General features: G+C 65.0%; 55 protein-coding genes and 1 pseudogene (2 of these 56 running past the window's edge). 21 read left to right on the top strand and 35 right to left on the bottom strand.

The window, feature by feature from the left end; translation table 11 throughout:
- From CH249_RS17605 to CH249_RS17620, 4 genes are all read right to left on the bottom strand, one after another.
- A protein-coding gene (locus CH249_RS17605) for a CocE/NonD family hydrolase (protein WP_179273076.1) crosses the window boundary here: on the bottom strand, window positions 1-234 show its 5' portion. 1,488 nt of this gene lie to the left of the window's left edge; only the first 234 of its 1,722 coding nucleotides appear in the window; its start codon is at window positions 232-234; its stop codon lies off the left edge, out of view.
- A 26-nt stretch (window positions 235-260) separates the two neighbouring features.
- Window positions 261-1,469 carry a lipase family protein gene (locus CH249_RS17610; RefSeq protein WP_094681990.1) on the bottom strand — a complete coding sequence of 403 codons (1,209 nt, stop codon included), beginning with the start codon at window positions 1,467-1,469 and terminating at the stop codon, window positions 261-263.
- 92 nt (window positions 1,470-1,561) lie between these two features.
- Entirely contained in the window at window positions 1,562-3,013 is a 1,452-nt protein-coding gene (locus CH249_RS17615; RefSeq protein ID WP_094681922.1) for an MFS transporter, read from the bottom strand.
- Window positions 3,010-4,464: a condensation domain-containing protein gene (locus CH249_RS17620; RefSeq protein WP_094681923.1), complete on the bottom strand. Its 1,455-nt coding sequence runs from the start codon at window positions 4,462-4,464 to the stop codon at window positions 3,010-3,012. The genes CH249_RS17615 and CH249_RS17620 overlap by 4 nt, the downstream gene beginning before the upstream one ends.
- A gap of 259 nt (window positions 4,465-4,723) precedes the next feature.
- Between CH249_RS17620 and CH249_RS17625 the strand changes: the two genes are divergently transcribed.
- Both CH249_RS17625 and CH249_RS17630 read left to right on the top strand, forming a co-directional pair.
- Window positions 4,724-5,746 (top strand): alpha/beta hydrolase family protein, encoded by a 1,023-nt coding sequence (locus CH249_RS17625; protein WP_032393866.1) that lies wholly within the window; start codon window positions 4,724-4,726, stop codon window positions 5,744-5,746.
- 35 nt (window positions 5,747-5,781) lie between these two features.
- A complete protein-coding gene (locus CH249_RS17630) occupies window positions 5,782-6,747 on the top strand; it encodes a glucosyl-3-phosphoglycerate synthase (protein WP_094681924.1) in 966 nt (321 codons plus the stop codon).
- Window positions 6,748-6,816: 69 nt separating this feature from the next.
- Here the strand turns inward: CH249_RS17630 and CH249_RS17635 are convergent, their stop codons facing one another.
- From CH249_RS17635 to CH249_RS17680, 10 genes are all read right to left on the bottom strand, one after another.
- Entirely contained in the window at window positions 6,817-8,406 is a 1,590-nt protein-coding gene (locus CH249_RS17635) for an AMP-binding protein (RefSeq protein ID WP_032393865.1), read from the bottom strand.
- Window positions 8,407-8,505: 99 nt separating this feature from the next.
- Window positions 8,506-9,783 (bottom strand): ABC transporter permease, encoded by a 1,278-nt coding sequence (locus CH249_RS17640; protein ID WP_179273077.1) that lies wholly within the window; start codon window positions 9,781-9,783, stop codon window positions 8,506-8,508.
- A complete protein-coding gene (locus CH249_RS17645; protein ID WP_045200973.1) occupies window positions 9,780-11,018 on the bottom strand; it encodes an ABC transporter permease in 1,239 nt (412 codons plus the stop codon). The genes CH249_RS17640 and CH249_RS17645 overlap by 4 nt, the downstream gene beginning before the upstream one ends.
- A complete protein-coding gene (locus tag CH249_RS17650) occupies window positions 11,011-12,513 on the bottom strand; it encodes an ABC transporter ATP-binding protein (protein ID WP_045198881.1) in 1,503 nt (500 codons plus the stop codon). Before CH249_RS17650 ends, CH249_RS17645 begins: the two co-directional genes overlap by 8 nt.
- Before the next feature lie 22 nt (window positions 12,514-12,535).
- Window positions 12,536-13,627, bottom strand: coding sequence for a BMP family protein (locus tag CH249_RS17655; RefSeq protein WP_230596611.1), 1,092 nt, complete (start codon window positions 13,625-13,627; stop codon window positions 12,536-12,538).
- 75 nt (window positions 13,628-13,702) lie between these two features.
- Window positions 13,703-15,163: a nucleobase:cation symporter-2 family protein gene (locus CH249_RS17660; protein ID WP_032393862.1), complete on the bottom strand. Its 1,461-nt coding sequence runs from the start codon at window positions 15,161-15,163 to the stop codon at window positions 13,703-13,705.
- Between the two features lie 58 nt (window positions 15,164-15,221).
- Window positions 15,222-15,719, bottom strand: a complete 498-nt coding sequence (locus CH249_RS17665; RefSeq protein WP_032393861.1) for a YbjN domain-containing protein — start codon at window positions 15,717-15,719, stop codon at window positions 15,222-15,224.
- Window positions 15,716-17,044: a D-inositol-3-phosphate glycosyltransferase gene (mshA, locus tag CH249_RS17670; protein ID WP_032393860.1), complete on the bottom strand. Its 1,329-nt coding sequence runs from the start codon at window positions 17,042-17,044 to the stop codon at window positions 15,716-15,718. Before mshA ends, CH249_RS17665 begins: the two co-directional genes overlap by 4 nt.
- 38 nt (window positions 17,045-17,082) lie before the next feature.
- Window positions 17,083-17,964, bottom strand: coding sequence for an alpha/beta fold hydrolase (locus CH249_RS17675; protein ID WP_045198878.1), 882 nt, complete (start codon window positions 17,962-17,964; stop codon window positions 17,083-17,085).
- Window positions 17,965-17,975: 11 nt separating this feature from the next.
- A complete protein-coding gene (locus CH249_RS17680) occupies window positions 17,976-19,250 on the bottom strand; it encodes an ROK family protein (RefSeq protein ID WP_094681925.1) in 1,275 nt (424 codons plus the stop codon).
- A 337-nt stretch (window positions 19,251-19,587) separates the two neighbouring features.
- On the opposite strand from CH249_RS17680, the gene CH249_RS17685 reads away from it, so the two are divergent.
- The gene (locus CH249_RS17685) at window positions 19,588-20,343 is read left to right on the top strand and encodes an SDR family NAD(P)-dependent oxidoreductase (protein ID WP_094632686.1); all 756 of its coding nucleotides are present in this window, start codon (window positions 19,588-19,590) and stop codon (window positions 20,341-20,343) included.
- A gap of 67 nt (window positions 20,344-20,410) precedes the next feature.
- Here CH249_RS17685 and CH249_RS17690 read toward each other — a convergent pair whose 3' ends face one another.
- The 3 genes from CH249_RS17690 to CH249_RS17700 form a co-directional block, all read right to left on the bottom strand.
- The gene (locus CH249_RS17690) at window positions 20,411-21,607 is read right to left on the bottom strand and encodes an Ig-like domain-containing protein (protein ID WP_179272842.1); all 1,197 of its coding nucleotides are present in this window, start codon (window positions 21,605-21,607) and stop codon (window positions 20,411-20,413) included.
- 119 nt (window positions 21,608-21,726) lie between these two features.
- Window positions 21,727-23,277 carry an MBL fold metallo-hydrolase gene (locus CH249_RS17695; protein ID WP_032393856.1) on the bottom strand — a complete coding sequence of 517 codons (1,551 nt, stop codon included), beginning with the start codon at window positions 23,275-23,277 and terminating at the stop codon, window positions 21,727-21,729.
- A gap of 62 nt (window positions 23,278-23,339) precedes the next feature.
- Window positions 23,340-24,356: a UDP-N-acetylmuramate dehydrogenase gene (locus CH249_RS17700; protein ID WP_094646847.1), complete on the bottom strand. Its 1,017-nt coding sequence runs from the start codon at window positions 24,354-24,356 to the stop codon at window positions 23,340-23,342.
- Window positions 24,357-24,413: 57 nt separating this feature from the next.
- Here CH249_RS17700 and CH249_RS17705 point away from each other — a divergent pair, with 57 nt between their 5' ends.
- From CH249_RS17705 to CH249_RS17715, 3 genes are all read left to right on the top strand, one after another.
- Window positions 24,414-24,923, top strand: coding sequence for a DUF2505 domain-containing protein (locus CH249_RS17705; protein ID WP_094629748.1), 510 nt, complete (start codon window positions 24,414-24,416; stop codon window positions 24,921-24,923).
- An 11-nt stretch (window positions 24,924-24,934) separates the two neighbouring features.
- Window positions 24,935-25,438 (top strand): DUF2505 domain-containing protein, encoded by a 504-nt coding sequence (locus CH249_RS17710; protein WP_032393853.1) that lies wholly within the window; start codon window positions 24,935-24,937, stop codon window positions 25,436-25,438.
- A gap of 143 nt (window positions 25,439-25,581) precedes the next feature.
- A complete protein-coding gene (locus tag CH249_RS17715; RefSeq protein WP_256981152.1) occupies window positions 25,582-26,289 on the top strand; it encodes a class I SAM-dependent methyltransferase in 708 nt (235 codons plus the stop codon).
- Here the strand turns inward: CH249_RS17715 and CH249_RS17720 are convergent.
- Window positions 26,286-26,873: a type IV toxin-antitoxin system AbiEi family antitoxin gene (locus CH249_RS17720; protein WP_032393851.1), complete on the bottom strand. Its 588-nt coding sequence runs from the start codon at window positions 26,871-26,873 to the stop codon at window positions 26,286-26,288. The genes CH249_RS17715 and CH249_RS17720 overlap by 4 nt on opposite strands.
- Window positions 26,874-26,982: 109 nt before the next feature.
- Here CH249_RS17720 and CH249_RS17725 point away from each other — a divergent pair, with 109 nt between their 5' ends.
- Window positions 26,983-27,729, top strand: a complete 747-nt coding sequence (locus tag CH249_RS17725) for a DUF2993 domain-containing protein (RefSeq protein ID WP_179272843.1) — start codon at window positions 26,983-26,985, stop codon at window positions 27,727-27,729.
- 61 nt (window positions 27,730-27,790) lie between these two features.
- Here CH249_RS17725 and deoC read toward each other — a convergent pair whose 3' ends face one another.
- Entirely contained in the window at window positions 27,791-28,444 is a 654-nt protein-coding gene (gene deoC / locus CH249_RS17730) for a deoxyribose-phosphate aldolase (RefSeq protein ID WP_373453491.1), read from the bottom strand.
- Window positions 28,445-28,503: 59 nt separating this feature from the next.
- Between deoC and CH249_RS17735 the strand changes: the two genes are divergently transcribed.
- Both CH249_RS17735 and purU read left to right on the top strand, forming a co-directional pair.
- The gene (locus tag CH249_RS17735; RefSeq protein WP_094646844.1) at window positions 28,504-29,346 is read left to right on the top strand and encodes a class I SAM-dependent methyltransferase; all 843 of its coding nucleotides are present in this window, start codon (window positions 28,504-28,506) and stop codon (window positions 29,344-29,346) included.
- A 13-nt stretch (window positions 29,347-29,359) separates the two neighbouring features.
- Complete coding sequence (gene purU / locus CH249_RS17740) at window positions 29,360-30,244, top strand: formyltetrahydrofolate deformylase (RefSeq protein ID WP_032393848.1); 885 nt, start codon at window positions 29,360-29,362, stop codon at window positions 30,242-30,244.
- Window position 30,245: 1 nt separating this feature from the next.
- Here the strand turns inward: purU and CH249_RS17745 are convergent, their stop codons facing one another.
- The 5 genes from CH249_RS17745 to CH249_RS17765 form a co-directional block, all read right to left on the bottom strand.
- The gene (locus CH249_RS17745; RefSeq protein ID WP_032393847.1) at window positions 30,246-31,271 is read right to left on the bottom strand and encodes an alpha/beta fold hydrolase; all 1,026 of its coding nucleotides are present in this window, start codon (window positions 31,269-31,271) and stop codon (window positions 30,246-30,248) included.
- A 79-nt stretch (window positions 31,272-31,350) separates the two neighbouring features.
- Window positions 31,351-31,638 carry a DUF2516 family protein gene (locus CH249_RS17750; protein ID WP_371828356.1) on the bottom strand — a complete coding sequence of 96 codons (288 nt, stop codon included), beginning with the start codon at window positions 31,636-31,638 and terminating at the stop codon, window positions 31,351-31,353.
- A 72-nt stretch (window positions 31,639-31,710) separates the two neighbouring features.
- On the bottom strand, window positions 31,711-32,499 hold the full coding sequence (locus tag CH249_RS17755; protein WP_045198860.1) for a heparin-binding hemagglutinin: 789 nt from the start codon (window positions 32,497-32,499) through the stop codon (window positions 31,711-31,713).
- Window positions 32,492-32,959 carry a helix-turn-helix domain-containing protein gene (locus tag CH249_RS17760; protein ID WP_045198858.1) on the bottom strand — a complete coding sequence of 156 codons (468 nt, stop codon included), beginning with the start codon at window positions 32,957-32,959 and terminating at the stop codon, window positions 32,492-32,494. The genes CH249_RS17755 and CH249_RS17760 overlap by 8 nt, the downstream gene beginning before the upstream one ends.
- A 72-nt stretch (window positions 32,960-33,031) precedes the next feature.
- The gene (locus CH249_RS17765; protein ID WP_032393845.1) at window positions 33,032-34,306 is read right to left on the bottom strand and encodes a DUF445 domain-containing protein; all 1,275 of its coding nucleotides are present in this window, start codon (window positions 34,304-34,306) and stop codon (window positions 33,032-33,034) included.
- A gap of 74 nt (window positions 34,307-34,380) precedes the next feature.
- Here CH249_RS17765 and CH249_RS17770 point away from each other — a divergent pair, with 74 nt between their 5' ends.
- Window positions 34,381-35,118, top strand: coding sequence for a TetR/AcrR family transcriptional regulator (locus CH249_RS17770; RefSeq protein WP_045200971.1), 738 nt, complete (start codon window positions 34,381-34,383; stop codon window positions 35,116-35,118).
- On the opposite strand, the gene CH249_RS28010 is transcribed toward CH249_RS17770, so the two are convergent.
- Window positions 35,115-35,291 (bottom strand): hypothetical protein, encoded by a 177-nt coding sequence (locus tag CH249_RS28010; RefSeq protein ID WP_155290782.1) that lies wholly within the window; start codon window positions 35,289-35,291, stop codon window positions 35,115-35,117. The two genes, CH249_RS17770 and CH249_RS28010, sit on opposite strands and share 4 nt — an antisense overlap.
- A 62-nt stretch (window positions 35,292-35,353) precedes the next feature.
- Here CH249_RS28010 and CH249_RS17775 point away from each other — a divergent pair, with 62 nt between their 5' ends.
- Window positions 35,354-35,899 carry a type 1 glutamine amidotransferase domain-containing protein gene (locus CH249_RS17775; protein ID WP_094646843.1) on the top strand — a complete coding sequence of 182 codons (546 nt, stop codon included), beginning with the start codon at window positions 35,354-35,356 and terminating at the stop codon, window positions 35,897-35,899.
- Window positions 35,900-35,915: 16 nt separating this feature from the next.
- Entirely contained in the window at window positions 35,916-36,899 is a 984-nt protein-coding gene (locus tag CH249_RS17780; protein WP_094646842.1) for an iron-siderophore ABC transporter substrate-binding protein, read from the top strand.
- A 46-nt stretch (window positions 36,900-36,945) separates the two neighbouring features.
- Here the strand turns inward: CH249_RS17780 and CH249_RS17785 are convergent, their stop codons facing one another.
- The gene (locus tag CH249_RS17785; RefSeq protein ID WP_032394153.1) at window positions 36,946-37,407 is read right to left on the bottom strand and encodes a PPOX class F420-dependent oxidoreductase; all 462 of its coding nucleotides are present in this window, start codon (window positions 37,405-37,407) and stop codon (window positions 36,946-36,948) included.
- 33 nt (window positions 37,408-37,440) lie between these two features.
- Between CH249_RS17785 and CH249_RS17790 the strand changes: the two genes are divergently transcribed.
- Window positions 37,441-38,298 carry a polyphosphate kinase 2 family protein gene (locus tag CH249_RS17790; RefSeq protein ID WP_094629754.1) on the top strand — a complete coding sequence of 286 codons (858 nt, stop codon included), beginning with the start codon at window positions 37,441-37,443 and terminating at the stop codon, window positions 38,296-38,298.
- Window positions 38,299-38,377: 79 nt separating this feature from the next.
- Here CH249_RS17790 and CH249_RS17795 read toward each other — a convergent pair whose 3' ends face one another.
- The 4 genes from CH249_RS17795 to aceA form a co-directional block, all read right to left on the bottom strand.
- Window positions 38,378-39,418 carry an NAD(P)-dependent alcohol dehydrogenase gene (locus CH249_RS17795; RefSeq protein ID WP_032393841.1) on the bottom strand — a complete coding sequence of 347 codons (1,041 nt, stop codon included), beginning with the start codon at window positions 39,416-39,418 and terminating at the stop codon, window positions 38,378-38,380.
- 96 nt (window positions 39,419-39,514) lie between these two features.
- Window positions 39,515-39,790 (bottom strand): hypothetical protein, encoded by a 276-nt coding sequence (locus CH249_RS17800; RefSeq protein ID WP_032393840.1) that lies wholly within the window; start codon window positions 39,788-39,790, stop codon window positions 39,515-39,517.
- 90 nt (window positions 39,791-39,880) lie between these two features.
- On the bottom strand, window positions 39,881-40,756 hold the full coding sequence (locus tag CH249_RS17805) for a 3-hydroxybutyryl-CoA dehydrogenase (protein ID WP_032393839.1): 876 nt from the start codon (window positions 40,754-40,756) through the stop codon (window positions 39,881-39,883).
- 164 nt (window positions 40,757-40,920) lie between these two features.
- On the bottom strand, window positions 40,921-42,210 hold the full coding sequence (gene aceA / locus CH249_RS17810) for an isocitrate lyase (RefSeq protein ID WP_027498404.1): 1,290 nt from the start codon (window positions 42,208-42,210) through the stop codon (window positions 40,921-40,923).
- A gap of 532 nt (window positions 42,211-42,742) precedes the next feature.
- Here aceA and CH249_RS17815 point away from each other — a divergent pair.
- Window positions 42,743-43,651, top strand: coding sequence for a DUF559 domain-containing protein (locus CH249_RS17815; RefSeq protein ID WP_094699012.1), 909 nt, complete (start codon window positions 42,743-42,745; stop codon window positions 43,649-43,651).
- Window positions 43,652-43,832: 181 nt separating this feature from the next.
- Here the strand turns inward: CH249_RS17815 and CH249_RS17820 are convergent, their stop codons facing one another.
- Window positions 43,833-44,237 (bottom strand): hypothetical protein, encoded by a 405-nt coding sequence (locus CH249_RS17820; RefSeq protein ID WP_032393838.1) that lies wholly within the window; start codon window positions 44,235-44,237, stop codon window positions 43,833-43,835.
- Between the two features lie 147 nt (window positions 44,238-44,384).
- Between CH249_RS17820 and ramB the strand changes: the two genes are divergently transcribed.
- Both ramB and CH249_RS17830 read left to right on the top strand, forming a co-directional pair.
- On the top strand, window positions 44,385-45,797 hold the full coding sequence (gene ramB / locus CH249_RS17825; RefSeq protein WP_032393837.1) for an acetate metabolism transcriptional regulator RamB: 1,413 nt from the start codon (window positions 44,385-44,387) through the stop codon (window positions 45,795-45,797).
- Between the two features lie 18 nt (window positions 45,798-45,815).
- Window positions 45,816-46,589 (top strand): LLM class flavin-dependent oxidoreductase, encoded by a 774-nt coding sequence (locus CH249_RS17830; protein ID WP_094659447.1) that lies wholly within the window; start codon window positions 45,816-45,818, stop codon window positions 46,587-46,589.
- On the opposite strand, the pseudogene CH249_RS17835 reads toward CH249_RS17830, so the two are convergent.
- The 3 genes and pseudogenes from CH249_RS17835 to CH249_RS17845 all read right to left on the bottom strand — a co-directional run bounded on the left by CH249_RS17835 (window position 46,576) and on the right by CH249_RS17845 (window position 49,565).
- Window positions 46,576-47,672 (bottom strand): annotated as a pseudogene (locus CH249_RS17835) (LLM class flavin-dependent oxidoreductase). The gene CH249_RS17830 and the pseudogene CH249_RS17835 sit on opposite strands and share 14 nt — an antisense overlap.
- A gap of 4 nt (window positions 47,673-47,676) precedes the next feature.
- Entirely contained in the window at window positions 47,677-48,492 is an 816-nt protein-coding gene (locus CH249_RS17840) for an NADPH-dependent oxidoreductase (RefSeq protein WP_094681927.1), read from the bottom strand.
- Window positions 48,493-48,554: 62 nt separating this feature from the next.
- Window positions 48,555-49,565 carry an MBL fold metallo-hydrolase gene (locus CH249_RS17845; RefSeq protein ID WP_256988363.1) on the bottom strand — a complete coding sequence of 337 codons (1,011 nt, stop codon included), beginning with the start codon at window positions 49,563-49,565 and terminating at the stop codon, window positions 48,555-48,557.
- A 159-nt stretch (window positions 49,566-49,724) separates the two neighbouring features.
- On the opposite strand from CH249_RS17845, the gene CH249_RS17850 reads away from it, so the two are divergent.
- Genes CH249_RS17850 through CH249_RS17865 form a run of 4 tightly spaced genes read left to right on the top strand, consistent with a single transcriptional unit; the run spans window position 49,725 to window position 55,491 of the window.
- Window positions 49,725-51,164: a gamma-aminobutyraldehyde dehydrogenase gene (locus CH249_RS17850; RefSeq protein WP_094681928.1), complete on the top strand. Its 1,440-nt coding sequence runs from the start codon at window positions 49,725-49,727 to the stop codon at window positions 51,162-51,164.
- Window positions 51,161-53,098 (top strand): primary-amine oxidase, encoded by a 1,938-nt coding sequence (locus CH249_RS17855; protein ID WP_094681929.1) that lies wholly within the window; start codon window positions 51,161-51,163, stop codon window positions 53,096-53,098. The genes CH249_RS17850 and CH249_RS17855 overlap by 4 nt, the downstream gene beginning before the upstream one ends.
- 28 nt (window positions 53,099-53,126) lie before the next feature.
- Complete coding sequence (locus CH249_RS17860; protein ID WP_094681930.1) at window positions 53,127-53,981, top strand: universal stress protein; 855 nt, start codon at window positions 53,127-53,129, stop codon at window positions 53,979-53,981.
- Window positions 53,974-55,491, top strand: a complete 1,518-nt coding sequence (locus tag CH249_RS17865) for an APC family permease (RefSeq protein ID WP_094681931.1) — start codon at window positions 53,974-53,976, stop codon at window positions 55,489-55,491. The genes CH249_RS17860 and CH249_RS17865 overlap by 8 nt, the downstream gene beginning before the upstream one ends.
- Before the next feature lie 52 nt (window positions 55,492-55,543).
- Here the strand turns inward: CH249_RS17865 and CH249_RS17870 are convergent, their stop codons facing one another.
- Complete coding sequence (locus CH249_RS17870) at window positions 55,544-56,161, bottom strand: TetR/AcrR family transcriptional regulator (protein ID WP_045200964.1); 618 nt, start codon at window positions 56,159-56,161, stop codon at window positions 55,544-55,546.
- An 81-nt stretch (window positions 56,162-56,242) separates the two neighbouring features.
- Here CH249_RS17870 and CH249_RS17875 point away from each other — a divergent pair, with 81 nt between their 5' ends.
- Window positions 56,243-57,092 carry the 5' portion of a nitrilase-related carbon-nitrogen hydrolase gene (locus tag CH249_RS17875; protein ID WP_094681932.1) on the top strand. 137 nt of this gene lie beyond the right edge of the window, so only the first 850 of its 987 coding nucleotides appear in the window; its start codon is at window positions 56,243-56,245; its stop codon lies beyond the right edge, outside the window.

Here is a 57,092-nt window from a genome sequence, read left to right on the forward strand (position 1 = left end):
CTTGGACCCGCCGAAACCGTTGCTGGTCAGAATGGCCGGGGCTCGGTGTGCCGGTCCGAGCCCGGCAGGAACATAGATATCTCCGACGACGGTGCAGTGCTGATCGCGTTCGGGTCCCACTGCGATGTCGAAGTACCGAGTCTGCACCGAGAAGCCGCCGAGCGTCTGCGGTGCCAGGACCGGAAGATCCGCTGCGTATCCGGGCACCGACGCCGCAACCAGAGCTGTCGTCACAGCAGCGACGACAGTTGCCCACCGTCTCATCGGAGGCAGTTGGTCGGCGGCGCGACGCCCCGAAACCTGTTGTCCAGGAATGTCAGTGCGGCGGGAAGCCCCTCGAATGCCGCCTGGATGTGCTGCGGTGCATGGACGACGTCGAACTGCAACGTGGCCCCACTCGCGCAGTACCGCGCAGCAGTGTCACGCAGCGCACCGATCGGAATGAGCGGATCGTTGTCGCTTCCCCACAGAAGTGTGGGTGCCGTCGGCACACCTGCGTACTTGACCAGACTGTTCTCGTCGATGATCTGCTGTGCCTCGGGGCTGTCCACCAAAGAGGTGGTGGTCGAGACGGCCAGCGCACTCTTGAACGCTCCGGTCGCCAGGATCACCGGCGTGCACGCATTCGACACCTGATCCTTCAACGCCAGACCGGTGGAATTGAGTTGTGCGGTGATCGGCAAGCGATCCGGGTACTCGCGTTCGAGTCCGAGGGCGGCGGTGAACGCGAGACCGAATGCCTGGTGGGGCTGAAAACCCAATGCGCGGGCGATGTTGTCCAGATCTGCGGGCACACCTCCGGCTGCGGCACCGACGATGTTCAGCTCGGGTGCGTAGCTGGGAGCGAGCGCCGCGGCCCACGCCGTCGCCATTCCGCCACCGGAGTAGCCGGCCATACCTACCGGGCTCGCTGTCAGACCGAGTTCCGGCACGCGCTGTGCGGCGCGGACGCCGTCGAGCGTGATCTGTCCGCCCAACTTGGCTGCGCCGTACGCACTTTTCGGCCCGAGATGGTCCGGTACCGCCACGGTCCATCCACGCATCAGCGCGAGATTGAGAAATTCACGTTCCTGCACGCCGGTCGTCGGGTCGGCACCGAACAGAGACTCCGACGGAGCGCACTGCAACCCGAGCGCGTTGACGAAGGGTTGATAGGACAGCAATGGTGCGCCCGAGGCGCGGTTCATCGGTGCCAGAACGGTTGTCACTGCGGCGATGGCGTCGCCTCGGGAATCGGACGATCGGTACTGGAGCTGCCAGATGTCGGCGCCGGGATACAGGGGGCTCGAAAACCGCCGACTGGCAACGATATCGCCGTTGTTCTTTCCGTTCAGGTCTGCAGCCGCCGCGTACAACGTGCCTGGTACCGGGGCCGGATCACCGGGCGCTGCCGACGCGTGGGGAGCCGAAGCGAACAACAGCGACATCAGCCCGACGACGAGTGTGAGGGTCACGAGGGTGCGAAGCATGGCGAAATTCTTCTCGATTTCGATCGGCCCGAACGCAAGGTTCGGGTGAGAGATATTCGGATACCGTTGACGAACAATCGACTTCGAAACAGTCACGGCGCACCCTGGGAGACCATCGGCGAGTTGCGGTCGACCGACTCGCGATCGCCGCGGGGCAGCGCGGCCGCGACTGCGGTGGCCAACCCCATGGTCGCGGCCAGCCCGAACAGCACCGCCCGCTGCGACGTCAGGTAGTCCGCGGCGACCGGCTCCGCGGGAAGCAGGTTGAAGTACACGGCACCGGTGACCGCAGTACCCACAGCAGATCCCACTTGCTGGACGGTCGGCATGATCCCCGACGCCGAGCCGATGGCGTGCGGGGCCACCCCGGCGACGATGGTGCTCTGCAGCGGCGCGATCACCGACCCGAGACCCGCGCCGAGCACACCGAGCGGGACGACCGCCCACCAGGGGAAGCCTGCACTGTCGAGATACTCGGTGGTGACGCCGAGAACGAGCAGAGCCAGTCCCATAGCCCCCGCACCGGCCACAACGACTCGACAATCCCAGTGGCGGAACGAGATCGGCGCAGCCGCGGAGGCGAGCACGGCTCCGAGCGCGAAGGGAACGGTGATCGCTGCCACCGTCGACGCGCTCTCACTCAGTCCGGATTGCAGTGTCACCGACATCGTCAGAACGAATCCGGTGAAAGTGCCGTACACGAGGGCCGACACGGCACATCCCACGGAGAATCCGCGTGCACCGAAGACACCGATGTTCACCATGGCGTGCGCTCCCGCTGCACGTCGACGACGCTCCCACACCACGAACCCGGCCAGGGTCGTCAGACCGAGCGCAACCGCGGGCATGGCAGCGAGGGCACTCGAGCTGATCATGACGGGGCAGACGATCAGCAGAGCCCCGATCGACCACAGGGCGGCACCGACCGCGTCGAACCGTCCTCCGTGTCCTGCCGGGACCTGCTCTGAACCCGGTGCGACGAAGCTGCGACCGAGAACGACTGCCGCAGCGGAGATCGGGACGTTGATCAGAAACATTGCGCGCCAACCGGTTCCGAGGATGTCGAGGTGCAGCAGCGCTGCGCCGATCGACGGCCCGGCGAGTCCGGTCAGCCCCGCGGTGCCACCGTACAGCGCGAACGCGGTGGTGCGCCGGGTGCCGGAGTAGGCCGCTGTCACGATCGCCACCGTCTGGGCCGACATCGCCGCTCCCGCGAGCCCTTGCAACACGCGAGCGAGGACGAGCAGTTCGACCGTCGGCGCGTACGCACAGAGCACCGATGTCACGGCGAACAGCACAGTGCCGGTGACGAATACCGTTCTGCGACCGAAGACCTCACCGGCGCGTGCCATCGTGAGCAGCGCGCAGGCGATCGCGAGCAGGTACGCCGTCGGGATCCAGACCTGCCCGGTGCCCGACGCGTCGAGGTCACGCGCGATCGTCGGCAACGCCACGGTGACGGCGGTGACGTCGATCATCTGCATCGTGACGGCCAGCAGACAGGCACCCAGCGTCAGCCACGAGCCGCGGCGATGGTGCGTCATACCCGGCTGACGTCCGGAAGCTCGTGGGCGAACACGTGAGCCTCGGGCGGCTGTGGAATGTAGTCACCCTTGTCGACCACGGCGGAGTAGATTTCGGAGATCTTGGAGAAGTACAGGTCGATCGAACGATCGGCCTCGTCCGTGCCCGGGTACAGGAACTCGACGCCGGTGTGGTCCTCGAAGCGGTTGATCCACATGAAGACTTCCTCGGAGCTGCCGCGGTTGCCGTAGAGACCGGCTCCCGCCGCGTCCAATTCGGCTTCGCCCGGTAGCTTGCGAACGTCGACGTAGGAGATCATCGGCGCGGTCCATCCCGGCTGCGTCGTGATTCCGTGTTCCGGTAAGGCCAGCTCCAGCACCCGGTGGTACGAGGTGTTCGCCAGCAGCTTTCCGGAGTCGAATGCCTCTTGCGCGAGCACCGCGAGAGTACGGAACGTCGGCTGCTCACCGAGGTCGAATTGCACCGGAATCAGGCTCGAGTACCAACCGATCGACGCGAATTCACCCGGCGTCGACCGAGTGCTCTTGGGTGTCAGCCCGAGGTAGCTGTCCCGGCCGGCGAGCTCGTACTCCGCCAGGGCTGCGGCGGCGAAGATTCCGCCGATGAACTTGACTCCCACGGCTGCACACGCCTCGTCCACTGCCCGCGCCGTGGCACCGTCGAACAACGGGAACGAGCTGTGCGAGGTCCGTGTGTAGTCGACACTGCTGCGTCCCAACGGAAGTGGGAACGTCGGAAGATCACCTCCGTTGTCGGTGACCAGATCGATCCAGGTCCGAACAGCAGGACTGTCCAGGGTTGTGGCGTCGCTCTCGAGACGTTCACGCTGGCAGTATTCGAGGTAGCTGCCCGGGGTGAACAGGCCGTCGGACTCCCCTGTCACCGCATTGCGGTAGAGCTGGCGCAGTTCGTAGTAGGTCAGAGCCTGCGAGATGCCGTCGGTGTCGAGGTGATCGACCGCCGCGTACACCACGAAGTGATCGTCGTGTTCGATCGTTCCGAACGAGAAGCAATCCCAGCTCTCGGGACCGGGCGTGCTGTCCTGCACGTGACGCCGGATGGCCTCGGAGTCCACCGGCACTCCGAAATCGGTCGGTTCGAGCGCGATGTCGGCGATGTCGACGAGGTGGCGCGTAGAACCTTCTGCTGTGGTGGAGAACCAGCTGCGGAACGAATCGTGCCGGGTGACGAACGTGTTGAATGCGCGCCCCATCGCGGCGCGGTCCAGTGCGCCCTCGATCTCGAACGTCACCAGGCACAGCCGGGAGAATCGGAACGACGATCCCCGGTTGCGGTACGCGGCTTCGAGATACGCCTGCTGGATGTGCGAGGGCGGTGCCGGGTGAACGGGTGCGGCCGCGGCAGCAGCTCGTGAAGCGACGGTGGGTGACCACGTGGTGAGCGATCCTGGAGCGGGTTTCCACTCGTCGATGAGTCCGAATGCGACCACGACACAACCTTTCGAAGGAGACAGAGCGATTCGACGCGGAGAAGTGCGTCGGAGGAGCCAGTGCATCATCCGGGCCGAGGCCGAGAAACCCGCCGACGAGCATTTTGGAAAATTGACAACGATCCGCGGGATATCTGTGTCAAAACTGAACAATCGTCAGCATTGTTGTCGATGACAGTGTTCCGATCTACCGTCTGAGGTCGTACCGCGTCGGACACAGGCCGCTCGCGCATTGCTCCCACGATGTCAGGAACCATTGATGCCCAGTCGATTTCGCCTCGGTCAGGCGACCTCGTCGGCTCTGAGCGCGCTCGCTACCGCCGTCGTTCTCCTGTCGAGCACGGCGGCACCGGCTACCGCCGAAACCACCTCGTCGGTGGTCGGCGTCGAGGGCATTGCCGACCGACGAGACATCGTGTGGGTGCATTCGGCAGCCATGGACCGCGATATCCAGGTCGACGTATTTCGGTCGGCACAGCCCGGTTCACCGACGCTCTACCTACTCAACGGAGCGGCGGGCGGCGACGGGGGAAGCAGCTGGTTCGATCAGACCGACATCGCCGGCTTCTTCGGAAACAAGAACGTCAACGTGGTGGTCCCGCGCGGCGGCGCAGCGAGCTACTACACCGACTGGCTGCACGACGATCCGGTTCTGGGCCGAAACATGTGGTCCACCTTCCTCGGTCGGGAACTTCCTCCGTTGATGGATGCTCTGCTCGACGGCAACGGGGCAAATTCGGTCGCCGGTATCTCGATGGCAGGCACGTCCGTCCTGCAGTTGGCGATCGCCCACCCGTCGGTGTATCGATCCGTCGCGGCGTTCAGCGGATGCGCGCGTACCAGCGACCCGGTAGGTGCCATGTACGTCAGGTCGGTGGTAGAAGCCCGCGGCGGTGGGTCGACCGCCAACATGTGGGGACCCCAGGGAAGCGCCGACTGGATTGCCAACGACCCCTACGTCAATGCCGAGGGGTTGCGCGGCATCGACGTGTACATCTCGTCCGGAACGGGAGCGCCCGGGGCATTCGACGTACCGGGTGGTCCCGGTATCGGCAGCGATTACGGCAAGCTCGCCCAGCAACTCGCCGTCGGTGCCGTGATCGAGGCGACGACCGATGTGTGCTCGCAACAGATGCAGAAACGCTTGCAGGAGCTCGACATCGAGGCCACCTACAACTTCCGACCCAACGGGACCCACTCCTGGGCCTATTGGCAACAGGATCTGCACGACTCGTGGTCGGTGATCGCACCGTCGTTGGGGCTGCCGACCGGCACGTCCTGACCCGTGACTCCTCGAGCGATGACGAAGGAAAAGCGATGAACCGAACCGACGCTGCGGGCACTCCGGCTCTGGCTGCCACCTGGGCCCGCTCACCGTGGCCACTCGCCGACATCATTCGGGCCAAACGTGGCCGGACCGTCTCGGTCGTGCTACCCGCTCTCGACGAGGAGGAGACCGTTGCCGGCGTCATCGCCTCGATGACTCCTCATATGGGCAGCCTGATCGACGAACTGGTGGTGCTGGATTCGGGATCGACCGACGCCACCGCCGCGCGGGCCCGCTGCGCCGGTGCCACCGTCGTCTCCAGGGAGGACGCACTACCCGGCACACCCGTGGTCCGCGGCAAGGGTGAAGCGCTGTGGCGCGGCGTGGCTGCGACCTCGGGGGACATCGTGGTGTTCGTTGACTCCGATCTGGTCGATCCCGGTTCGCACTTCGTTCCCTCCCTCGTCGGCCCGCTGGTCATGGACGACGACGTCGAGTTGGTCAAAGGCTTCTTTCGTCGACCCCTGACGATCGGTGACACCACCGACGAGGACGGCGGCGGCCGCGTCACGCAGCTGACGGTACGGCCGCTGCTGACGGCACTTCGGCCCGAGCTCGCCGGTGTCTTCCAACCCTTGGGCGGAGAATACGCCGCGACTCGTCGCCTCTTGGAGGCACTTCCGTTCGCGCCCGGCTACGGCGTCGAGATCGGTGTCCTGCTCGATACGTGCGACCGGTTGGGTATCGGCGCGATCGGTCAGGTCGGACTGGGAACCCGACGGCATCGAAATCGACCGACCTCGGAGCTGGCGGTCATGAGTCGGCAGATCATCGCCACGATGTTCTCGCGCCTCAGCCTGAACGATTCCGGAGCCGAGTTCACCACATTCTCGACCACCGGGTCTCAGGTCTCGATGAGCGTGGCACCCTTGTCTTTTGTCGACCGTCCCCCGCTGATCACCGTCGACCACTACCTCCGTGCCACTCGCCGGAACTCGGTGAGCGCCCCGGTGTGAGACGAAGCCAGCCGCGCCCTCCACCGTCGAGCACGGTGGAGGGCGCGGCTGGGGCTTTCGAGAAACGAGCTACTTGCCTGTCTCCGCGGCACGGAGGTCCTTGCGCAGAATCTTGCCCGCCGCAGACTTGGGGACGATGTCGATGAACTCGACGCGTCGCACCTTCTTGTGCGGCGACACGCGCTCGGCGACGAAGGCGATGACGCCCTCTTCGTCGATCGTGGCACCCTGCTGGCGGACGACGAATGCCTTGGGGATTTCCTCGCCCTCGTCGTCGAGCACTCCGATGACGGCGGCGTCGGCGATCTCCTCGTGCGTGAGCAGCAATGCCTCGAGCTCGGCCGGGGGCACCTGGTAACCCTTGTACTTGATCAGTTCCTTGAGGCGGTCGACGATGTAGACGACACCCTCGGGATCGACGACGGCGATGTCGCCGGTGTGCAGGTAACCGTCGGAATCGAGGGTTTCTGCGGTGGCGGTGGGGTTGTTGAGGTACCCGACCATCACGTTCGGTCCCTTGACCCACAGCTCGCCTGGCTTGCTCAATCCCTCTGTGGGCAGCTCGATCTCCTCGAGGGTGCCCGGGTCGACGAGCTTGTTCTCGGTGTTCGCCAGCGGCTGGCCCACCGAGCTGAGCGGCATGTCGTCGCGATCGAACGGAATGGCGTGGCTGACGGGGCTGAGTTCGCTCATGCCGTAGCCCTGACGCACCCGCGTGTTCAGACGCTTCGCGACGGCCTTGCCGAGTTCCTCGTCCAGCGGTGCCGCGCCCGAGAAGATGGTGTGCACGCTGGAGAGGTCGTACTGATCGATCATCGGGTGCTTGGCGAGCGCGACGGCCACCGGCGGTGCGATGAACAGGTACGTGAGCTTCTGATCCTGGATGATCCGCAGGAATTCGACGAGGTCGAACTTCGGCATCGTCACCAGGTGCGCGCGCAGCTTGAGCGCGATGTTGAGCAGTACCGTCAGGCCGTAGATGTGGAAGAACGGCAGCAGCGCCAGGATCGCGTCGTCGCTGTCGATTCCGACGCGCGGTTCCATCTGTGCCACGTTCGCGACGAGGTTGCGGTGGGTGAGGATGACGCCCTTCGGCACACCCGTCGTGCCGGAGGAGTACGGCAGCACTGCAACGTGGGTGGCCGGATCGAACGAGACCTCGGGGGCGGGTGCGCCCTGGGTGAGCAGGTCGCGCAGGTTCGGGTGGCCCTCTGCGCCGTCGAGCACGATGACGTGATCTGCGTCGAGGCCGACCTTCTCCGCGGCGGCCTTGGCCTGCGGGTACAGCGGGGAGACGGTGAACAGGAACTTCGCGCCCGAGCCGGTGAGTTGCTTGGCGATGTCCTCTGCCGTGTACAGCGCGTTGATCGTCGTCGCAGTTCCACCCGCGCGCAGGATGCCGTGCAGCACCGACGCGAACGCGGGCACGTTCGGCGAGTGGAGTCCGACGACGTCGCCGACCTCGAGTCCGCGTGCGGCCAGAGCGCCTGCGATGGCGTCGATCTGGCCGATCAGCGTCTTGTAGGTGGTGACCGCACCCGACGTTCCGTCGATCAGTGCAGGCTTGTCGAGGTCGGACTCGGCGATCGATCCGAACAGGAAGTCGTAGACGCTGAGTTCGGGAATCTCGACATCGGGAAAGGGACTGCGGAAGCTCATGGCTCTCCTTCGAAAAACTGCGGCAACAATGATCGAACCCTACAGTGAAAGCGGTCACAACGGACGTACGACCCTACCGCCGAGTCAGGTAGTGGAGGGCTAACTTCGCGACGCGTACGGTTTGCCCGCTGCGGCCGGTCCCCGGACGTGGCCCACCAGGCCCGCGACGGCGAAAATGGTCACCACGTAGGGCAGCATCAGCATGAACTCACTGGGTACCGGCGAGCCGATGATGCCCAGTACGTTCTGCAGGTTCGACGCGAATCCGAACAACAGTGCGGCCAGCGTCGCGCGTACCGGATCCCAGCGCCCGAAGATCACGGCGGCGAGAGCGATGTAGCCGGCACCGGCCGTCATCTCCTTGCCGAACGCTCCGACCGAACCCAGGGTGAAGTACGCACCACCGAGGCCGGCGATGGCACCGGCGAGGCAGACGTTCCAGAATCGGGTGCGGGCGACATTGATTCCGACGGTGTCGGCAGCTTGCGGGTGTTCACCCACGGCGCGCAGTCGCAGGCCCCACTTGGTGTGGAACAACCCGAGGAAAACCAGAGCTACCGCGACGTACATCAGGTACACGATGAGCGTCTGCCGGAACAGCACCGGACCGAGAATCGGAATCTGCGAGAGCACCGGAATGTCGATGCGCGCGAAGCGCGGTGGTGAGTTGAGTGTCTCGGCGTTCTTGGTGAGCACCACCGAGTACAGGAAGCTGGTCAGTCCGACCACCAGCACGTTGAGCACCACACCCACGATGACCTGGTTCACGAAGTAGCGAATGGAGAACACGGCCAACAGGGACGCGGTCAACGCTCCGGCGATCAGTGCCGCGAGTAGCGCGACGTACGTGGAGCCGGTGATCGACGCGACGACGGCGCTGACGAACGCACCTGCCAGCAACTGTCCTTCGATGGCGATGTTGATGACGCCGACGCGTTCGGAGATCACGCCGCCCATGGCACCGAAGATCAGCGGGGTACTCAGAGCGACCGCGCCGATGAGCAATCCGGGAACGGGAATGGTCTCACCGTCCGCGGCCCAGGCCAGGAACCCGAAGACGAACAGCACGGCGAACACTGCGAGCAGCCACAGCGGTGCCGAGCGGTACTGCGAGGCCAGGAACGCCGCGTATGCGGTGACGACGGCCAGCGCGACGACCACCGCGAGACCGGTGCCGAACGACGGCACGCCCACGGCGGGCAACGCGAAGAAGTCACCCTCCGAGGCCAACGCGAATGTGCTTGTGCCCGAACCCTTCTTGACGACGAACAGCACCAGAGCGAGCAGGGTCACCACCCCGAGGATCGTGGGCACCTTCCAGCTGCGACCCAGCACCGCCTCGGCGGGGGCACCGACGGCGTCGGTAGAGGTGGTCACAGTGCACTCACCTTCGCGGTCTCGGCTTTCGCGAGTTTCTCTTCACCTGGTTTGGGCAATCGGAACACCGCTCGCACCAGTGGCGGCGCGGCGATGAACAACACGATCACCGACTGCACGACCAGCACGATGTCGATCGGTACGCCCTCGGCTGCCTGCATCGCGAACCCGCCGGCCTTGAACGCGCCGAACAGGATTCCCGCGAAGAACACGCCCCAAGGTTTCGATCGGCCGAGCAGTGCGACGGTGATGGCGTCGAACCCGATTCCGGCGTCGATGTCGGCGCTGAAGCCGGTGGTGACGGTGCCGAGCACCTGCGCCACTCCGGCCAAGCCGACCAGGGCGCCCGACAGGATCATCGCGTATAGGTAGATCCGATTGACGTTCATGCCTGCGACGCGCGACGCGTGCGGATTCTCGCCGACGGCGCGGAAGCGGAATCCGAGACTGGACCGTTCGAGCAGCCACCACACCGCGACGGTCACGACGATCACCAGCACGAATCCGAGGTGCAGACTGTAGCGGTCGCCGAAGAGCTTGGGGAACACCGCAGTCGACGCGATGGGCGGGGTCTTGGGGTTGTTCGATCCCGGTGCCTGCAGAGCACCGGGGGTACGCAGCAGATACGCGACGAGGTAGAACGCGATGTAGTTGAGCATGATGGTGACGATCACTTCGTGAGCGCCGGTGCGTGCCTTGAGGAATCCGGCGATACCGCCCCACACTGCGCCGCCCAGGACTCCGGCGACGACGGCCACCAGGAGGTGGATCCCGGCCGGCAGGTTCACTCCGAAGCCGACCCAGCCTGCGCACGCCGATGCGATGAGCATCTGGCCGCGGCCACCGATGTTGAACATTCCGACGCGGAAGGCCAGTGCCACACCGAGTCCCGCGACGATCAGCGGAGTGGCGAAGGTCAGCGTCTCGGTCAGCGGACGGATGCCGTTCTCGAATCCCGGACGCCGGAAGTTGTACACCGAGCCCTGGAACAACGACGAGTACGCTCCGGCAACGGAATCCCAGACCGCCTCGAGCATGTCCGAGGGACGGGAGAAGAAGTACCCGGCCGATTCCTGCACGGCCGAGTTGGTGGCGGCGATGAGCACGGCCCCGACGATCAACGCGAGCAACACCGCGAGAACCGAGATGATCGCGCTGCCGGTGAAGATCTGCCGCAACACGACATGCGACTTCGACGGCTCCTGAGATACCGACGGCCGCTCGGCCTCACTCACCGCGTTCACCACCCATCATCAATCCGAGTGTTTCGCGGGACGTATCCCCGGGGACGATTCCCACGATTGCTCCTCGATACATGACGGCGATGCGGTCGGCCAGTGCGGCAACCTCGTCCAGTTCGCTCGACACCACGATGACCGGGATCCCCGAATCCCGGGTGGCGACAATGCGTTTGTGCACGAATTCGATGGATCCGACGTCGATTCCGCGAGTCGGCTGCGCAGCGACGAACAGTCGCAGATCGCGGCTCAGTTCTCGCGCGAGCACCACCTTCTGCTGGTTGCCACCGGAGAGGCGTCCGACGGCGGTGCCGATTCCCGGTGCGCGAACGTCGAATTCGCTGAGCTTGTCCGATGCGAACTTCTCCAGATAGTCGCGTTGCACCGCGCCGCGTCGCACGAACGGCATGCTGTTTGAGCGATCGAGCATCAGGTTCTCGGCGATGGAGAATTCGCCCACCAGTCCGTCGACGGTGCGGTCCTCGGGGACGAAGCCGACGCCTGCGTCGAGCACGTCCTGCACCGTCGACCCGACGAGCGAGTTGCCGTCGAGGCTGATCTTGCCGGATACGTTGTCCTGCAACCCGAGTAGGGCTTCGACGAATTCGGTCTGACCGTTGCCCTGCACGCCGGCGATCGCGAGGATCTCTCCCGCCGCGACTTCGAGGCTGACGTCGTCGACGGTCTTGTTGCCCTGGGCGTCGAACACGGACAGGTTCTCGATCACCAGTGCCGCGTCCCCGGGCGTGGCCGGGTCCTTCGAGACGGTCAGCTGCACATCGCGTCCCACCATCAGTGCCGCGAGCTCGGTGTTGCTGGCGGTCGGCTTCGCTTCGCCGACGACCTTGCCGAGCCGGATGACGGTGATCTTGTCGGCCACTTCGCGTACTTCGCGCAGCTTGTGGGTGATGAAGACGATCGTGGTCCCCGACGCCGCGAGTTCGCGCATGATCCGCATCAGATCGTCGGTCTCCTGCGGCGTCAGGACGGCTGTCGGCTCGTCGAACACGAGCACCTTCGCCTCACGAGAGAGTGCTTTGACGATCTCGACCCGCTGCTGCACGCCGACGGGAAGGTCGTCGACGAGAGCATCGGGATCGAGATCGAAGCCGAACCTCGCGGATATCTCCCGCACCAGCTTCCGAGCTGCCACGAGGTCGAGTCGTCCACCGAGCGAGGTGGTTTCGTTGCCGAGCACGATGTTCTCGGCGACGGTGAACACCGGAATCAACATGAAGTGCTGATGCACCATGCCGATTCCGGCGGTCATCGCCTCGCCCGGTCCGGCGAAGTTCTGCTCGACGTCGTCGAGCAGAATCTGGCCCTCCTCGGCGCGATACAGGCCACTGAGCACGTTCATCAACGTGGACTTGCCTGCACCGTTCTCGCCGAGGAGACAGTGGATCTCGCCGGATTCGACGCTCAGATCGATGTGGTCGTTGGCGATCAACGAGCCGAATCGTTTGGTGATACCGCGAAGTTCGAGCTTCATATCCCTTTACGACCGCTTGTTGCTACTTGGGTGCCGACGGCGACTCGACGGTGATGGACCCGTCGATGATGCCGGCCTTGATCGTGTCCAGCTCGCCCTGCAGCGCGGGGTCGACCTTGGACTCGAAGTCGTGGAACGGTGCGATACCGACTCCGTCGTTCTCGAGAGTGCCCACGTACGGGGTGTTGTCGAACGCATCGGCACCGGAGTTGGCGACGACCTCGTCGACGCTGGTCTTGAGTCCCTTGGTCACCGAGGTGAGCAGCAGGTCACCGACCGAGGGGTCGGACTCGAACACGTCGGCGTCGGCACCGATGAGGGCGACCGGGCGCGAGGAGTCGCGAATGGCCTGTGCCGCACTCTGATAGATGGGACCGCCGACCGGGAAGATGACGTCCGCGTTCTGGTCGATCAGACCCTGGGCGGTGTTCTTCGCGACCTCGTTGGCGGTGAATCCGCCGGTGAACGAGCCGTTCTGCGAGGGTACGTCCCAGCCGATGACGCGGACCGCTTCGCCCTTCTGCTCGTTGAAGTAGTTCACGCCGTCTGCGAAGCCGTCCATGAAGATGGTGACGGTCGGCAGCTGGGAGCCACCGAACGTACCGACCACGCCGGTGGTGCTGTAGCTCGCGGCCGCGTAGCCGGCGAGGAATGCGGACTGCGACGCGTCGTAGGTCAGCGGCTTGACGTTCGGCAGATCGATCGTGGAGTCGTCGATGATCGCGAAGTCGATGTCGGAGTTGGCCTCGGCGGCCACCTTGGTGGCGTCGGCCAGATCGAATCCGACGGTGACGATGAGGTTGCAGCCCTGATCGACGAGGTTGTTGATGTTGGGGCCGTAGTCGGTGGGCGATGCGGACTCGACGGTGCGTGGCTCGACGCCGAGTTCTTCGGAGGCTTCGGTCAAGCCCTCGAACCCGAGCTGGTTGAACGACTTGTCGTCGAATCCGCCACTGTCGGAGACCATGCAGGGCAGGAAGTCACTCGATCCGCCTCCGCCCGATCCTTCGTCTTCGGGGGCGGATCCACAGCCTGCGATCAGGGCGATGGCACCGAGCGACGCGACGCCGCCGAGTGCTGCCTTCCGCGTACTCGTGCGGGTAACGAATGACAAGATGTCCTCCAATTTAGGTGTACTTCGTCTGGGTCGGGACGCTACTCGCGCGGGCGAGGGTGCGCAGGATTTCGGTCAGGCATCCCTGTCGGGCTCGGCCTTGTGCGGCTCGGCCTTCGCGGTGGAGACATCGTCGGGCAAGCTGCCGCCTTCACGGAGTATTCGTGCTTCGTCCTCACGCACCATCACTGCCGGCCCCGCTGCCACCACCGAGGGGTTCGGCGGAGTTCCGGGCTTGAACACGTTGAAGAATACGTTGAGTACCACCGCGACGATGCTGGCGGCACTGATTCCGGAGTGGAAGATCGTGACGAACCAGTCCGGGAACTCGTCCCAGAAGTCGCTCGCGACAACAGGTATGAGGCCGAACGCCAAGGTCACCGCCACGATGACGACGTTGGAGTTGTTGTCGTAGTTCACCTTGCCGAGGGTGCGGATACCGCTCGCGGCGACGGTTCCGAACAGCGCGATGCCTGCGCCGCCGAGAACCGGAAGCGGGACGACCCCGACGACGGCTGCGAGAATCGGCGAAAGGCCCAGCAGTGCAAGCACGCCACCGCCCGTCGCCACGACGAAGCGGCTCTTGATGCCGGTCATCGCCACCAGGCCGACGTTCTGCGCGAAGGCCGTGGCCGGGAAGGTGTTGAAGATCGGGGCGACGGCTGAGGAGACCATGTCGGCGCGCAGGCCGTCGCCGACACGCTTGGAGTCGACGTCGGTTCCGACCACTTCGCCGACGGCGAGGATGTCGGCGGTGGTCTCGACCATGATCACCAGGATCACGATGGTCATCGACACGATCGCGCCGATTGCGAAGATCGGGGAGCCGAAGGCGAAGGGTGTCGGGACGGCCACGACGGACGCGTCGGCGACGCCGTCGAAGTCGGTCTTGCCGACGATCAGTGCCGCGATGGTGCCGACGACGAGTCCGAGCAGGATCGACAGCCGCGACAGTCCGGGGATCTTGGTCATCACCAGTACGGCGAGGAGGGTGAACATCGCCAGCCCGATGTTGCCGGGGTCCAGGTAGTTCGGGTTCGGGGCACCGCCCACCAGTTCCTGGCCGGTGATCCAGCGGGCGGCCACCGGCATCAGCGACAGTCCGATGACGGTGATGATGCTGCCGGTCACCAGCGGCGGGAAGAACCGAACGATCTTGGAGAAGAACGGGGCGATCGCCAATCCGATCAGCGCGGCCACGAGAACGGCTCCGAGCACGGTGCGCAGTCCGGTTCGCCCGTCGTCCGCGCCGGCGATGATCGTCAGAACCGTCGAGACCGATGCGAACGAAATGCCCTGTACCAGCGGCAGTTGCGAGCCGAAGAACGGGATGCCGATCGTTTGCAGCACGGTGGCCACGCCACTGACGAACAGCGCGCAGGAGATCAGCAGGGCCTGATCGGCCCCGGAGAGTCCGGCCGCTCCACCGACGATGATCGGGACGGCGATGACGCCGCCGAACATCGAGAGGATGTGTTGCAGACCGTAACCGAACATCTGCAGCACCGGTGGGCGAGCGTCCTCGGGCCTGGTCATGAATGTCAGGCTAGGAACCGGACGTTACGGGCAGCGGCACCCACCCATTTCCGGCGAGTTACGCTTGCTCGGCCTTACCGGCCTCCACCAGATGCTCGAACGCCTTCAGGTTCGCCAACGATTCGCCGCGCGATACCCGCCACGCCCATTCCCGTTTGATGGATTCGGCGAAGCCCAGCTCGAGCAGCACGTTGAAGTCACCGTCGGCGGCCTCGAGGGTCTGGCCGAGAATGCGGTCGAGTTCGTCACCGTTGACGGCGTGCAACGACATTCGGCCGACGAGGTAGATGTCGCCGACCTTGTCGATCGTGTAGTGAACCCCGTACAGGCGACGGTTGCGTCGGAGCAGGTATTTGTAGACGCCCTCGAAGTTCTCGTCGGGTTTGCGGCAGACGAACGCCTCGATCCGCACCCCGTGATGCCCGACGGTCAGCATCGTCGTGGTCTTGAGTTTGCGTTCCCCGGGCAGTTCCACGGTGAACACCTCGCCCCGCCGGGTGTAGTCCAGCTCGCGGTCCTTCAGTGCCCGGTCGATCAGTTCGGCGGTCTCGCTCATGCAGTCACAGCTCCTGATCTGCGTAGTTTCGACAATCCTCGGACGCGTCGCGGAGAGAACTCGCTCGGTCCCTCGCCTCGGTCGAAGTGGAACTTGGCCTTGCGGTAGCTCTCGATGAGTCCGTCGGCGGTGTGCTCCCACGAGAAGTTGCGGGCGTGCTGCGGTGCCGCGGTCGCCATGTCTGCCAAGGCAACTGGATCCGCCAGCATCGACGAGAGCGCATCGGCCCAGTCCTCGGTGCGGTGGCCCTGAACCAGGCGTCCGGTCTCGCCCGATCGCACCGCCACGCCGAGTCCGCCGACGTCCGCGGCCAGGACCGGAGTGCCGCAGGCCTGGGCTTCGATCGCGACAAGGCCGAACGATTCGTTGTAGCTCGGCACGGCGACGATGTCCGCGGCGCGGTAGACCTGGGCCAGGCGCGCCGACGGTTGCGGCGGCATGAACGTCACTCGGGCAGTTATCCCCAGGTTCTCGGCCAGATCGATGAGGGCGTCCGGTCGATCCAGTCCGCTGCCGGACGGGCCGCCGACGATGAGGACGCGCAGCGGTGTCGTCGGATTGCGTTGCAGCACTTCGGCAGCCGCGGCGATCAGCACGTCGGGGGCCTTGAGCGGTTGGATGCGTCCGACGAATGCGACGATCGACTCGTCGGGATTCAATCCGAGCTCGGCGCGCGCCGCACGCTTGTCACCTGGATTGTATTGCGCCAGATCGGCTCCCGGCGCAACGACGTCGATCGAACCCTGCGACGCCCCGTAGATCTCGACGAGAGACTTCGCTTCCTCGGTGGTGTTGGCGATCAGCCGGTCCGCCTCGGCCACCACCTGCTGCTCACCGATCTGACGCGCGGCGGGTTCGGGCGAGTCGCCCTGCGCCAGAGACGCGTTCTTGACGGCGGCGAGAGTGTGCGCGGTGTGTACCAGCGGCACTCCCCAGCGATCGCGCGCGAGCCAGCCGACCTGACCCGAGAGCCAGTAGTGCGAGTGCACCAGATCGTAGTAACCGGGTTCGTGGCGAGCTTCTTCTCGCAGCACCCCGGCTGCGAATGCGCACAGCTGAGTGGGTAGATCGTGCTTGTCCAACCCCTCGAACGGACCGGCGACGATGTTGCGCACCAGCACTCCGGGAGCTGCCTCGACGACGGGCGCGTCGGTCGACGCCGTCGCACGGGTGAAGATCTCGACCTCCACGCCGCGCTTGGCCAGCTCTTTCGCGCTCTGCAGCACGTAGACGTTCATGCCGCCCGCATCGCCCGTTCCCGGCTGCGCCAGCGGGGAGGTATGCAAGGACAACACAGCGACCCTGTTCAGCTGGCGTCCAGTCACTTCTTCAGTGTGCACGCCTCCACATTACGTCTCGATAACTACCCCTTCCGACGACCGGGCAGACTCGGACCATCCACGAACTCGGTCACCTCGGTGAAGAAGCGCTGCGGATCGGCGACGAACGGCCCGTGGTCCACACCCTCCCAGTACGACGCGACCGCCGTGGGAATCAGCTCCGCAGCGTGCCGTCCGGCGGAGACGTCGACGACGGTGTCCTCGGTCCCGTGCAGCACCAACGCCGGGATGTCGAGGCTGCGCAGCAGGTCGTCGTGGCCGACCGCTCGATCGAACAGGGCTGCGCGAACCCGTGGCCTCGTGGACAGCGTCAACCCGAACAACGCCTGCGCCTCCGTGCCCTTGCCTTCTGTCGGCCCGGTCAGCGCGTGCCCGAAACTCCCGAGCGCTTTGATCGCGACGCGGGGCTCCTCGGCCATCGCACCGGGGATCGCAGCGCGCATGGCCGTTCCGACGCGGCCGCCTGCCTCTCCCCTGCCGATGCTGGTGATCGCACCGACGAGCACGATGCCCGCCACCGCGCCCGTGCCGTGTTCGGCGAGGTAGTCGCAGATCACCAGTCCGCCGTACGACCAACCCAGCAGCACCGCGTCGGATGTGATGCCCTCGGCGGCGAGTACCGCGTCGACATCGCCTGCCCATGTCCTGGGATCGTCGTAACCGGCAGGCGGGGCGTCGGAATAGCCGTGTCCGCGCAGATCGACGGCGACGACGCGGTAACGCTCCGCCAGGTCGGCCAGCAGTCCCTCGCCCCAGCAGGCCGAGCTCTGCGCCCACCCGTGCAGCAGGATCAGTGGCCGCGCCGCTGGGTCACCGCTGACGCGGTAGACGATGTTGGCTCCGTCGATGCCGGTGGCCTGGCGAATCGGTCCTGCTGCACGGGTGCTCGTATCGGGCTGGCTCATAGTGGGTCAACCTACGCGGCAGCCTTGCGCATCGAGGCGAGCGGATCGGAGTACAGGGCGCTCAGAGAGACCACGGTTGCGGCGTACTCCTGCACTTTGTCGCCGAAACCGGTCACCCGAATATCCCTGCGCTCCAACGTCGAATGCGTCGCGAAGGCCTCCCCCACGTGCGGAATTCCGGCCGGGTACGCGGTGAACGCCTGGCCTCCGAGTACCACGCGGTCCGGATTGAACATGTCGCGCAGCAGCGCCACCGTCCGCCCCAGAATCTGCGCTCGCTCGGCGAGCAACTCCCGCGCGGCCTCGGAGCCTGCCTGCGCCGCCTGATACACCGCGCCGATACTCGGGTGAGGCTGCGGTCCGACTATTTTGCGATCGACGGCGGCGGCGACCACGGCTCGATCGCTGACGGAGGCCTCGAGGCATCCCCGATTGCCGCAGCTGCACAGCGCCGACGATCCGGTGGGCAGGTGTGCGATGGACCCCGGGCCGCTCGTGGGGGTGTGCACGCGGCCGTCGATGGTCAGCGCCATGCCTGCGGTCTCGCGTGCGTAGAAGTACAGAGAAGTTCCGCTGTTGCTCTGCGACGCAACACTGTCCGACAGGCGCGGTGCGAGGAGCAGCTCCGAGGCCGCCATGGCCTCGACGTGCCCGGAGACCGAGATCGGCAGTCCGAGTCCACCGCCGATGATTCCGGCGACGCGGCCGTTCTCCCATCTCAGCCGCGGATGGTCGACGGTGCCGGTCGCGGTGTCGACACGTCCACCGATCGCCACCCCGACCCACAGTGGGGTGCGGCGGTGCCAGCGTCCGGCGAAGGCACCGGCACTGCGGGTGATCGACGCCAACGCTGTCTCCGAAGACCCGGCGGGCGTTGGTATCTCGATGGCGCCGAGGATGCGTCCCCGCAGATCGCTGACGATGATGCCGGTGACGACGGCTCCGATGTGGATGCCGATGGTCGAGAACGGTTCGTGGTTGACCTCGAAGGGCACCCGCGGGCGGCCGATCGCCCCCGGTGCCGTCAGGTCTGCGCGCTCACGGAGCATCCCGACGGCGAGCAGGGCCGACACCTGACGGTTGACGGTGGCGATGCTCGAACCGGTTGCGCGAGCAGCACGCTCGCGCGAGATGGGACCTTCGACGCAGACCACCCGAAGTACCGACGCGGCGGGACTGTCGGCGATCCGCAGATCGGGTGCGACGAGTTGGACGCGCGATCGAGGCCTCGCGAGAGACCGAAGAGAGGTGGGGCCGGTGTGGTGGTGCAGCGTTGAAACAGACATCCGTTGTGGTCCTCAGCAATGGCAGACCTCCGTCGTGGATGGACAACGACGAAAGAGCGAAGTGATGCAGGTCAAGGAAGGGTGCGGTGGTCGCGAAGAACCACGACACGCGAATCGACTGTCTGCAGCTCGAAACAGGGAGCTAGAGACGGATTCCTTGGCCGGGACAACACAGTTCCCGAGGAAGCGGCAAGCGAGAACCGAGGGATGCGGTCACATAGGTGACCCGCATCGCGGTGGTCTCACTGGCGGACATGAGTCCAAAATTAGCACCCTCGCGTCCGAAGTCCAATCGGGCATCGGAAAGCACGGGGTACGCCGGGCATAGAATTTCACCATGACCTCGTCCGAACACATTTCCCCCGATGCCCGAATCGCCGTCGTCACCGGAGCGAGCTCCGGCATCGGCGCGGCCACCGCCCGCCAACTCGCCGCCGACGGATTCCACGTCGTGATCGGAGCCCGCCGCCTCGACCGGCTGGAGGAGTTGGCGTCGGAGATCGGCGGCACTGCCCTGGAACTCGATGTGACGGACGAGGATTCGGTCGCTGCCTTCACCGCGGTCATTCCCCGCGTCGACGTGTTGATCAACAACGCCGGTGGCGCGAAGGGCTTGGCCCCGGTGATCGACGCCGACCTCGACGACTGGCGCTGGATGTGGGAGACCAACGTGCTCGGTACATTGCGGGTGACGAAGTCGTTGCTGCCCAAGCTGATCGACTCCGGCGACGGCCTGATCGTCACCATCACGTCGGTTGCGGCATTCGAGGCGTACGACAACGGTTCGGGCTACACCTCGGCCAAGCACGCTCAGGCAGTGCTGCATCGGACGTTGCGCGGCGAGCTGCTGGGCAAGCCGGTGCGATTGACCGAGGTCGCGCCGGGTGCCGTGGAAACCGAGTTCTCACTCGTCCGGTTCGACGGCGACGCAGACAAGGCCGACGCGGTCTACCAGGGCATCACACCGCTCGTGGCAAGCGATATCGCCGAGGTGATCGGCTTCGTCGCATCTCGCCCGTCGCACGTCAACCTGGATCAGATCATCATCAAGCCACGTGATCAGGCCGGTCCGGGGCGCTTCTCCCGTAAGTAGCGGCTTCGCCGCAGGTGAGCGGAACTTCGTAGTGGGCTACGAAGTTCCGCTCACCTGCGCGTAGCGCTCACAGCGCCGACATCGACTCCCACGTCGGCCAGTCGATGGCCCAGTCGTACAGGTCGCCGTCTGCTGCCGAGAGGTCGATGCGCGTGCCGGTGACCTCGACGGGATCGCCGTACATCGCCGTCTGGAAGTACTGCTGAGCGTCGGCGTCGGAGAGATTGATGCACCCGTTGGTGACGTTCGAGGCCCCCTGCACTCCGGTTGTCAGCGGATTGGCGTGGATGAACTCACCGTTGTTGGAGATACGCACAGCCCAGCGTTCGCGGACGTTCTCGTAGAACGGCGGGTTGGACATCAGGAAGTCCTCGTGCTTCTCGGTGACGACGTGGATACCGCTGCGGGTGACGTTGCGGTCCTCGTTGCCCTCGCCGTAGCTGACCGGTATGTCCATGATCGTCGCGCCGTCGCGGACCACCTGCATGCGGTGGCTGGTGGCGTCGGCGACGACGACCTGACTGCGTCCGATGCTGAAGTTCAGGGTGACATCGTCGGCTCCGTATGCACCGTCGCCGTAGTTCACGCCGTACAGGTTGGCTACCACCGAGACGGTCGTGCCGGGAGCCCAGTAGTTGGTGGGACGCCAGTGGATGCGCGAGCCGTTGTCGTCCGGAAACCATGCCCACGCGCCGGGAGTCGGCGGGTTGGTGGTCACCGTCAACGCCTTCTCGACGGCGGCCTTGTCGGCGATCGCCGAATCGAACTGCAGGATGATCGGGGCGGCGATGCCGACCTCCTGGCCGTCGCCGATGTTGGTGCTCACCGACGTGCGGCTGTCGGGTTCGACGGTGGTGAAGGCACCGGTGATCTCGACGGCCTTGTCGTCGCTGCCCACGGCCGAGCCGGACCACGTGTACTGCACGCCGTAGCCGAGAGGCTCGGTGATGGCGTACGAGGTCTTGTCGGGCGAGAGCGCGCCCTGGACGACCTTGCCGTCGGGGTTGGTCAACGCGACCTGGGTGAGCGTTCCGTCGGCAACGGAGACCGAGATCGGCGCGACGGGGCTGACGTCGACGGCACCTGCGACCGGGTTCTCGGTCACCCGTGCGACGGGCGCTGCCTCGGTGGTCGGGGCTGCCGTGCCCGAGCCGGCATCGCCCGATCCGACGGTGCAGCCTGCCACGAGTGCCACCAAGGCGACCAGCACGGCGATCAACCACACCGTGCGAGTCCGTTTTGTCTGTTCTACCTGCTCATGCACGTTATCCAACGTACCTGCGTCGGCGAACTACCCCGATTTTTGGGGGCAGTCTCACAGCTGGCAGGAGTGGAGCCCGCGGAATGACTCACAGCTGCAGGAGTGGAGTTCCGCGGAACGACTCAGAGTTTGCGCGTACGCAGTTCGTGCCCCTTGGACGTCAGACAGCGCCCGGAATCGAGGCTCCAGTCCCACCCGTGCAGATTGCAGGTGAGCTTGTTGCCCTCGACGATGCCGAACTTCGTCAGGTCCGCTTTCAGGTGCGGGCAGCGGCGCTGGATCTCGTAGCCGCCCATCGTGATCGTGGCGGTGTCGTCGTGCGCCTCGGCGAACCAGCCGTCGGCGTAGGCGATGCGCTCGTCGGTGAGGCACTTGAAGAACGTGTAGAGGAATTCGTTGTAGCCGCCGACGCGTCGGGCTCGGAAGCGGGTGGACAGGAAGATCGAGTTGACCCAGTCCGGCTCTCGGTCACGTATCGCGGTGCGCACCAGTTCCGGCGGGATGGTGAAGCTGTAGCGGAACTTCTCGTTCGAGATCGGTTCGCGCACAATCCTTTTCGGAAAGTCCAGCACGACGGTTTCGTCGCCCATGGTGATTCCGACGGGATAGCCGATGCCGTCGCAGATCAGGTCCGTCTGCGCCATGATCGGCTCGAACAGGCCCCTCATCGGCTCGAGCAGTGGCTCGCCCTCGGCCGGAGCCCACGCCGCCTTCTCCGCTGCGATGACCGATGCCTGACGCTGGGCATAGGCCTCGATGTACTCGGCCTTACCGGTGGTGAAGATGGCCTCGGCCTCGGCCGTCGGAATCGGGTGCTCGTGGGAGATCAGCTCGGAGCCGTCGAACGTGGCGGCGGTGCCCGGCATCATCAGCAGGCCCTTGTCGTGCCCGTGCAGTCGCATCTGCTCGAGAAACACCATCTGGTCCGGGAACACGTTCGCCGGGTCGCCGTAGACGTCGTTGAGCGAGCGCAGTTCGTCGTCGAGGAAACACGGCGGGCCTGCCGACGGGACGACCCAGGTGGAGCCGACCTGCTCGATGTACTGGCGCGCCCGATCCATCTGCCGTTGACGCTTCTGGATGCCGAAGTTCTTCTTCGCGCGCGAGACCATGTCGTAGACCATCGGGTACCAGATCGCGCCCGAGTACTGCAGCATGTGCACGTCCACGGGACCGAAATTCTCGGTCATCACGTCCAGGTCCACCGGCCTCGCGTCGTTCATGTTGAACGCGACGGTCTTGCCGTCCGAGACGACCAGACCCGAGTCGCCGATCGGCCCGTCGGCGGGCGCACGCAACGCGATGATCATGATGTCCAGATCGCCCTTGGGACCGGAGATCGTGTGCTTGACCGAGTCCGTCGTCTCGTAGAACTTGTGGAAGCCGAGCTTCTCCAGCTCGTGCTTGAGATCGAGCACCGGGTAGTCCGGCAGCAGGACCGTGGCGTCCTTGTTGACGTGCTCGGCCAGGTTCTTCGGGTCGAAATGGTCCTTGTGCAGGTGCGAGACGTAGAGGTAGTCGCAATCACCGAGGGCGTCCCAGTCCAGACCCGAGTTGTCGGGGAACGGGAACCACGACGCGTAGAACGACGGGTTGACCCACGGGTCGCACAGGATGCTTCCGGCGTCGGTCCGAATATGGAATCCCGCATGTCCCACGCTGGTGACCTGCACTGATTTACCTCCCTGGAGCCTTCACTTGCAAAGCTTCATCGTATGCGCCGTTTCGACCGGCCCTAACCCAGTGCGCAGTTGACGAGGTCACACTCGGGCGTGAGCGTGATGCCGAACTTCTCCTGCACCCCGTCGCGGACGTGCGCGGCCAGCGCCATGATGTCCGACGCGGTCGCCCCACCCCTGTTGGTGATCGCCAGCACGTGTTTCGAGGAGAGCGCCGCGGTGCCGCGCCCGAATTCGGTGCCGTACCCGCGTGGGAAGCCCGCGTTCTGGATCAGCCAGGCGGCCGGGATCTTGGTGCCCGCGGGGTCGGGGAAGTTGGGCGCGTGTGCGGCGGCCTCGGGTACCTCGGGCAGGACCGGGTTGAGGAAGAACGATCCGACGCTCCACGTGTCGTGGTCGCCCGCGTCGAGCACCATGCCGCGTTCGCCGCGCAGTGCCAGCACGGCAGCGCGCACGTCCGGCACCGGTACGACGTCGCCGATCTGCACGTCGAGACGCTCCGACAACGCCGCGTAGCGCACCGGAAGCGACTCGGTCGTCTTCTTCAGTGCGAACGTCACGTCCAGAATCACGTAGCGCGAGGATCGCTTGAACACCGACGACCGATGCGTTCCGAAACCGCACTGCTCCGGCGTCCACACCGCCGTCCGATCGGTCTCGCGGTCGTAGACGGTGAGGCTGTGCAGCAGCTCCGACGTCGACGCGCCGTACGCGCCGACGTTCTGGATGGGCGTCGCGCCGGTGGTTCCGGGGATACCCGAGAGCGCTTCCATGCCCGACAGTCCCGCGTCGATCGTCGCCTGCACGACGGCATCCCACTCGACACCCGCATCGACCGTCACCATCTCGCCGTCGATGTCCAGCCGGGACCCGGTCACCCGAACCACCCGGCCGTCGAAGCCGTCGTCGCCGACGACCAGGTTGGATCCGCCGCCGATGACCAGCACATCCGTCCCCGAGCGGTCCGCGTCACGCACCAGCGAGACCAACTCGTCGGCGTTCGTCGCGACGGTGAATTCACGGGCCGGGCCGCCCACCCGGATGGTGGTGAGCTCCGAAATTGCAGTAGGCACGGACTCTCACGCTACCGGTCGCGCACCGGGTCTTCGGTCACCCGGTAACCTGCGGGGATGCCTCGCCCCATTGAGCACAGCTCGACTGTGCCCGCCTCCGCCGACAAGGTCCACGCCGCGCTGACGTCCGAGCAGTACTGGAAGGACCGCATCGAGCAGATCGGCGGACCGGGTGCCAGCCTGAAGAGCGTCACGGTCGGCAACGGAACCATCGACGTCGTCATGACCCAGTCAGTTCCCGAAGAGGAGCTGCCGTCCGCGGTGACCGCCTTCAAGAAGGGCGACCTCATCATCGAACGCACCGAGAGCTGGGGACCGTTCGACGGCACCCACGCCGACGGCACGTTCGGAGCGACCGTCGAAGGCGCACCGGCCCGCATCACCGGCACCACCACGCTCGACGCCGGCGGCGAGACGACCACCATCGCGTTGGCAGGCACCACCGAGGTCAAGGTTCCGATCTTCGGCGGCAAGATCGAAGCGATGATCAGCGAGCAGGTGCTCTCCCTCATCGACAACGAACAGGACTTCACCGGTAACTGGATCGCCGCGAACCCGAACGGCTAACCTGGCGCACTATGGCTCGCCGAATGAACTACTCCGCCCGGTTCACCCACTCGACGCAGCAGGTCTATGCAGCGCTCTCCAGTCGCGATCACTGGGATGCGCGCATCGAGGAGATGCGTAAGTACTCGGAGAACGAGCTGAAGAGCTTCGAGGTGTCCGACGCCGGAATCGACATCGTGATGCACCACGTCATCCCGCGCACCGAACTGCCCGACATCGCGCAGACGGTGATGAAGAAGGACATGATCATCACCCGCAACGTGCACTTCGATGCCTTCGAGGAAGTCACCGCGGGCCACTACGACGCGTCGATTCCGGCCGGACCGGGCTCACTCAAGGGCACCACCTCGCTCTTCCCCACCAACGGCGGATCGACCCTGCGCACCTCCTCCGAGGCCAAGGTCTTCCTGCCGTTCATCGGCGGCAAGCTCGAACAGCTGATGCTCGTCAACCTCATCGACCTGTGGCGCGGTGAGGGCGAAGTGACCGCCGACTGGCTCGAGAAGAACGCCTAGCCCTGAGCCCGGTCCACAGAGGTCGTTCCGCAGGCTCCACTCCCCATCTGGGTCGTTCCACAGGCTCCACTCCTGCCCCCGAAGGTGTCATCACTCGCGGCACCACCGGCATCAATCGGTTGCGTCGTAGCGACCGGTGGCTGATGCACCACCCCGATGTCCGACGCGTTCTGCAGAGCTCGGCGAATCCCCTCGTCGTGGACCTCGGGTACGGGGCGATGCCGAACACGACGCTCGAGCTGGCCGGTCGATTGCGCACCGTCCGGCCCGACCTCCGAGTCACCGGTCTCGAGATCGACCCCGCTCGCGTCGTCCCCGGCAGTGACGGCGTGCAGTTCGCCCGCGGCGGTTTCGAGCTGGCGGGCCTGCGCCCCGACCTGGTGCGGGCGTTCAACGTACTGCGCCAGTATCCCGAGGATGCGGTACCCGCTGCCTGGCAACGCATTCTGTCGAGCCTGGCACCCGGTGGCCTGCTGATGGACGGCACCTGCGACGAGCTGGGTCGACGGTGCGCCTGGGTGTTGCTCGACGCCGAGGGCCCCCGTTCCCTGACGCTGGCATGGGATCCGTTCGACGTCGAGATGCCGTCGGACATCGCGGAGCGGCTTCCGAAGGTGTTGATACATCGCAACATCGAGGGCGAGCTGATCCACGATCTGCTTCGACGGGCCGACAGAGCGTGGTCGGTCTCGGCCCCGCTGGCCCCGTTCGGGCCTCGAATTCGGTGGCGCGCAGCCATGAAAGTGCTTGCCGAACAGGGTCTTCCGATCGCACTCCCGCGCCGACGGATGCGAGACAACGTACTCACGGTCCCGTGGTCGACGGTCGCACCGGCAACGCGAATCGACTAGGTGCAGGCGGACAGTGCCAGTTCGACGCGTTCGGCCACTCGGTCGGTGCTGTTTCCGGCCTCGGAGTACAGCGCCTGCGGGTCGACGCGACCGATCGCCACGGCGTCGCACACCACCTCGTCGAGGGTGATCTGGGAGATGCCGCCTGCGGCGAGGTCGAGCACGGTCCGCACCGGGGTGGTGAGGTTGAACGTGCCTGCCGATTCGACGTCCCGGGGCTCGAGTCGTAGGCGATGCACCGCCAGTCTGGTGTCGGTCAGTCGTAGGTCGCCGAATGCGCAGACGTGCACGAATTGAGGGTGCAGGTGCCCGAATCCGTGTAGCTCCGCCGCGCTCTGGTGCGAGATCACGGCCTCGCCGCCGAACCAGGCACACCACATGGCGAACACTTCGAGTTCGCTGTGTGGCCACTGGCCGAGTCGGAACAGGTTGCGCTCGACGCGAGTCCACGTGTTGGTGGCCAGATTTACGCGCGCCATCGCAGAATCGAAGCCGAGCTCGCCGGCCTGCTCGGCCGTGAAGTAACCGTCCTGGCGAGTGGCCAGCGAGTGCAATTCGTGCACGCTCGGTCCTGTCGTACTCATGACGCAAGCCTACGTCACAATGTGTTACAGGTCACAAAGTTTCGATCGAGAACGCAGGTTCGGCGAGTTTCACAGAGCTTGCTCAGAATCATCGGGAAGACTGCCAGGAATGTCATCCACAGCCAGGCGCAGCACCGCACCGCTGATCGCAGTCTCCGTCGTCGTCGTCCTCCTCGTCGCCGTCATCGGTGGCGAGTTGTTCGTCCGTCAGCAGATCAAATCCTGCCTCGCCGGCCAGCTCGAGTCCGAGCTCGGCAGCCAGGTCGAGGTCGGTCTCGGCCTGAAGCCGGTCCTGCTGTCACTGGTGGACAAGAAGGTCTCCTCGGTCACCGTCGACAGCGACGACGCGCGCTTCGGTCCCGCCGAGGGCATGGTCGTGCACGCCGAGGCACGTGACCTGAACCTGACGCAGACCGCCGACTCCGGCGGCACCATCGGCAGCTCCAGTGCCGACATCTCGTGGTCGACCGACGGCATCACCCGCACCCTGCAGAGCCAGGGCATCGGCGCGATCGTCTCGGGCGTCACCTCGGACGCGTCGGCGGGCACCCTCGACTTCGCCGTCGGAGCACTGGCGAATCTGACCGTCAAGCCGCAGGTTGCAGACGGCAGGGTCGACTTCCAGACCGTCGACGCATCGATTCTGGGTCTCGGCATCCCCACCGATCTGGTCGACTCCGTCGTCGGTGTGCTGACCGACAGTCTGCAGGCCTACCCGCTGGACATGGCTCCGACGTCGCTGACCGTCACCGACAGCGGCATCGAGCTCACCCTCGAAGGCGGGCAGTACACGATTCCGGTGACTCAGCAGGATCAGAATCAGCCGACACCCGAGGGTTGCTCGCTGGTCGCGTAACCCACGTGAGCGGTAATTCGTAGCAGGCTACGAATTACCGTGCACGTGCGACGCAGTCGCTCTAGCTCAGACCGTCGAGCACCGCGCGCGTTCCCGAAAGACCCAATCGTGTTGCGCCCGCGTCGATCATGGCCAGGGCGGCCTCCGTGGTGCGGATGCCGCCACTGGCTTTGACGCCCAGTCGTCCGCCGACGGTCTCCGCCATCAAGCGCACCGCTTCGACGCTCGCGCCGCCTGCGGGGTGGAATCCGGTGGATGTCTTGACGAAGTCGGCACCGGCTTTCTCGGCGGCGCGGCACACCTCGACGATCGCGTCGTCGGACAGTGCGGCCGATTCGATGATGACCTTCAGGACCGCAGTTCCGGCGATCCCCTCGCGGACGGTGACGATGTCGGCCAGTACCGCGTTGTAGTCCCCCGCGATGGCCGCGCCGACGTCGATCACCATGTCGACCTCGTCGGCGCCTTGCTGCACCGCGAGCCTGGCCTCGGAACCCTTGATCAGCGAGTGATGCTTGCCCGACGGGAATCCGGCGACGACGGCAGTGAGCATTCCCTCGGCCCGAATCGGCAGCATCGACGGCGATACGCACACCGCGAGCACTCCGAGTTCGCGGCCTTCCTCGATAAGAGCGGCCACGTCGGCCGTCGTGGCTTCGGGCTTGAGCAGCGTGTGGTCGACCATTCCGGCGAGGGCGGAGCGGGTGAGTGTCATGCGGTCCAGCTTTTCACAGCACGCCCTTTCGTAGCCCTGTCGGTCTACGATTTTGGTTCATGACCGCAGCCTCGCTCGCCGCCACCTTCAACGCCACCAGCAGGGAGTTCGACGCGGTGACGCCACAGGTCTGGGGGCCGGCCGGGCAGTCGCTCGCCTTCGCGCTCGAGTTGGCGACCGGGGACACCGTTCTGGACGTGTGCTCCGGCACCGGGGCATCGGCGATTCCCGCGGCGGCCGCCGTCGGCCCGGACGGCCTCGTGCACGCCGTCGATCTCGCCGACGACCTGCTCGAGGTCGGGCGGGTGAAAGCCACCGAAAGGGCCCTGCGCAACATCGACTTCGTGCTCGCCGACGCCACCGAATGGGAGCCGCCGTCGACGGTTCCCGATGCCGGATACGACGCGTTGGCCTGTTCGTACGGCATCTTCTTTCTGCCCGATCCCGAGGGGGACTTCGCTCGTCTGGTGTCGTTGGTTCGTCCGGGCGGTCGCGTCGGGGTGACGGTGTGGCGCAAGGGTGCGTTCGAGGCGTTCGCGGGCACGTTCTTCGAGGTGATCGGTGCGCATTCGCCGCCGAGCGAACACGACGGGCCACTCGCGCAGGACGGTTACGACAAGCACCCGATCCGGCGGATGGAGACGGCGGATCTTCTGTCGGCATGGCTCGCCGCGGCCGGCACCACCGATGTCGAGGTCGTGGAGCTGTCCAATCACGTTCCCGCGACGGAGTCGTTCGTGTGGGATCTCGTGCTGGGCAGTGCGATGCGGGGAGCGCTGACACCGTTCGACGATGCGACCCGGACGCAGATCCGTGCCGAGTTCTCGGAGCTGCTCACCGAGCGCGGAATCGATTCGATCGATCTGGGGACACTGGTGGCAACCGGGGTGCGGACGCCCTGAGACAATCGGCGGTATGAGTTCTTCCGTATCCGAGGATCGCCGTTACGTTCTGTCGCTCGGTTGCCCCGACAAGACGGGCATCGTCGCCCGCATCTCGACCTTCCTCGCCGAGGTCGGTGGATGGATCGTCGAGGCCGCCTATCACGCCGATCCCGACACCGGTTGGTTCTTCACCCGGCAGGCGGTGCGCGCGTCGTCGGTGGACATGAGCATCGAGGAGCTGAGGACGCGCTTCGCCGTGGTGGCTGCCGAGCTCGGCCCGGAAACCGAATGGACACTTCACGATTCGGGTGAGCCCAAGCGCGTGGTCCTACTGGTCAGCAAGGAGGCGCACTGCTTGCACGACCTCCTCGGGCGCGCTGCGGGCGGCGAACTGCCCGCTCAGATCTCCGCGGTGATCGGCAACCACAAGTCGCTCGAACCGATCGCCGCAGCGCACGGCACCCCGTTCCATCACGTCGAGTTCGCCAAGGATCCGGCCGAGCGCGGGCCCGCCTTCGAGGAGGTGCGGTCGCTGGTCGATTCCTACGACCCGCACGCGGTTGTGCTGGCACGCTTCATGCAGGTTCTGCCCGAGTCGCTGTGCGCGCACTGGGCGGGCCGAGCGATCAACATCCACCACAGCTTCCTGCCGTCGTTCGTCGGCGCGCGTCCGTACCACCAGGCGTTCGCGCGGGGCGTGAAGCTGATCGGCGCGACATGCCACTACGTGACGGCCGAGCTCGACGCGGGTCCGATCATCGAGCAGGACGTCATCCGCGTCGACCATTCCGACGAGGTGGCCGACATGGTGCGTCAGGGCCGCGACATCGAGAAGCTGGTGCTCTCCCGTGGCCTGCGGTGGCACCTGGAGGATCGTGTCCTGGTGCACGGCCGCAAGACCGTGGTGTTCAGCTAGATCACAAGTTCCGGAGCCGAACCACTTCGGTGTTGAATTCGTCGATTGCCTCGACGGAGCTCATGTGTCCGATGCCGGGGATCACGATCAGTCTGCTCAGGTGGTCGTGATCGTCGAGGGCGCGGGCGAGTTTGCGGGCGTGCACGGGTGGGGTCAGTCGGTCGGCCGATCCGACGAGCACGCTGGTGGGAACGGACATGTTCTCGAGCGCTTCGTGGATGTCGAGGTCGCTGAGCGCGGCACCCCAGATGCCGCGGGTGCGCGGGGCGCATTCGAGCACGATCTTCTCGCAGAACGCCACCTCGGCCGGTGTCGCTCCTGGTGCCATGGAGATGTACTTGATGGCCTGGCGGGTCACCGGCGACGGCCGCAGCGGAAGCGCCGAGCTGAGCACGGCTTTGCCCACGGGGGTCGGGAGGCGCGGGAAGCGCTGCGGCAGTGGGATGACGGTGGTTTCGCGGACGAGTGAGTCGGTCGCGGTGCTGGCGAGCAGGACGGCACTGACCAGGCGATCGACCTGTTCGGGATAGTTTCCGGCCCAGGCCATGATCGACATGCCGCCCATGCTGTGACCCACCAGCACAGCTTTGTTGTCCTCGTCGACGGTGGCGGTGAGGACCGCAGCGAGGTCGTCGGCCAGCACGTCGGGGCTCAGTGGTCGCGTTCCCACGTCGCTGCGGCCGTGGCCGCGCTGGTCGTACGCGATGACGCGGTAGCGGCCGGCGAGGGCGTTGATCTGCGGGTACCAGTAGTCGGCCGAGCAGGTCCAGCCGTGGCTGAAGACGATCGGCGCGGCATCGGAGTCACCGTAGCTACGGACGTGCAGGTGGGCACCGTCGTCGGTGACCACCTCGGTGATGTGCGGTTCGAAGGTGGGGTACTGCAGCAGCTCGTCGGGCTGGACGTCGGTCGTCTTGGTGAACGAGTGCAGGCGCCGCCGCCGAACGACGAACGTACCGATGCCTGCCGCGACGGCCGCACTGCCGACTCCGAACAGCGCGCGTTCGATTACCTTGCGTGAAACCACTGATTCCCCTCCACCTGTATCCCCCGAGCGGGTGCGGTAGAGGCTACGCCCAGAACCGAACGGGCGTCGACGCGGCTGGTTACCAGCGAGGTCCGCGCTGAATGCTGTCGATCTTGGGCCGTACGTCGACGAGGTACACGCACACGGCGACGACGCCGATGATGCCCAGGAATCCGATCACTCCGGAGACGAGGATGAGGAGCAGGCCGACGAACAGGATGGCCAGCCACGCGTTCTTGGTGAGCTTGTCCACGGCAGGAAAGGCGTCGGCGCGCTGACGCAATGCGTGGAAGATCGCGAATCCTGCTCCTACCACTCCGAGGATCTGAAGAAAGGTCAGGATGTAGTAGCTGAAGCTGCCGGCGATGCTCACGCGGCCAGTGTACGAGAAACGACCCCCGCGCCGCTCGGCGCAGGGGTCGTTTTCTTTACGAGTGCTTTAGCGAGTGGTCTTCTTCGCCGGAGCCTTCTTGGCCGGAGCCGGGGTGGACTTCTTGGCTGCCGGTGCCGGTGCGGTCTTCTTGGCCGGTGCCGGAGTCTTTTTGATCGGCGAGTTGGCGTTGCTGCGGGTCTTGGCCTCGACCGTGCCCGCCGCGCCGCTCACCTTGTCGGACGCCTTGATGGCCTTGTCCTTGGCCTCGTCGCCTGCTTCGTCGATGTTCTCGGCGAGCTCGTCGGCGGCGTCGGAGATCTCCTCGGCACCCTCGCGGACCTTGTCCGATGCGAGACCGGCCAGAGCAGCGGCACGCTCACCCACTGCGCGGGTCTGCGAGGCGACGGTTCCGAGGGCCTGCTCGGTGAGGTCGACGACGTCGTTGGCAGCGGCGTTGGCGCGTTCGAGGCGTTCTTCGACGGCGGGCGTGCGGCGGATGCGCTCGACGGTCTCTTCGCCGCGCTCGGCGAGCGAGGTGTAGAGGTCGGATGCCACCTTCAGGTATGCCTCGGCAACCTTGCGCAGCTCTTCGGGGGTGAAGCGCTCGCGCAGCTCGGCGATCTCGTCGGGGAGCTCTGCGGGCAGGTTCGCCAGCCGCTCGCGCAGGCTCTCGACGCCCTCGGTGACATCTTCGGAGATGTCGGCGATGCGGGCGTTGACCTCGCTGGTGCGGCTCTCGGCGCGCGAGCGCACCTGAGCGACGACGTCGGCCACGGCCTGGACGACGGCGTCGCCTGCACCGACGGCTGCGAAGATCGGGGTCTTGACGTTCTCGAAGTTCTTGGAATCAGACATCGGGTGTCTCCTGTTCGTCGGGTTCGGGCTCCTGCGTCGACTCGTTCTCACGACAGAACGAGTCGTAGATCTCGATCAGCACTTGCTTCTGCCGTTCGGTGATGTGCTCATCGCCGAGCAGAGCTTCGCGCACCGGACCGTGGGGACGCGCTTCCAAGATCCCGGCCCGGACGTACAGCACCTCGGAGGAGACGCGCAGACCCTTGGCTATCTGCGCTAGCACTTCTGCGGACGGGTTGCGCAGTCCGCGTTCGATCTGGCTCAGGTAGGGGTTGCTCACTCCGGCCCGGCTGGCGAGTTGCCGCATGGATACCTGCGCGGCTTCCCGTTGGGACCGGATGTAGCTGCCGATGTCCTGGGCCGCAGTGGTGACCACTGCAGCGACCAGATCCCCCGCCTCGGCGACGACCTGCGTCGCCTCGGTCGCTTTGGCGACCAGATCCCCCTCGTTCTCGGCCATATCGGCCTCCTGTTTCGGTGTCCTACTGGACGGTACCGAAGGGTGCTAACTATTGCAAGCACTCTGCTAGCACTAGTGCCCGAAGATCAGATCCGAGATCGTGTAGATGGCGAGACCGGCGATGGAACCGACGACGGTTCCGTTGATGCGAATGAACTGGAGATCGCGTCCGACCTGCAGTTCGATCTTCTTGCTCGCCTCCTCGGCATCCCACCGCGCGACGGTGTCCCCGATGATCGTGGTGATCTCGTCCGCGTAGTTCGCGGCGATGTAACTCGCCCCACCGAGGAGCCAGCCGTCGACCTTGCCGCGCAATTCCTCGTCGTCGCGCAAGCGCACCCCGAGGTTGGCGGTGTTCTCCTTGATCTTGGTGCGCAGCGTGCTCGTCGGATCGTCCACCGACTCGGTGATCAGCCGCTTGGCCACCTTCCACGTCGCCGCGGCGAGGCCGGTGATCTCCTCACGCCCCATGATCTGCGCCTTGAGCTTCTCGGCCTTCTCGATGGTGACCGGGTCGTGCTGCAGGTCGTTGGCGTAATCGACGAGGAACTTGTTGGCGGCCAGGCGTACGTCGTGTTCGGGGTTGGAGCGAATCTTCCAGGTGAACTCGACGAGCTCCTTGTAGACCTTCTCGCCCAACAGCGTGTCGACGAACTTCGGCGACCAGTTCGGGGAGTCCCGCGCGACGACGCGATCGATCATCTCCTGGCTGCCGAGCGCCCACTGGTGAGCGCGCTCGGCGAGCATGTCGATCAACGGCAGCTGGCGATTCTCGCGGAGCAGTTCGTCGAGGATGCGGCCGATCGGCGGTCCCCACTGCGGGTCGGCGAGTCGACGCACGATGGTGCTGTCGATGACGGCGGTGATGTCCTCGTCGTTGAGGACGTCGACGACGCCGTGCAACACGGTCGCCGCCTCGGCCGCGACCCGTTCGGCGTTGTCCGGCTGAGCGAGCCAGGTCCCCAACCGCAGGGGAACCTGCGCGGACGCGACCTTCTCCGACACGACCTCGGGCGCGAGGAAGTTGCTGCCGACGAACGAACTCAGGCTCGCACCCAGCTGGTCCTTCTTCTTCTTGATCAAGGCCGTGTGCGGAATCGGGATGCCGAGCGGGTGCTTGAACAGGGCCGTCACCGCGAACCAGTCCGCGAGTGCGCCCACCATTCCCGCTTCCGATGCCGCGCGCACGTAGCCCACCCAGGCACCTGCGCCCGTCGACTCCTGCCAGCGGCAGAAGATGTAGACGATCGATGCGAAGACGAGAAAGCCCGTCGCGACCGTCTTCATCTTGCGGAGGTCGCGGCGTTTGGTGTCGTCGTCGAAGTTCATCAGCTGCACAACCGACATTGTGCCCAGAAATACCTCGGACCAACCGGACGCACCCTGCGACGGTGTCCGAGCAGGCGCATAGGGTGGTGGTCGTGGCAAGAAATACGACGGAGGCAAAGCTGGACGAGTCCGAGCCGAGCGAGGACAAGCCCAAGGCCGAGAAGCCGGACGGCCGCAAACGTCGGTGGCGTGAGCACAAGATCGCGCGACGCGAGGAGCTGGTCGACGGCACGCTGGCTGCGATCCGGTTGCGGGGCCGCGAGATCGGAATGGACGAGATCGCGTCGGAGATCGGTATCTCCAAGACGGTGCTCTACCGCTACTTCACCGACAAGAACGACCTGACGAGCGCGACCATGTCGCGGTACGTCGAGACGACCCTCGCACCTCGCATCTACGCGGCCATCTCGCACGAGCTCGACGAGTACGAACTCACCCGCGTCGTCGTGACCGCCTATGTCGAGACGGTGGCCACCGATCCCGAGGTGTACCTGTACGTCATGGCGAACAACGCCGGCAACAATCGCGACGTCGTCGCCGAGTCCGAGCGCATGATCGCCGAGTTGCTCTCCACCGTGTTGGGTGAGCGCCTAAGGCAACGCGAGATGGACTCGGGCGGTTCGGTTCCGTGGGCCTTCGCGATCGTCGGCGCGGTTCAGTTGGCCACGCACTGGTGGATCTCCAACAAGTCCATGTCCGCGGACGATCTGATCGACTATCTCTGCATGATGATGTGGGGCGGCATCCACGGAGTCGCCATGGCCGACGGCTCCCCCGCGAAGTTCAAGTCGCAGCCGCACCCTCTCGTCGTCGAACCAGGCACGCCCTAGCGCTCGTCGTACCCGTCGTCGTCGAGCGGGACCTCGGCTCGTTGATCCAGCACGTCCCGGACGTCGGCCTCGACGGGCAGATCACTCGTACTCGGCTCGCCGGACTCGTCGACGATCGGCAGACTCTGCTCGACCCGATCCTCGGTGGGCGTTTCGATGGGTGATTCGCTCATGTCTCCATTCGTACCATCACTCGTCAGTTTGAGATCCGGTCCGGTCGGACATTCGAACAGGTATGACTACCGATACATTGACCGGACGCCGCATCGCCATTCTCGCTACAGACGGCGTCGAGCAGGTCGAACTGGTTCAGCCTCGTGAAGCCGTCGAAAATGCCGGAGCCACAGTCACATTGGTGGCACTCGACCATGGTGACATCCAAGCGATGGAGAGCGACGTCAATGCCGCCGACACCTTCACGGTCGACCGCGTCGTCGCCGATGTCTCCGCGGACGACTTCGATGCGCTGATCCTGCCCGGCGGCACCACCAACCCCGACCAACTTCGCGTCGACGCGGACGCGGTGGCGTTCGTGCGCGCATTCGTACAAGCCCGCAAACCGGTCGGCGTCATCTGCCACGGTGCCTGGACTCTCGTCGAGGCGGACGTCGTGAAGGGCCGGACGTTGACGTCCTACCCGAGTATCCGAACCGACATTCGCAACGCGGGAGGAACCGTCGTCGACGAGGAAGTGGTCGTCGACGGCAACCTGGTGTCGAGCCGCAATCCGGACGACCTGCCGGCCTTCTGCGCGAAGATCGTGCAGCATTTCAGCGCTTGATAGGTTAGCGTGCCCTATGCACATTTCTCGTTCGTTGGCTCTGCCTGCGGCAGCCCTCGCCCTCGCCCTCACTCTGACCGCATGCAGCTCCGACAACGGCGACACCACCGACCCCTCGGAGGCCGGTGGTGTCGTCGTCACCGACATGTTCGGCGACGTCGAGGTCCCGGCGAATCCGCAGCGAGTGGTTGCACTCGGCTGGTCGGACGCCGAGACCGCACTGGCGCTCGGCGTCCAACCCGTCGGAGCGAGTGACTGGCTCGGAGTCGGCGGAAACGGCCTCGGCCCGTGGGTCGACGAAACCTACGACACCGACCCCACGATCGTCGGCACCTTCGACGTCGACATGGAGTCGATCGCGGCGCTGGCACCGGATCTGATCCTGTGGACTCGCAGCACCAACGACAAAGCCGTCTACGACGACCTGTCCGAGATCGCCCCGACTGTCGCCGCGCCGCCGGGAACCGACGTCGCCTACGGCACCACGTGGGACGGCCAGACCGAGATCGTTGCCCAAGCGCTCGGAAAGGTCGACGAGGGCAAGAAGCTCGTCGACGACACCCAGGCACTGGTCGACGACACCATCGCCGCCAACCCCGAATTCGCCGGCAAGACCGTCGCCGTCGGCACGCTCTACAGCGGACAGGTCGGTGCCTACGTCCGCGGCGACACCCGCGTCGACTTCCTCGAGTCGTTGGGCATGGAGAACACCCCGGCCGTCCAGAACCTCGCGCAGCCGGGAGCATTCAGCATCGAACTGTCCGAGGAGAACATCTCCGCGCTCGATGCCGACCTCACCGTCATGTTCCCCATCGGCACCGGACCCGAGGTGATCACCGACAACCCGTCGATCCAGGGCCTGCCGTCGGCACGCGACGGACGCCTCGTGGTGCTCGGAGATCAGAACCTCTCCAACGCATTCTCGGCAGCCTCGGTCGCAGGCACCCGATACGCACTGGAGAACGCAGTGCCGCTCTTCGCGGCACCACTGAAGGGCTAGATCACACCCTCCCCGGCGGGCTTGTCACACTCTCCCCGGGGGCTTGTCACACTCTCCCTGGAGGGAAGCCACCCGCGGCGATCGGTCCCCAGGTGTCGATCACGATGCGTATCAACGACTTTCCCTGCTTCACCATCGCCGCGCGGTACTCGTCCCAGTCCGAGTGCTCGCCGGCGATGCTGCGGAAGTACTCCACCAGAGGCTCGACCGCGTCGGGAAGATCGATGATTTCGGCGGTACCGTCGACCTGGACGTAGTCGCCGTTCCAATCGTCACTGTGCACCAACACCGTGACGGCGGAGTTGCGGCGAATGTTGTGCACCTTCGCGCGCTCGGGGTACGTGGCGATGACGATGCGGCCTTCCGAGTCGACCCCGGCCGAAACCGGGGAGACCTGCAGGCCGTCGTCGCGCTTGCGGGTGATCAGGGTGTGGTGGTGCCGCGGGGAGACGAATTCGAGCAATTCCTCACGCGACACGGTCTCGGCTTTTGCGATGGTAGGGGCCATGATTCCCATGGTAGAGAAGTAGTGTCATCGGTCATGGCCGACAACTCGAAATTGTGGACGCTCTCTCCCGTCGAGGTGCTGCGCGCCGGTGCGTCACCCCGGGTCGAGGACATCGATTTCACCGCAACTCCGGGATTCGACGGCAAGAAGGCACACGGCAACGACGTCCTCGAACAGCGGGGTGAAGTGCTGGCCGCGCTGCAGGAGAAGCTCTACGCCCATGGGCGCGCGGGTGGAACCAGGTCGGTTCTGCTGGTACTCCAGGGCATGGACACCGCAGGCAAGGGCGGAATGGTCAAGCACGTCATCGGCATGGTCGATCCGCAGGGCGTGGACCTGGCGTCGTTCGGGGTGCCGACTCAGGAAGAGAAACAACACCACTACCTGTGGCGAATCCGCAAAGCACTTCCGCGGGCCGGCCGCATCGGGGTGTTCGATCGCTCCCACTACGAGGACGTCCTCGTCGTCGCGGTCCACGACCTGGTGCCACGGCAGGTGTGGGAGAAGCGATTCGACGAGATCAACGCCTTCGAAAAGGAGTTGACCGAACAGGGAACCGTCGTGGTGAAGGTCGCGTTGTTCGTCTCGGCAGACGAGCAGAAGAAGCGGTTGCAGGAGCGGCTCGATCGGCCCGACAAGCATTGGAAGTACAACCCGGGCGACGTCACCGAGCGTGGCTTCCTACCGCAGTACCGGGCGGCGTATCAGCGGGTGCTGGATCGGACCGACGTCGATCATGCACCGTGGTACGTCGTGCCGGCCGATCGCAAATGGTACAGCCGCCTGGCGGTGACGGAGATCCTGATCGACACGTTGGAAAAACTCGATCTCGATTGGCCCGCAGCCGATTTCGACGTCGAGCACGAGAAGAAGCGTCTCGCCGAGAGCTGAACCCGCTTCGAAGACGTGAATGGTCCATCGACCCCCGTCTGGGCAGGTCGATGGACCATTCACGCGTCCAAAGAGACTGTTACAGCGTGGCCGCGTCGATCACGAAGCGGTAGCGCACGTCGGACTTGACGACGCGGTCGTATGCCTCGTTGATCTTCTCGGCCGGGATGACCTCGATCTCGGCACCGATGTGGTGCTCGGCGCAGAAGTCGAGCATTTCCTGGGTCTCGGCGATGCCACCGACCATCGAACCGGCGAAGGAGCGACGGTTGGCCAGCAGGTTGAACGCGGGCACCTCAAGGGGCTTCTCGGGAACACCGAGCTCGACGAGGGTGCCGTTGCGGGCGAGCAGTCCGAGGTACTTGCCCATCGGCAGGTTCGCGGAGACCGTGTTGAGGATCAGGTCGAACTTGCCCTGCAGATCCTTGAGGGCGGTGGTGTCCTTGGTGGCGTAGTACTCGTCGGCACCGTAGGCCTTGCCGTCGGCTTCCTTGGCGTCGGTCTGGCTCAGCACGGTGACGTGTGCTCCGAGTGCGTGCGCGATCTTGACGCCGATGTGGCCGAGGCCGCCCATGCCGATGATGGCGACCTTCTTGCCCGGTCCTGCGCCCCAGTGCTTGAGCGGCGAGTACAGGGTGATGCCTGCGCACAGCAGAGGTGCGGCGACGTCGAGCTCGACGCCCTCCGGGATTCCGAGAACGAACTTCTCCGTCACGACGATCTGGGTGGAGTAGCCGCCGTGGGTGAACTCGCCCTCGTAGGTCTTCGAGTTGTACGTCTGGACGACGCCCTTGGTGCAGTACTGCTCGTCGCCGTCCTTGCACGCCTCGCACTCGCCACAGGAGTCCACGAAGCAGCCGACGCCGACGCGGTCGCCCACCTTGCGGCTGGTCACCTCGGAGCCGACCTCGGCCACAATGCCTGCGATCTCGTGCCCGGGAACGACGGGGTACGTGGTGCCACCCCACTCGTTACGGGCGGTGTGGATATCGGAGTGACAGATGCCGGCGAACTTGACGTCGATGAGGATGTCGTGCGGTCCGACAGCGCGTCGCTCGATCGTCGCCTTCTCGAGCGGGGCGTCAGGAGCGGTGGCCTGGTAAGCGGTAGCTGAAGTCATAAGTACATTGCTACCTACGCATCGGTGCAAGCGCAAGGCAGCTACCGCCTCGACCAGGCTATTCCTACTCTAAACGAGTCGTTCGCAACAGTAACGTCAGCTGTTCTTGGCGATGTTGCCGCCGAGCCACAGAACGTATGCGCCCAGACCGATCAGTCCGATCTTGCGAGTCTTGGGGTATGCGATCGCGGCACCGACCGCCAGTTCGGTGGCTCCGTTGCGACTGATCCAGGTCCGAGTGTCCTTGGGGAACGGAAGCTTGGTGATTCCCTCGAACGCCTCGGGCACCACGAAGTGGGCGGCGCCGGTGGCCGCCAACCCGATCCCGAATGCCTTGGGAACCACACTGTTCGACTTCGTGGACTTGCTCACTGACATGCTCCTGTGATCGAAGTGACTGCATTCGCAGACCGACAATAGCGGTCCGGTGACCGTCGCGGGGCAACCCGCCCGCGGCGGTGTCTACTTTGCGATTCGGCCGTTCTCGTAGCGGTAGAAACCGGCTCCGGCCTTCTTGCCCATGTGCCCGGATTCGACCATTCGCAGCAGCAGCGGCGGTGCTAGGAAGAGGGGTTCCTCGAACTCCGAGTACATCGAATCTGCAATGGCTTTGACCGTGTCGAGGCCGATCAGATCGGCGAGTGCGAGCGGCCCCATGGGGTGCGCCAGACCCAGCACCGTCGCCTTGTCGACGTCTTCCTTGGTGGCGAACCCGGATTCGACCATGCGAATCGCGGAGAGCAGATACGGCACGAGCAACGCGTTGACGACGAAGCCCGATCGATCTGCCGAGCGCACGACCTGTTTGCCGAGAACATCGCCCGCGAAGCGCTCGGCCCGGTCTGCCACTGCCGGTGACGTCAGGTCGGTGGTAACGAGCTCGACGAGTGGCAGTACCGGGACCGGGTTGAAGAAGTGCAGACCCACGACTCGGCCGGGTGCCGTCGTGGCGGCTCCCAGGCTCACGATGGGAATGGAGGAGGTGTTGGAGGCGATGACGGCATTTGGGTCGGTCACCACCGAGTCGAGTTCGGCGAAGATGTCGGTCTTGATCTTCTCGTCTTCGAGCACTGCTTCGACGACCAGTTGGCGGTCGCCGAAGTCGGCGAGGTCGGCGGTGAATCGCAGCCTGCATGCCGCTTGCTCACGCTCACGTTCGGTGATCTTGCCGCTGCTGACGCCGCGGTCCAGCGATTGCAGAATGCGGCTGCGACCGGCCGTCGCCAGTTCGCGGGTCTGTTCGTGGACCAACACGTCGACGTGCGCACGGGCGCAGACCTCCGCGATTCCTGCACCCATCTGCCCCGCTCCGACGATCCCCACCCTCTCGACCGTCACAGGAGGCTCCTAGTCATTGATGTTGCGGCACAACAGGTTGAAGTGAGATGCGGGTAACTCTTACCGGGTACGCCCAAAACCTTCGTCGTACAGAACAGGCGGCCCGCAACGAATGTTGCGGACCGCCTGACTAGTGCGCTGAAAATCCGGAGAGGCGGAACTGCTTAGTGGAACTGGCCTTCTTCGGTGGAGCCCTTCAGTGCTGCCGTCGAGGTGTTGGGGTCGACGGTGGTGGCGATGCGGTCGAAGTAGCCTGCACCGACCTCACGCTGGTGCTTGATGGCGGTGAAGCCGCGCTCTTCGGCAGCCTTGAACTCGCGCTCCTGCAGGTCGACGAACGCGGTCATGCCTTCGCGGGCGTAGCCGTGTGCCAGGTCGAACATGCCGTAGTTGAGCGAGTGGAAGCCTGCGAGGGTGATGAACTGGAACTTGAAGCCCATGGCACCGAGTTCCTTCTGGAACTTCGCGATGGTCGCGTCGTCCAGGTGCGCCTTCCAGTTGAACGAAGGCGAGCAGTTGTAGGCGAGCAGCTGGTCCGGGAACTCGCTGCGAACCGACTCGGAGAACTTCTTGGCGACCTCGAGATCCGGCACGCCGGTCTCCATCCAGATGAGGTCGGCGTACGGGGCGTAGGCCTTCGCACGGGCGATGCAGGGCTCGATGCCGTTCTTGACGCCGAAGAATCCTTCTGCGGTGCGGGTTCCGTCGAGGAATTCACGGTCACGCTCGTCGACGTCGGAGGTGATCAGCGTGGCTGCCTCGGCGTCGGTGCGGGCGATGATGACCGACGGGACGTCGGCGACGTCGGACGCGAGGCGTGCCGAGGTCAGGGTGCGGATGTGCTGCTGGGTGGGGATGAGCACCTTGCCGCCGAGGTGGCCGCACTTCTTCTCCGATGCGAGCTGGTCCTCCCAGTGCACGCCTGCGGCGCCGGCCACGATCATGGCCTTCTGCAGCTCGTAGGCGTTCAGTGCGCCACCGAAGCCGGCTTCGGCGTCGGCGACGATCGGTGCGACCCAGTTCTTGACGGAGGTATCGCCCTCGATCTTGGCGATCTCGTCGGCGCGCAGGAGTGCGTTGTTGATGCGACGGACGACGGACGGCACCGAGTTGGCCGGGTAGAGGCTCTGGTCCGGGTAGGTGTGGCCCGAGAGGTTGGCGTCGCCTGCGACCTGCCAGCCGGAGAGGTAGATCGCCTGGAGGCCGGCGCGAATCTGCTGCACGGCCTGGTTGCCGGTGAGGGCTCCGAGCGAGTTGATGTAGTCCTCGTTGTTGACGAGATCCCACAGGATCTCGCTGCCGCGGCGAGCGAGGGTCGCTTCTTCGACGACGGTGCCCTGGAGGTCGGAGACCTGCTGTGCGGTGAAGTTACGGGTGACGCCCTTCCAGCGGGGGTTGGTGTCCCAATCCTGCTGGATCTCGGCGGTGGTCTTCGGGGTGCCGGTGGTCGACATCTTCAGCTCCAGTCTCTTCTGCTTCTCGGCCTGCCTCGAGACGAATCTTCACATCGTTGCCAGGCCCTTCTGGTGTACTCCAGAACAATGGCACACCCGAAAACATGCGTCTACCAGTTGTTAGTGCCAATCTTGGCTAGCTTTACGGGCGTCGTTGCTAATGTTGCAAATTTTTGGTCGACACAAACCTCTCCGATCGGACAGCGTGGTTACTCGCCAGTAGCGATGAATCCCCAGTTGATGAACGGAATGAACAAAATTCTTTACCGGACGCTTGTACGGTTTGACGAGGGCGTCTGAATCGAGTCAGAAACCGAGCACTTTGTGATCGACATCACAGTACTCCGATCTCACGATGTGAACATGGCACGGGTTGCTCCCCTCGACACCACTTTCGCGGGGATCCCCCGACCGACGCCACCGAGTGGAGCAGAAGTTGCACTCATCCACAGGCTGGCACCTGTCCACAGGGCTTTCGATTTCCCCAGGTCGAGCATCGAAGACCACCCACGCCATCGCCGACGCTGCACCCATGACAGCCAACTCCACTCCCGCCCAACCCGGTCATTCCGCAGACTCCACTCCCGCCCAACCCGGTCATTCCGAAGGCTCCACTCCCGGCCCCTCCACATTCCGACAGCTCGTCTCCTCCGGACTCCATCCCAGCACCGTCTCGCGACGCTTCACCCGCGTTCTGCCGACGGTCCATATGCGCGGGGAGCCGTCGACGATGGATCGGTGTCGGGCCATCGCCCTGTGGCGACCCGATGCCGTACTCAGTCACCGTTCGGCCGCATACCTACGCGGCTGGACGACCGAGCCGTCCACTCTCGATGCAACCGTCCCCCGCTCGGCCCGGTTGCGACCACCGCCATGGCTCCGACTGCACCGTCGCGCACTCGATTCCCGGCTCGTCGACGAGGTCGAGTCACTGCCTTGCACCACTCCTGCGCAGACGATGCTCGATTGCCTGGCGGTACTCCCTCGCGAAGAGGCCGAGTTGCTGATCGACGAGCGTCTGAAGTTCGGACTCGACCCTGCGTCGCTCATCTGCCTACTCGAGCGATTCCCGGGTCGACGCGGCAACGCAGAGTTGGCCCGTCAGGTCCGGTTGGCAGTGACGAGGTTCGCCTCGGAACCGGAGCGGGCCCTCGGCCGGGCATTGCATCGGATCGGCCTGTATCTGGAGATGAATGCGACAGTCGGCTCGTTCGTCTGCGACCTCGTCGACCGTCGCAGCCGAACGATCATCGAGGTGGACGGACGCGAATTCCACAGTGCAGCAGAGGTGTTCAGCAAGGATCGACATAGACAGAACGCCCTGGTACTGGGTGGCTGGTTGGTGCTGCGCTACTCGGCGTTCGATGTGCTTGCCGCGCCGGATGTGGTGGCTGCCGAAATCGCGTCGGTTGTCAGGCGGCGTCGGGAATCGCGGCGATGAGAGCACACAATGCTCCACTCGCCGGTCCGCACGAGGGATTTACCGGATCCACCGCGCCGAGTGGAGCACCCATTGCATCAGGCGCCGCGATGAACCCACAGAGCAGAAAATGCTCCACTCCCGGACCCGCGTATGACATTTTTCGCACGCGGCCCCGGGAGTGGCGCACCGGTTGCCGAGATCAGATGCGAACGCCGGTTCGGTCGTCGCTGTGTGCAATCACCTGCGACGTGATCGGCGTCCGACGCGAGGCCAGCACACCGAGCCCGCCCATCGCGGCGATGACGAGTCCTCCGACGATCGCGAACAGGTCGGCGGCGAGCAATCCGGACGGGAACACCATCAGCGCGGGCGAGACAGCAAGCAGCAACCCGAGGCCGACGTGGGTCCAATGACTCTGTCTCGACGAGGATCCGATGGCCCAGAGTGCAGACGACGCCGCAAGGATGCCGAGCACGAGGATGGCACCGGTGACTTCCTGGTCTCCCTGGACGGGAAGCCAGACGGTCGATGCGACGAGCACGGCTCCGGTGACGAAGACGACGACGTCCCTGACGATTTCCGATGTGCGTTGACGATTGGACATGACCGCTCCTCGTGGTGCGTGGTGAATAGCTCGTACACCGGTATACGCCCTTACTTCGGCTAATGTTCCCGTTGGCTGTCGAATTGTGACCCAGTAGCCGATTGCGAACGGTGTTAACCCGATTCTTCGCAGGCGTAGCCTGGCGATATGTCGAAAACCTTCGTCGGCGTGCGGCTTCGGCAGCTCCGCAGCGAACGCAGCATGAGTCAGGTGTCACTGGCGCAGAAGCTCGGGATCTCCGCCAGTTATCTCAACCAGATCGAGCACGACGTGCGTCCACTGACGGTGCCGGTGTTGCTGCGGATCTCCGAGGTGTTCGGCGTCGACACGTCGTTCTTCTCCTCCGAGGACGACACCAGGCTGGTTGCCGAACTCCGCGAGGTGGCGCTCGATCAGGATATGGGGATCGATGCCGATGCCCACGAGATCGCGCAGATGGTCAGCTCTCACCCGCAGTTGGCACGGGCGATGGTCAACATGCACCGCCGATACCGCAATACGACGGCTCAGCTGTTGGCCGCTACCGAGGAGCGGTTCTCCGACGGCAGTGGCAGTGGTTCGATCAGCAAGCCGCACGAGGAAGTGCGTGACTACTTCTATCAGCGGCAGAATTATCTGCACGAATTGGACACTGCGGCAGAGGCTCTGACCTCGAGAATCCGGTTCCATCGCGCCGACGTCGGTGGCGAGATCGCCAAGCGGCTGCGGACGGTTCACGACGTGCAGATCGTCAATCGCATCGACCTCGGCGAGAACGTGCTGCATCGGTTCGATCCGCAGACGCGAGTGCTGGAGATCTCACCGCATCTGTCCGGCGGGCAGAAGGTGTTCAGGTACGCCGCCGAACTCGCCTATCTCGAATGCGGGGATCTGCTGAAGAAGATGGCCGACGAGGGCAACTTCACCAGTGAGTCGTCGAAGAAGTTGGCGGTGCTCGGTTTCGCGAACTACTTCGCGGCCGCGACGGTGTTGCCGTACCACCAGTTCCACGACGTCGCCGAGGATTTCCGGTACGACATCGAGCGGCTCTCGGCCTTCTTCTCGGTCAGCTACGAGACCATCTGCCATCGCCTGTCCACCTTGCAGAGACCCGAGCTGCGGGGTGTTCCGTTCTCGTTCGTGCGCGTCGATCGCGCCGGGAACATGTCGAAGCGCCAGTCCGCCACGGGCTTTCACTTCTCGTCCAGTGGTGGCACGTGCCCACTGTGGAATGTGTACGAGACCTTCGCCTATCCGGGCAAGATCATGACGCAGATCGCCGAGATGCCCGACGGCCGCAGTTACCTGTGGATCGCACGCACCGTGGAGCGACGTGCCGCGCGATACGGACAGCCCGGCAAGACCTTCGCCATCGGCCTCGGATGCGAACTGCGCCACGCCGGTCGGCTGGTGTACGCCGACGGTCTGGACGTACAGGGCTCGGCGGCGGCGACACCGATCGGAGCGGGCTGCCGGGTGTGCGAGCGTTCCAACTGCCCGCAACGCGCGTTTCCGCCACTGGGTAAGGACCTCGACATCGACGAGCACCGAAGTTCGGTGTCGCCGTATCTCGTTCGCTGAGAAGAAAGGAAGACTGGAATGACTCGTATCGGCGTTGTACTGCGACCCGAACTTGCGCCGGAGGATCTCGTCGACGCGGCATGTGCGGCCGACCGCGCAGGCGTCGACGAGGTGTGGTTGTGGGAGGACTGCTTCTACTCCGGTGGATTGTCGGCTGCTGCACTGGTTCTCGCGAACACCGAACACGTGAGCGTCGGCATCGGGGTGCTACCGACTCCGATGCGGAACGTGGCAGCCACTGCCATGGAGATCGCTACCGTGGCCCGTGTCCATCCGGGGCGGCTCCGCGTGGGGCTCGGACACGGAGTTCAATCGTGGATGGGGCAGATCGGGGCGCGAGTGCAGTCGCCTCTGACGTTGCTGACCGAACAGATGACAGCGCTCACCGCACTGTTGGCGGGCGAGAGCGTCACCGTGCAGGGGCGGTACGTCTCACTCGACAACGTGCAGCTGAATTGGCCTCCGCTGCAACCGCCGCCGCTGCTCGTCGGTGCGACGGGGCCGAAGACTCTGGCCCTGAGCGGACGCACCGGTGTGGGAACCATCCTCACGAGCGAGACGTCACCGGATCAGGTGCGAACGGCCATCGAGCACATCGATGGTGGGCCGGACCACGAGATCGTCGTCTACATTGCCGCCGTGACCGATTCCGATGTCGCGCTGAGCAACCTGCAACGCTGGATCGATGCCGGTGCCACCACTGTCGTACTCGAACCCCCTGCGGACCGAGCGGATCCGACCACGTTGTTCACCCACGCCGCGGCATTGACGGCACAGGTCAGCTCGCCGTGAATCCCCTGGCACGATCTTTGTCCTCGGTCGTCCACAGTGTGGTCGTCACCTCGGCCCGCACCAATGGAATCACTTCTTCGGCGAACTGTCGTAACGTGTCCTTCTGACGCTCGAAGTCCAATACGTGGTTGATCGAAACCGATTGCAGATCATGGCCGTACGCGTCGTGGTAGTCGAGTATCTTCGCCGCGACGCGTTCGGACGAGCCCACCAGTGCGGGCCCCCGCGCTACCGCGTCGTCGATGGTCCGAAAGCTCGTCACCTTGCCCTTGGCCGCCGGATCGTGTTTGCGCTTGTCCTGCTGCGCGACGATGCCCTCGTAGATCGGCCGATACTCGGCAACGGCAGCCTCGGTCGTCGTACCGAGGAACAACCCCCGGAGCCAGAACCCACGTACGCCCTGTCCGGGTCATGACCGTGATTGCGATACTGCTCGCGGTAGCGGTCGATGAGTTCCTTGTAGTTCTCCCTCGGCTGCAGTGCGTTGGCTGTCACGATGGGGTCTCCCCACTCGGCCGCCAGATCGACCGCTTCGATCGACGTGGCCGAACCGTGCCAGATTCGAAACGGCCCGTCGAAGGGCCTGGGCAGTGTGGTGGCGTCGGACAACGGATGTCGGTGGCGCCCGGTCCAATCCACGTGCTCCTCACGGATCAGCCTGCGGAGCAGTTCGTAGTTCTCGGTGAGGTACTCGTACTGGCGCGCGATGTCGAGTCCGAACAGTGGGTACTGCAGTACTTCGTTGCCTTTGCCGATGACGACTTCGAGGCGGCCTCGACTCAGGTGATCGACGGTGCCGAGGTCTTCGGCGACGCGGATCGGGTCCAACACCGACAGGACGGTGACGCCGGTGGATAACAGAATGCGATGCGTCGCCTGGGCGAGCGCGCCGAGAAGCACCGTGGGAGCGGACGATAGCACGTCTCCCGCGTGCCGTTCTCCGACAGAGAACGAGTCGATGCCCAGTTCTTCTGCAAGAACGGCGAGTTCGATCAACCGGTCGAATCGGTCGGCCGGGTGCACGACTGCACCGGTGACCGGGTGCGGAGGGTTGAAGACGATGTCGAGAACCTGAAAGCGCATAGTTCTACCGGGACTTCCAGCCGAGGGACTCGAACGATTGCCTGAGCGTCACACGCGAACCGATCGCCTCACCGCTGCGCAGGCGCGACAGTACCGACGAGATCCAGGATGACGTACGTCCCTGTGTCACATAGTATTCCGATAATCGTTGCTCGTGGACAGGCACCGCAGCGTCGGCCACCACGGCGTCGTAGTTTTCGTGATGGAGCACCGAGGAGATGGGCAATCGCGGCTTCACCCCGGCCGTATCCTCGCCCGCTCGGCCCAGCGCCAAGCCCACCACCGGAACCGATTGTTCGGCCAGTGCCAGCTCGGCAGCAATCTCGTCGGGTGCGTTGCGCACCGCCCCGACATACACCGTCCCCCATCCCAGCGACTCCGCAGCGACGACGGCGTTCTGCGCGGCCAACGCTGCATCGATGGCACCGAGAATCGTACTGTCGAAGTAGTCGGCACCGCCGAGTTCGGCGTCGTGCGCTGCGGCGAGCCGTCGGGCCCGCCCGAGATCGGCCACGAACACCAGGAACACCGCAGCCTCGGCGACGAACGCCTGGTTCCCGGCCAGCGCCGCCAGACGCTTCTTGCGCGCCGGGTCTCGTACCGCGATCACGCTCCAGGCCTGCAGGTTCGATGACGTCGGCGCGGATTGGGCTGCGGCGACGATGGTCTCGATCGTCTCGGTGTCGATCGGATCGTCTGTGAACGTCCGCACCGAGTGATGCGACAGCAGAACGTCGATCGTCTCGTTCGTGTACGCCAATGCCGTCAGAGCAGGATCGCGGTAGCGCTGCTGAACCCACGAGGCCGAAAGGGAGGTCACGTGTCCCACGCTCCTCCGAACGACGCCGACGCGCCACAGTTGCGCTCGCCGTGATTCGAAGGCTAGGGCTTTCGGAGCCGATGCTGCCGGAGGTAGCGTCCCGCGTCCGCGAACGCGCGTGCTCGACGCGTGAGTGTGGGTGGGGCGGGCTTCTCACCTCGCCACAGGCGGTACAGGGTGCTCATGCTCAGGATGAGTCGTTCCGGTGAGTCCCAGTGTGAGTACTGCCCGAATTCAGGAGATTTCAGCAGGTTGAGGGCGGCTTCGGTTGGACCGAGGCCGGCGTCGAAGCAGCTGCGTCCGGCCTCGGATACCCAGGTCCAATAGTTGTGGAGCGCCCGGATCTCGTCGGTGCCGCACAGGGGTCCGTGGCCGGGAACGTAGACGTCGGCATCGAGATCGAGAAGGTGGTCGAGCGCGTCGATCCAGTTCTGCAGAGGTCCGTGCCAGAGCACCGGGGTGGCGTCGATGAAGAGCAGGTCGCCGGCGAACACGACTCCGACGTCGGGGAGATGGGCGATGAGGTCACCTTCGGTGTGTGCTGGGCCCAGGTACCGCAGGTGGACCGGCCGCCCCGCCACGTCGATGGTCTCGGTGGTGTCGAAGGTGTGGTCGGGCAGTCTCGGCAGACTCGTGGGGAAGGTGGCGTCGCCGCGGACTCGGTCCATGTAGGAGCCCATTGCCCCGACCGGCCCCGGCACCCAACCGATCTTCGCGCCGACAGATGCGAACGCGTCCACTCCTTTCGGCGGTGTTTCCTCTTTCATCGCGTGCAGCGACGCGGTACTGGTGGTGATGCGGGCGGTGGCAGGGACGGTGTCGTTTCCCCACCAGTGATCGCCGTCGGAGTGGGTGTTGAGTACCTCGGTGATCGGTGCGTCGGCGACCAGTTCGGCGGTGTCGGCGACGACTCGCTGCGCCCAGTTCACATCCCACACGGTGTCGATCAGCATCGACGCCGAACTCGGTGCCACGATCAGTCCGGTGTTGGTCTGCCCCCAGCTGCCGGGCGGTCGCATGAATGCCCAGGTGTCGTCGGCGATCTGTCGATACCCCACCTCTGTGTCTGCCACCGCCACAGGCTAGCCGGTGAGCAGCTCCTGCGGGCTCGAGTTGGACCGACATTCGGTCCTGATCGATGCGGGGGAGTTGGACATCTTGTCGGGTGGCGAAGTCTCGTCCGTAGGTGCAGGCTTTGCAGAACCGAAACAGTCGACGCTAGGGGTTCAGTGATGACGGTGCCTGTCCTGCAGAACTACATCGACGGGGCGTTCGTGACGCCGTCGGGCACCGAGATGCTCGATGTGGTGAATCCGGTGGACGAATCGATCGTCGCCCACTCCCCCATCTCCGACGCCGCCGATGTCGATGCCGCGATGTCGGCCGCTGCCAGAGCATTCGAGACCTGGGGCAAGACGACGCCGAGCGAACGGCAGAAGGTGCTGTTGAAGCTCGCCGACGCCGTCGAAGCGCACAGCGACGAGATCGTCGAGGCGCAGAGCCGCAACACCGGTCAGCCCAAGGCCACCATCGCGGCCGAGGAAGTCACTGTCGGTGCCGATCAGATCCGATTCTTCGCAGGCGCGGCACGGATGCTCGAGGGCAAATCTGCGGGCGAGTACATGGACGGCTTCACCTCGTACGTGCGCCGCGAACCGATCGGCGTCGTCGGGCAGGTGACCCCGTGGAACTACCCGTTCATGATGGCGATCTGGAAGATCGGTCCCGCGCTGGCCGCGGGAAACACCATCGTGCTCAAGCCGAGTGACACCACCCCCGAGAGCACGCTGGTGCTCGCGAAGCTCTCGAAGGGCATCGTGCCCGACGGGGTGTTCAACGTCGTGCTCGGGAACGGCGGCACCGGTGCGGCGATCGTGGAACACAAGACTCCCGGCCTGGTCTCGATCACCGGATCCGTTCGCGCCGGCATCGCTGTTGCCGTGGCCGCCGCCAAGCAACTCAAGCGGGCGCACCTCGAACTCGGCGGCAAGGCACCGGCAATCGTGTTCGACGACGTCGACATCGCCAAAGCCGCCGACGGTATCGCCGAGGCCGCGTTCTTCAACGCCGGCCAGGACTGCACCGCTGTCACCCGCGTCCTGGTCCACGAGTCGGCGCACGACGGACTCGTCGATGCCCTTGTCGCCAAGGCGAAGACGCTGAAAGTCGGCCTGCCCGACGACCCCGATACCTTCCTCGGGCCACTGAACAACGTCAACCACTTCGGTCAGGTGAGCGCCAAGGTCGCGGGTATCGGCGAACACGCCACCATCGTCACCGGTGGCAAGCGCATCGGCGATACGGGCTTCTTCTTCGAGCCGACCATCATCACCGGCGTGCAGCAGTCCGATCCCATCGTGCAGGAGGAGACCTTCGGCCCGGTGCTCACGGTGCAGAAATTCGGCGACGAGGCGGAGGCGATCGCGCTGGCCAACGACGTCGACTTCGGTCTCGCATCGAGCGTCTGGACTTCCGATCACGCACGCACACTGCGCATCTCGGCAGCTCTGGACTTCGGAGCCGTATGGGTCAACTGCCACATCCCGTTGGTGGCCGAAATGCCGCACGGAGGATTCAAGTACTCCGGCTACGGCAAGGATCTCTCGGCCTACGGGGTCGAGGACTACACCCGCATCAAGCACGTCATGAGCTCGACGGAGACCATCGCATGACCTTTCACCCCCTCGATCCCCTGTCCAGCGACGAATTCGCCACCGTAGCCGAGGTTCTCGGTCGCGACCACGGAGTCGGCGACGGCTGGCGCTACGCCTCGATCGAGATGATCGAACCGGCCAAGTCCGAGATCGCCGCATTCGACGCGGACGGTACCGTGCCTGCGCGTCGAGCAGTCTCGGTGGTGTTGAACCGCAACGAGAACACGACGTTCAAGGCCGTGGTGTCACTCGACGATCGCACCACCGAATCGTGGACGCACATTCCGGATGTGCAGCCCAACTTCACCGTCGACGAGTGGGAGGAGGCCGACGCGGCCCTGCGTGCCCACCCCGATGTGATTGCCGCCCTTGCCGATCGGGGTATCACCGATCTGGATCTGGTATTCATGGACACCTGGACCTACGGCGAGGCAGTGACGCCCGAGAAGTACAAGGGTCGACGCCTGGGCTGGTCCGACACGTGGGTCAAGGCCTCGGAGGGTGCCAATCCCTATGCCGGGCCGGTCGGCGGTTTCCACTGCGTCATCGACGTGAACACGATGGAACTGCTCGAGATCGAGGACACGTATCGCGTCGAGCGACCGGAAATCATGGGTGAGTACGTCCCTCGCCACATCCCGGAGCGAATCAGGAACGCGAGTACCCGCCCACCCTTGAAGCCCCTCGAGATCAATCAAACGGACGGGCCGTCGTTCGAGCTCGACGGCAACAAGCTGACGTGGCAGAACTGGTCGCTTCGCGTCGGGTTCAACTATCGCGAGGGCATGACGCTGCATGCCGTCAGCTACAACGACAACGGAAACGTGCGGTCCGTTGCCAATCGAATGTCGTTCGCGGAGATGGTCGTTCCGTATCGCGATCACACCGAGGACCACTACCGACGCACCGCGTTCGACATCGGCGAATGGGGCCTGGGCTTCATGACCACCTCGCTCGAGCTCGGCTGCGATTGCCTCGGCGAGATCCGGTACCTCGATGCAGTGCTGCACAACAGCAAGGGTGAGCCGTACACGATCACCAACGCGATCTGCATTCACGAGGAAGACAACGCCGTGCTGTGGAAGCACGTCGATCACGACGCCGGAGCCGAGGTGCGACGGATGCGTCGGCTCACGGTCAGCTTCCATGCAACGGTTGCCAACTACGAGTACCTCGTCTACTGGCGGTTCTATCAGGACGGCAACATCGAGTGCGAGGTCCGCGCGACGGGCATCATGGTCGTCACCCACTTCGACGAGGGCGGCACCCATCCGTCCGGAACGCTGGTCGACAACCGCACGTACGCGCCCTACCACCAGCACTTCCTGGTCGCCCGGCTGGATCTGGACGTCGACGGCACCGAGAACACCGTGTATTCCAGTGAAACCCAACGTGTTCCGATGGGACCGGACAACCCTTACGGTCTCGCGCTGACTCAGGTCAACACTCCGCTGACCACCGAGTCCGAAGGCAAGCAGGATTACGACTGGAACACCCAGAAGGCGTGGAAGGTCGTCAACGACAACGTCACCAACGGCCTCGGCACCCGGCCCGCCTACAAGTTGGTTCCGGGAGCGGCCATCCCGTCGATGTTCGATCCCGCATCGCCGATCTTCCAGCGCGCCCAGGTGATCGGCCACACCGTCTGGGTCACCCCCAACTCACCCGACGAGCGTTGGCCCAGTGGCGAGTTCGTGAACCAGAGCGGCATCGACCACGGGCTACCGGAGTGGACCGAGAAGGATCGCAGCATCGAGAACACCGACGTCGTCGTCTGGTACACCTTCGGCATCCACCACATCACGCGGCCGGAGGACTGGCCGGTGATGCCCGCGGACACGGTCTCGTTCTGGCTCAAGCCGTTCGGGTTCTTCGATCGAAATCCATCGCTCGACGTCACACCGTCGGAACCGAAGTCGTGCCACACCGATCCCGGTAGCACCTGCCATTAGCTCGCCCAACCTCAGGGAAGGTCCGCCCATGCGTCTGATCGTGGGGTACCAGGCAACACCGAGTGGCGCGGACGGAATCGCCCTGGGGGCAACGCTCGCGCGTTCGCTGCAGGCATCACTGGACATCTGTCTGGTGCTGCCGCAGGAGCGGCCGGTGCCGTCCAAGGCACCGGTCGAGGCCGGATATGACGACATCCTGATCGATCGGGCCACCGGCTGGCTCGACGAGGCACTGACCCTGGTACCCGAGGACGTACAGGCACGCGCGCACCTGTTGTTCGACGAGTCCTTCGCACAGGGCCTGCTCGACTGTGTGGACGAGTGTGACGCCTACATGATCGTCGTCGGCGCGGCCGGTGACGGTCTGCTCGGACGCCATTCGATCGGCACCGTCACCAGCGATCTTCTGCATGTGTCGCATGTGCCGCTCGCGCTGGCTCCGCGGGGGTATCGGCACTCGCCGCCGCAGCGCATCCGGGAGATCACCTGTGCCATCGGAAATCGGCCGGGGGCAGCCGAACTCGTGCGGGCAGCCACCGACCTGTCCGTCACCGCCAAGTTGCCGCTGCGGCTGCTCTCCCTCGTGTCCGCAGAAGAGCAATCGGCACGGGGTCCGGACGGTCTCGCCAAGGCCGAGGAGGTGCTGCGGACCGTGCAAGCGGAACTGCCCGCAGGATCGGACGTGCAGTTGACGGTGGCGGAGGGCTCCGGCATCGAGAAGGCCGCTTCTTCGCTCGACTGGCACGACGGCGACGTGTTGATGGTGGGGTCGTCTCGACTCGCCCAGCCTCACCGCCTCTTCCTGGGATCGGTTGCCGCCAAGATGCTTCGGGTCGTTCCCGTTCCGATGATCGTTATTCCGAGAGAGGCCGACGATGAATGACCACAAGGTAGTCGACGTCGAGTCCAAGGGCCTGTCCGCCGGCCAGCTCGGGTTGCTCGCCAGTGTGGTGCTGGGCATCTCGACCATCGCACCCGCGTACGCACTCACTGCGTCGCTCGGGCCGACGGTCACCGAGGTCGGAGTACATCTGCCCGCGATCTTCATCGTCGGCTTCATCCCGATGTTGCTGGTGGCGTTGGGTTATCGAGAGCTCAATGCTGCCGAGCCCGACAGCGGCACGTCGTTCACGTGGGCGTCGAAGGCGTTCGGTCCGTACGTCGGATGGATGGGCGGCTGGGGCCTGATCGCGGCCACCATCATCGTGCTCTCGAACCTCGCCGGAGTGGCCGTCGACTTCTTCTACCTCTTCCTCGCCCAGGTCACCAGCAACGACTCCTTGGCCGACCTGACCGGCAACAAGCTCGTCAACATCGTCACGTGCCTGGTGTTCATGGCGTTGGCGGCGTGGCTCTGCTACCGCGGCATGCAGGAGACCAAGCGTGTCCAGTACACGATGCTCGGGTTCCAGTTGCTGGTGATGGCGTGGTTCATCATCGCCGCTTTCGTCAAGGTGGGGGCAGGCGACGGGGCGCAGGACATCTCGTTCAGCCTGGACTGGTTCGACCCGTTCGGGATCCCGAGCTTCTCGGCGTTCACGGCCGGACTGTCGCTGTCGATATTCATGTACTGGGGTTGGGACGTCTGCCTGACGGTCAACGAGGAAACCTCGGGCAGCGCAAAGATTCCCGGGCGTGCAGCGCTGGTCACGGTGTTCTTCATCATCGTGCTGTATTTGCTCACCGCAGTGGCAACCCTGCTCTTCGCAGGCACCGGTGACACCGGAAACGGACTGCAGAATCCCGACACCACCGACAACGTGTTCGCCGCCCTCGCCGGGCCGGTGATGGGCCCCTTCGCGATCCTGCTGTCCCTGGCCGTGTTGAGCAGCTCCGCCAGTTCACTGCAGGCCACCTTCATCTCACCGGCGCGTACTCTGCTCGCGATGGGTCACTACCAGGCCCTACCGAAGCGGTTCGCCTCCATCACACCGCGATTCAGCACTCCGGGCTTCGCGACGCTCGTGGCAGGCGGGGCGTCCGCCGGCTTCTACGCCGTGATGCGGGTGGTGAGCGACAACGTTCTCACCGACACCATTGCCGCTCTGGGACTGATGATCTGCTTCTACTACGGCATCACGGCATTCGCCTGTGTCTGGTACTTCCGCGAGGAGCTGTTCACCAGCACCCGCAACTTCTTCTTCAAGTTCCTGGCCCCGCTACTCGGTGGCGTCGGGATGGCCGTGGTGTTCGTGCAGACCTCGGTCGACGCCTGGGACCCCGAATTCGGCAGCGGCTCATCACTGTTCGGCATCGGCATGGTGTTCCTCATCGGCGTCGGCATCATCGTTCTCGGCATCGTCGTCATGGCAGTGGTGGCACTGCGCAAGCCGGAGTTCTTCAAGGGCAACATTCTCCGGCGCGACACTCCGTCACTGATCGTCGAGGACTGACGACCCACCCGGACTTCACCGATGCCCGGGTCCACGATGTCGCTTCCGGCGATCAGCCGTCGAGCATGTTCGCGGGCGCCGGATCGAATCCGGCCAGCAGCGCGCGGAGTCCGTACTCGAAGGCCTCGTCGGAGCGGGAGGACTTGGAGGACGCGGTGTCGAGGGCTGCGCGCAGTGCGTGACCGACTTCGACACTCGGTCGCCACGGGGCCTCCGGTGCCGCCAGGTCGAGTGCCGAGCCGAGGACGAAGCTGTCGAGAACAGTGATGATGTTCAGCACGTCGGCGGGTCCGAATTCCGCCGCTGTGAGGGCATCTGCCAGCGCGTTGTACATGCCGAAGGCGTGAGCACTGTTGACGGCATGCTCGGTGAGCAACGGAATGAGACGTGGATAGCGGGCGTAGCTGTCGCGGTACGCGCGGGCGATCTGCGCGACGGTCTCACGCCAATCGAGCCCGTGTCCCGGTAGCGCGACCTCGGACATCGCGCGTTCGCGCAACAACTCGACTATCTCTTCGCGTCCCGACACATGGTTGTACAGCGACGACGGGCTGACGCCGAGTTTCTTGGCGAGGAGCGGGATGGTGAAGCCACCGGTATCGGCCACCAGCGCGAGGGCTGCAGTGGTGATTCGTTCGGTGTCCAACAGTGACACGGACGGTCTCCCCACGGTGCGCACCCTTCTTCCTCTTGCGGTTCCGATCGCAGTCGAGAATACTTAACGAATCACATTCGTTTTATCGGAGGTCCCATGCTGACGATCACCGCACTCACCGCGCCCGAGGCCCTGACCCGCACCACCCCGACCGATCGGGCACCGCTCCGCGTCGGGTTGGTGCAGCATCGCTGGAACCCCGATGCCGCGGAGTTCAAAGCCGAATTGCTCGAGGCCATCTCCGCCGCCGCGAACCTCGGGGCGAAGGTCGTCTTCCTGCCCGAGATCACCCTGCTGCGCTACCCTGCCGACACCCGCGCCGGAGCCGACCCGGGCAAAGAAGCCGAGGATCTGCTGACCGGGCCCACGTTCACACTCGCTGCCGAGGCCGCCGCCGCGAACGGCATCGTGGTCCATGCTTCGCTGTACGAGAAGTCCGAAGCAGCGGACGGATTGGGCTTCAATTCCGCCATCATGGTCTCCCCGACGGGCGAACTGCTGGCGCGAACCAGAAAGCTGCACATTCCCATCTCGGCCGGGTACTACGAGGACACCTACTTCCGGGCCGGTCCGGCCGAGGACCCGTATCCCGTGTACTCCCCGGCGGAACTCGGCGGTGCCAGAGTGGGCCTGCCCACCTGCTGGGACGAGTGGTTCCCCGAGGTCGCGCGCAGTTACGCACTCGGCGGCGCGGAAATTCTCGCGTATCCGACGGCCATCGGGTCCGAGCCCTCGTTCCCGGCCTTCGACACCCAACCGCTGTGGCAACACGTCATCGTCGGCCACGGCATCTCGAACGGCCTGTTCATGGTGGTACCCAACCGCTGCGGCAACGAAGGCGAGATCACCTTCTACGGTTCGTCGTTCATCTCCGATCCCTACGGCCGCATCCTGGTTCAGGCACCCCGCGACGAATCGGCCGTCCTCGTCGCGGATCTCGACCTCG

Origin of the sequence: Rhodococcus sp. 05-2255-3B1, from assembly GCF_002258545.1 — a bacterium.
Lineage (GTDB): Bacteria > Actinomycetota > Actinomycetes > Mycobacteriales > Mycobacteriaceae > Rhodococcoides.

Bases quoted from the DNA above. Each gene is read 5' to 3' on its own strand.
- CH249_RS17610 (WP_094681990.1), bottom strand. From the start codon at position 1,469: ATGCTTCGCACCCTCGTGACCCTCACACTCGTCGTCGGGCTGATGTCG.
- CH249_RS17615 (WP_094681922.1), bottom strand. From the start codon at position 3,013: ATGACGCACCATCGCCGCGGCTCGTGGCTGACGCTGGGTGCCTGTCTG.
- CH249_RS17625 (WP_032393866.1), top strand. From the start codon at position 4,724: ATGCCCAGTCGATTTCGCCTCGGTCAGGCGACCTCGTCGGCTCTGAGC.
- CH249_RS17630 (WP_094681924.1), top strand. From the start codon at position 5,782: ATGAACCGAACCGACGCTGCGGGCACTCCGGCTCTGGCTGCCACCTGG.
- CH249_RS17635 (WP_032393865.1), bottom strand. From the start codon at position 8,406: ATGAGCTTCCGCAGTCCCTTTCCCGATGTCGAGATTCCCGAACTCAGC.
- CH249_RS17650 (WP_045198881.1), bottom strand. From the start codon at position 12,513: ATGAAGCTCGAACTTCGCGGTATCACCAAACGATTCGGCTCGTTGATC.
- CH249_RS17660 (WP_032393862.1), bottom strand. From the start codon at position 15,163: ATGACCAGGCCCGAGGACGCTCGCCCACCGGTGCTGCAGATGTTCGGT.
- CH249_RS17665 (WP_032393861.1), bottom strand. From the start codon at position 15,719: ATGAGCGAGACCGCCGAACTGATCGACCGGGCACTGAAGGACCGCGAG.
- CH249_RS17675 (WP_045198878.1), bottom strand. From the start codon at position 17,964: ATGAGCCAGCCCGATACGAGCACCCGTGCAGCAGGACCGATTCGCCAG.
- CH249_RS17680 (WP_094681925.1), bottom strand. From the start codon at position 19,250: ATGTCTGTTTCAACGCTGCACCACCACACCGGCCCCACCTCTCTTCGG.
- CH249_RS17685 (WP_094632686.1), top strand. From the start codon at position 19,588: ATGACCTCGTCCGAACACATTTCCCCCGATGCCCGAATCGCCGTCGTC.
- CH249_RS17705 (WP_094629748.1), top strand. From the start codon at position 24,414: ATGCCTCGCCCCATTGAGCACAGCTCGACTGTGCCCGCCTCCGCCGAC.
- CH249_RS17710 (WP_032393853.1), top strand. From the start codon at position 24,935: ATGGCTCGCCGAATGAACTACTCCGCCCGGTTCACCCACTCGACGCAG.
- CH249_RS17715 (WP_256981152.1), top strand. From the start codon at position 25,582: ATGCACCACCCCGATGTCCGACGCGTTCTGCAGAGCTCGGCGAATCCC.
- CH249_RS17720 (WP_032393851.1), bottom strand. From the start codon at position 26,873: ATGAGTACGACAGGACCGAGCGTGCACGAATTGCACTCGCTGGCCACT.
- CH249_RS17725 (WP_179272843.1), top strand. From the start codon at position 26,983: ATGTCATCCACAGCCAGGCGCAGCACCGCACCGCTGATCGCAGTCTCC.
- deoC (WP_373453491.1), bottom strand. From the start codon at position 28,444: ATGACACTCACCCGCTCCGCCCTCGCCGGAATGGTCGACCACACGCTG.
- CH249_RS17735 (WP_094646844.1), top strand. From the start codon at position 28,504: ATGACCGCAGCCTCGCTCGCCGCCACCTTCAACGCCACCAGCAGGGAG.
- purU (WP_032393848.1), top strand. From the start codon at position 29,360: ATGAGTTCTTCCGTATCCGAGGATCGCCGTTACGTTCTGTCGCTCGGT.
- CH249_RS17755 (WP_045198860.1), bottom strand. From the start codon at position 32,499: ATGTCTGATTCCAAGAACTTCGAGAACGTCAAGACCCCGATCTTCGCA.
- CH249_RS17760 (WP_045198858.1), bottom strand. From the start codon at position 32,959: ATGGCCGAGAACGAGGGGGATCTGGTCGCCAAAGCGACCGAGGCGACG.
- CH249_RS17765 (WP_032393845.1), bottom strand. From the start codon at position 34,306: ATGTCGGTTGTGCAGCTGATGAACTTCGACGACGACACCAAACGCCGC.
- CH249_RS28010 (WP_155290782.1), bottom strand. From the start codon at position 35,291: ATGAGCGAATCACCCATCGAAACGCCCACCGAGGATCGGGTCGAGCAG.
- CH249_RS17775 (WP_094646843.1), top strand. From the start codon at position 35,354: ATGACTACCGATACATTGACCGGACGCCGCATCGCCATTCTCGCTACA.
- CH249_RS17780 (WP_094646842.1), top strand. From the start codon at position 35,916: ATGCACATTTCTCGTTCGTTGGCTCTGCCTGCGGCAGCCCTCGCCCTC.
- CH249_RS17785 (WP_032394153.1), bottom strand. From the start codon at position 37,407: ATGGCCCCTACCATCGCAAAAGCCGAGACCGTGTCGCGTGAGGAATTG.
- CH249_RS17790 (WP_094629754.1), top strand. From the start codon at position 37,441: ATGGCCGACAACTCGAAATTGTGGACGCTCTCTCCCGTCGAGGTGCTG.
- CH249_RS17795 (WP_032393841.1), bottom strand. From the start codon at position 39,418: ATGACTTCAGCTACCGCTTACCAGGCCACCGCTCCTGACGCCCCGCTC.
- aceA (WP_027498404.1), bottom strand. From the start codon at position 42,210: ATGTCGACCACCGGCACCCCGAAGACCACCGCCGAGATCCAGCAGGAT.
- CH249_RS17815 (WP_094699012.1), top strand. From the start codon at position 42,743: ATGACAGCCAACTCCACTCCCGCCCAACCCGGTCATTCCGCAGACTCC.
- CH249_RS17820 (WP_032393838.1), bottom strand. From the start codon at position 44,237: ATGTCCAATCGTCAACGCACATCGGAAATCGTCAGGGACGTCGTCGTC.
- ramB (WP_032393837.1), top strand. From the start codon at position 44,385: ATGTCGAAAACCTTCGTCGGCGTGCGGCTTCGGCAGCTCCGCAGCGAA.
- CH249_RS17830 (WP_094659447.1), top strand. From the start codon at position 45,816: ATGACTCGTATCGGCGTTGTACTGCGACCCGAACTTGCGCCGGAGGAT.
- CH249_RS17850 (WP_094681928.1), top strand. From the start codon at position 49,725: ATGACGGTGCCTGTCCTGCAGAACTACATCGACGGGGCGTTCGTGACG.
- CH249_RS17855 (WP_094681929.1), top strand. From the start codon at position 51,161: ATGACCTTTCACCCCCTCGATCCCCTGTCCAGCGACGAATTCGCCACC.
- CH249_RS17860 (WP_094681930.1), top strand. From the start codon at position 53,127: ATGCGTCTGATCGTGGGGTACCAGGCAACACCGAGTGGCGCGGACGGA.
- CH249_RS17865 (WP_094681931.1), top strand. From the start codon at position 53,974: ATGAATGACCACAAGGTAGTCGACGTCGAGTCCAAGGGCCTGTCCGCC.